The following is a 53,250-nucleotide window of genomic DNA, read 5'->3' as shown; positions in this document are numbered from 1 at the left end:
CCCGGGGAATCGCCAGCGACAGCTCCCCAAATTCGGTTTTCAGCGTGCGCTCGTACGTGCCGTTGCGGGAATTGCCGGAACCAATGCCGGCCGCATCGTACTTCTCGTAATCCAAAAAAGACGTTAATTCGGTTTGAAGCAGCTGATTGACGGCGTGTTCCAAATGAGATCGGAAGATCTCGTTGACATCCTGATGTTGGACTAGAGCGTGAGCAATATCTGTAGTAAAATTATTCATAGGGAAGTCCTCTTTTCTGTGAATGTGGTCGGCTAACTTCATTCTACTAGAAAAGGACTTCCTTTTTTCGTGTTCGCTCGTTTACACAAAATATTTTACGCTCTCAAAAAACGTAATCGAGCATATTTTTATTATCAACTCAGCCCGATTAATAATAATTAGAGATTCTTTTGGGGGAGATTAATGTAGAAAATGCATGCTTATAAAATCTTGCATACTGAAATTTTGAAAGCGTTATTAATTGTTTTCCCAAACTTTCATCTTAGTGAACCAATTTCAACACTTATAGAACTGGAAATACTGAAGGGTCATAACCAATCCAATTGTTAAGTAGTAAAAGATAAAAAATTATTAGGGAGCACACAAAATATGGTGAAAAAACAACCTAAAGCTTCAGTTATTGTCGATAAAGATTTTGTCATTTCGAAAGTGGATGAGCGCATTTACGGCTCTTTCATCGAGCAACTGGGACGGGCTGTATATGGCGGTATTTATGAACCGGGACATGAACAGGCAGATGAACAGGGCTTTCGTCAGGACGTGCTGCAGTTAGTCAGGGATCTGCAGGTCCCCATTATCCGCTACCCGGGGGGAAACATGGTTTCTGCGTACAACTGGGAAGACGGTGTCGGGCCAAAAAGTGAACGGCCAAGACGGCTCGAGCTTGCCTGGAGCACCATAGAAACAAATGAAGTAGGAACCAATGAATTCGCCGAGTGGGCGGCGAAGGCAGGCACTGATGTTATGATGGCTGTAAACCTTGGCACTAGAGGTATTGATGCTGCAAGATATCTGCTGGAGTACTGCAATCATCCCGGCGGCACGTACTATAGTGATCTGCGGAAAAGCCACGGCTATGAACAGCCGCACAATATTAAAACGTGGTGTCTTGGCAATGACATGGACGGGTCCTGGCAGCTCGGCGGTAAAACGGCTGAAGAATATGGCCGCCTCGCTTATGAAACAGCGAAAGCGATGAAAACTGTGGATCCATCGATTGAACTGGTGAGCTGTGGGAGTTCGAATTCGGCGATGCCGACCTTCCCGGAATGGGAAGCAACTACGCTTTCGCACACCTACGAATTTGCCGATCATATATCGCTCCATCAATATTATGGGAACCACGATAATGACACGGCTAATTTTTTGGCGAAGTCGTTGGATATGGATCAGTTTATTCGTACCGTGATCTCCACGTGCGATTACATCAAGGCCAAAAAACGAAGCAAAAAAACGATTAATCTCAGCTTTGATGAATGGAACGTATGGTTTCATTCGACCGAAGCGGATGAAAAACTGGAGCCCTGGCAGGTCGCACCGCCGCAGCTGGAAGATGTTTATAATTTCGAAGACGCCCTGCTGGTAGCTAACATGGTTCATACGCTGATTAACCACGCAGACCGCGTGAAAATTGCGTGCATGGCGCAGCTCGTCAACGTGATCGCCCCCATCATGACGGAAAACCAGGGCAGAGCGTGGAAGCAGACGATTTACTATCCGTTTTATTATTTGTCGGTGTACGGACGGGGAAAGGCGCTGCAGCCAATTATCCATTCGGATAAATACGATTCCAAAGAGTTTACAGATGTGCCTTATTTAGATAGCGCTGTTGTCTTAAATGAAGAACGTCATAAACTTGTGCTGTTTATGACCAACAGGCATTTAGAAGAATCTTTATCTATTTCATATGACCTGCGCTCATTTGAGCAGGCGGAGGTAGTGGAGCATATTGTGCTTGAACATGATGATCCGAAAGCGGTGAACACGAAAGAGAAAGAAGAAGTAGCTCCTCATAGAAATGGAAATGCTGTGCTGGAAGAAAAGCAGCTGCAGGCAGAGCTGCCACGCATGTCCTGGAATATGGTAAGACTGCGTATAAAAAAATAATTTGAAGTGATTAACAAGGGTTCTTAGATAAATGTCTAAGGACCTTTTTTAATTCGAAACAAATAGTATCCATAATATTCCTTTTGTTGCTGACTCCTGATACGATGAACAATGAAGAATAAAATTTTCTGATGATCGGAGGGACCAACTGTGAAGGGAAAACAATTGATAATACCGGTTTCCTTATTATTAGCGGCAATTATAGCTGGAGGTTTGGGGCTCGGCTATGAATTAGGCATGCCAGTAATATCTGCTGGATTGATAGTAATTTGTATTCTGACGGCTGCCTGGGGCACTTCCTGGATAGGCACCTCGAAAAAATAACCGGATGGTTAGTAATACGAAACGCAAAATGACCTGTCAGGAGGAAAGTATCATGACATCTACATTCCCGGACCATCCAATAACGCCCCAGGAATTTGGAAATTTATTTCTACGTGGCGAGTTTGTTCGCATTTATGAACAAACCACGAACGATTTTAAGGGGCTCGCTGCGAGCGATGAATTTCAGGAAATGGCCGCTGGCTTCAATAAAGGTGTAACAGCATATAATCTTTTGTTTTCATATCAGATAGACGAACATTTAGTGCAGTACGTTTGGAACGACGACAGGAATGAACGGGCGCTTGAGGTATATATGGACCATCAACACTTCATTCATGGCTTGGTTATGCAGCCCGTAGCTATTGATCCAGTTGACGAAAAAGAGGAGTCCAGGAAACAGTATCGCTGGCCGGTACAGCCGGGGATGGGATGGACAATTGTCTGGGGTGGAAATCATCCTCTGGCTAACGCTCATCACCACTTATCCAACCAACGCTATGCGTATGATCTGGTAATTCAAACGGAAGGGAAGACCTATGAAAAATCGCCGGCATGTAACGAGCATTATACGGCCTACGAACAACCAATTTATGCACCGGCAGAGGGTACTATAGCTGAAGTAATAGATGGAATTCCGGACAACGAGCCGGGAGTCATGAATGAAGAGGAGCTCGCGGGTAATGTGGTGGTTATTCATCATGCTTCCGAGGAGTACAGCGTTTTGGCTCATTTGCAGCCTGGTTCGATTCTGGTGCGGAAGGGCGAGCGTGTCTCAATGGGACAGGTGATAGGAAAATGCGGTAACTCGGGCAATTCATCAGAACCACATCTGCACATGCAGCTTTCGACCCAAGCAGATTTTCTTTATGGAAAATCTATCAGTATGAAATTTGCTAACGGCTGCCATCCTATCCGCGGCGATCAGATCAATGAATGATAATAAAAATTGTGGGTCAGCGATTTAATTGTATATATACAGAAATACCAGAAGTCAGCAGCCGTGCTTCATAGTTAAAAACAACTAGGCTAAAGCAGGAGGGAGGTAAGTATGAGAGATAAAGAGCAGGAAACTCTTGAAAATACTTTTGCTCAAATTAATACATATGATCTTATCTTTCTGCTCCCGATAGCCTGGCTGTTTTCATACCTCCCCGTGCATGGTTTATGGAGTATTGTAGTAAATCTATTCATTATTATCTTTGTTAGTATTGGATTAATTTACGTTACTCATACGCTTGTGGAAGAAGCAAAAAGCGTAGAAAAAGAAGATAATCAATCAAGTGGTTCACTCATATAAAGACATATTTTATTGTAAACTTTCGGTATCCTCAACAGTTATTTCTTAATCAAAGGCTTGGCAAATGCTATAATGAGTAAGACAATAACATCGTTGTCCCGCTTCAGGGTTTACTGGAATTTTCATAATGGATAAAACGAACCTGGCGCGGGTTCGTTCTTTTCTATAGTTGGGGGTGTTTAATTGAAACAAACGATAAATACCGGGTCAGTCATAGGAGGAATTTTTCTCACGGCTGTTATTTTTTTTAATATTTATTTAATGATTGTTCAAAACTCTCTTATTTCCAATCTATTATCAGCAGCTGCTATTGTTTTACTTCTCATCATTGTTATCCCGTTCTGGGTGCTTATGGTAAAGCACTTCTTTAAATCGTGAATACGAAAAGGACTGTCTCTGTGTGGATAAAGAGAGAGTCCTTTGCTTTGTTCATGGTTGTTCATTAAATCTTATATCTTTTACTTCTACTCTGTACCACGTGAATTTCCCTTCTTCTAACATCCATGAAACAGTTATCGTTGTAGGGATCTCTATTCCTTCAAAAGTGGAATTTTCTACAACTTCCCCGACGCATTCCAAAAGTCTTGCATTTTTACTACTGTCTTTGTATCGCAGAGCGCTAATTTTTTCTACACTTCCGTCAGCGCTAAACTGATAAATGGCGGACCCTGAAACACCGTTATAATCCATCGTAGCTTCGGCAGAAAACTCATCGATCTGCTTCCATTGAATGTATGGTCGGAGCGCAGCGGAGGGATACCAGGGCAGCTCAAGCAAATACCTTTGCAGGGTAGACTGATTTATTTTTTCATTATCAGTGATATTTACAATTGGAATAAGCGAAGCTATTTTAATTGTCATGTGTCCTGTGCCATGCGTGAAAAGATCTCTTCCGACTACTTTGATGAAGGGAAGCATTTTTATTTCCGCCTTCCAGAGAAACGCTGGTTCATTGACTGCGATATATTGTTCCGCGTTTGATGGATACCACTTTTTCTGGGCAGGATTTAATTTCATTAATCCCGTTTGTTTTAATCGTACCGATTGTATTTCATGTTTGCCTGCTATACCAACCTTTGTGAGCCACTTCGCTACAGGAAGGGGGAGCGTGTCGATTCTTTGTTGAGTTACCTTTACAGCTGGATCATTTTCGCTGACAGCGGAAAGAGAAGCGATTTCTCGATTTGTAAAATAGTTAAAACACCTTTTTCTGAGAATTAACGTAACAATTAAAAGCACAATAAAAGAAAGAAACTTCATCAGAGGCACCTCCAGAGTACACGCTTCATTTCCAGTACGTATGACTATACCAAAAAGCATACCGGCGATTTGTTTTTCGCAGTGGTGGTATCGCTATTCCCTTTAAATGCTTTCATCAAAAAGCCAAGAGTACGGCTATAATTTGTTTTCTGAAAATTTCTTTAACGCACGTTTGAAAGGATAAAGTATAATTGAATTATCAAATATTATTCGGAAAGGGGAAGCGATATGGAATATCGGGAGTTTTTAGAAGAAATTGTCGGTATTATCTGGGGCGGGGATGCTGAAAATATTTCCGAGGGGGAAGAAGAGTACAAGAGCACTTATAGTGGTAAATTACTGGATTTAATGAAGGAAGGAAAGACAGAACAGGAAGCGAAAAGCACGGTTATTGCTGAAATTCGTGATGATTATAAAGAATATAACATAGACGAATTTCTAAATGATACGGCAGAAAAAATCAGAAAGAAAAAACAATAAATTAACATTTAGACGTAGAATATGTTAAGATTTATTATAATGAACGTTCAATAAACAAAAGGGGGGGCTCCTATGAAAGCGGCATCGAAAAAAGAGGTCATATTGAACACTGCGGAAGGCCTCTTTTATCAGCACGGATTTCATGCTGTCGGGGTTAAAAGTATTTTGAATGAAGTCGGAGTGGCACCGATGACGATGTACTATCATTTTAAGTCCAAAGAAGTGTTGATTATAGAAATATTAAAGCGCCGGGAAATGCGGTATTTTGACTTTATAGAAGAGGCGATCGATAAAAAGAGTGATTTTAATTATTACGCAAAATCACTGATTAAGGCCCACGTGGACTGGATGAAAACGGACGGCTTTAATGGATGCCTGTTCTTAAGAGCGAAGCAGGAATATGAGGGAGTCAACGAAGAGATTACTGCTATGAGTAAAGATCATAAAACAACCCTGTTAAATAAAATTGAGCGTGACATCAAGTTCTTTAATGCTCCCAAAACGCTCGGAACGCAGCTGGTCCTGATCATGGAGGGAATTACGTCCATGGCTCAGATTTTGGAGATGAAGGAAGTAGAAGCATCGGCATTCGATTTGGTAAAAAGCATGCAGGCGGACAGCGAATAGATATAGAAAAGAGCATCGTTATCAATGCTGATGGCTCTTATTTTTTAACTAACTATTGAATGAACGATCAATAAATAAATAAAAGGAGCGAACGAACATGAATGCAAATAAACTAATCCTTGCCGGCCTGCCTATGATTGCGGTGACCTACGGGCTGTCCCGGTTCAGCTACGGGCTGATGCTTCCCTATATTAATGAGGCACTCCATATGAGCCAATCCACGAGTGGAATCATTTCTTCTTTGTCCTATGTGGCATACTGTATAGCCATAGTAGCAGCGATGATGTTTTCACGCACGGTTAGCTCCAGGTTTATCCTGGTGGCAGCGGGGGCCCTCTCGATTATTGGGCTCGGCGTCATCTCCGTTTCTTTAACTCCAGTAGGGCTGGGGGCGGGGATATTTTTAGCAGGGATGAGTACGGGCTTATCCTCGCCACCGTATGCCAGTATCGTAAATACGAGCGTCGAATCAAGAGCGCAGAACCAGACGAATGCCTGGATCAATTCCGGTACAAGCATAGGAACAGCATTCACCGGGGCTATTGCGATTATGATGGTGGAGAGCTGGAGGGAGACGTATATAATCTTTATGGTGATCGCTATTATCGTGCTGGCTGCCAACTATAAAGTGCTTCCCCGTACACAGACGTTTGAAGAACAGAGCTCCGCAGGGTTTGTAAAGGAGGAATGGAAGCAGTCCGTCCCACTGATCCTGGCCTCCCTGTTTTTAGGCATTTCTTCGGCGGCATACTGGACCTTTTCGAGAGATTTTATCGTCAATTTGGACGGGGTGCCCGCCTATCTGGGAGACTGGCTCTGGGTAATCATCGGTCTGGCAGGCTTATTGGGCGGGACCGCCGGGATCGTTATTAACCGGTTTGGCATTATGCACGCCTTCAGGCTTTCAGTCGTAACGCTGTCTACTGCATCCCTGCTCCTCGGAAGCTGGCCCGGAAGCCCCGTTGTTGGGTTTTTGTCCCCGTTTCTTTTCGGGAGCTCGTATGTCTTCATCACCGGCGTTCTGATAGTTTGGGGTGTCTCAGTGTTTCGAACGAATCCTTCTATTGGACTGGGCCTGCCGTTTTTAATGCTCGCTCTGGGCCAGGCTGCGGGATCCATTTTTTCCGGAGTTATTGCTGGGTCGTTTGGCTATCATATGCTGTTTCTCGCTGCTTCTGTGATCGGCTATGCCACGATAATATTTAAATGTAAATCTTCATAAAAATTTCTACAGGCGTGTTATTGATGAATTTCTTCTTTATATTTCGCCTCGCGTGGCCATATAAAGTACGTAATGGATATAATCAAATCGATCACTACGATGAGAGACCATAGTTTAATAGTGCTGCTCAAAGCTTCCGTTCTGTCTGCGTTATTCACGAGAAAAATAACTATCCACAGGAGTCCCGTTCCAAGAACATACGCCAGGACGTGCTTGAGCCAGTCCTTAAAGTATTTTCGGGAATAGGCATAGCCGTAAAGCCGGGACGGCCTGTCGCCCTGCCTCATAATATAATACCTGAACCGTTCGTCGGCCCAGCGGATCATCTGCTTTCCAAAAACAATGGAGACCGCAATGTAGATAGCAGCAATGGCATGAGCCGTGGTAGCTAGTGCCCCGCGCATCAGATCCACGGAGGCCGCAATCAGCAGAATCAAATCCAGTACGGGTGTTAAGGCGAGAAAGAATAACCCCAGCCTTGGCATTTGAAACACGTAGCGAATAATTAATCCGGCGACAATAACTATCCAGAAGGCTATTTCGATTCCAATAATCAGCAGCAGTATGAAATTCATCTATACTCCTCCTTCAGCCAGGAATGAACTTCGTTACGAATCAATTTAGCGGCATGTTCATTATTTATACGGTCAGGGGTTAACAATTTGTGCAGGGCCAGCCCGTCAACGAGGGCGTGAGCACGCATTGTAGTCAGCTCGACAGGCAGCTCCTCCTGAAGCATCTTTTTTTCGCTTAAATATTGTAAGGATTTTTGAATGAGCAGACGTATTTCGTCTCCCATGGAATTCGTTCCTGCTTCATGGAGTTCATACTGAAAAGCCATCCACACTTCCATATCCGCGTAGCGGTCATCGTCTAAAGGGAGAACTGCGAGTATTGCCTGAATGACCCGTTCCTTTTCGGTTAAATCTTCCTGGTCAAATATCTCCTGAATTCTTTGTGCCACTTTATGATTTACTTTTTCCATGACTGCATCGAGCAGCGCACTGTGAGTGGGAAAGTAGTAGCGGATCTGCCCGGGCGTCATTTCCGCGAGCTTTGCGATAGTTCTAACCGTCGCGCCTTTTGCACCGCTGTTCACAATGGACTGCCACGTGTACTCCACAATCTGCTCTTTTTTCTTTTCGTGGTCAATGATCTTTGGCATAGAACACCTCGAGGTTTAGAAATTAAAGCAAGTATAACATTTTTTAATACAACTGTGTTAAAAAAGAAAAGCAATTTCTGGAACATTCCGTAAAACAAATATTCCTGCGCGTAATAACAGTGGTATAGTGGGCTTATAGAGGTGTTGAATGCTCATGAAATAAAGTAGAAGAGGTGTTCGAATGAAAAGCGAGAAGGAAAAAATGATGAACGGCGAGCTGTTTCTACCGCATGACCCTGAGCTTAAGGCGGAGCGGCTGCAAATGAAGCTTTTGCTTGAAGAATACAACTCGATCAGCGTCCGGGAAAAGGAAAGAAGCAATCAGCTGTTACAGGACATCGTAGGAACGATGGGAGAAAAAGCCCGTATCGGGCCGCCGTTCTGGTGCGACTACGGCTACAATATTCACCTTGGGGACCACTTTTTCGCCAACGTCAACTGCGTCATGCTTGATGAAGCGCCAATTACGTTCGGTGACGGGGTAATGCTGGGACCGGGAGTGCATATATATACCGTGAACCATCCAATGGAGGAAGCGGCCCGCGCGACGCTCCAGGAATACGGAGCGCCTGTGACGATCGGTCACAATGTATGGGTCGGGGGAGGAGCCATAATCAATCCCGGCATCCGCATTGAAGACGGCGCAGTGATTGCTTCGGGAGCAGTCGTGACCAAAGACGTTTCTGCGCGCACACTGGTGGGAGGAAATCCGGCAAAATTTATTAAACAGCTGGATTAGTAAAGCTTTTCCACTGCAATAAGGAGAGACCTGTACAAGGAGATGATGGTGATGAAGCCAAATGTGTCTGTCATTACTATTGGTGTAGAGAACCTGCAAAAATCGGTGCACTTTTATCGTGATGGGCTGGGTTTCCCTACTGAAGGAATTGTCGGAGAGGAATTTGAGAACGGAGCGGTAGCCTTTTTTGATCTGCAGGCAGGTCTGAAGCTCGCTGTTTGGAAGCGTGAAAGTATTGCGCATGAAGCCGGCGTCGAGGCCGGCCAGCCAAATCCTGCGGAATTCACTCTTGGTCACAATGTGAACAGTAAAGCGGAGGTGGAGGCGATTATGGAGAAGGCGGAACGTGCAGGGGCCTTTATCACGGACCCGGCACACGAGACGTTCTGGGGAGGGTACTCCGGACATTTCCAGGACCCGGACGGCCACCTATGGGAAATTGTATGGAACCCGGCATGGATTGAGGAAGATTAAGTGTGTTTCAGTTTGACTGCAGCTGTCATATGCAATGTCCTAAAAAATTATTTTGGAGGGATCTGCTGTGAAGCAAGCAATATTTCTGCTTTTAGATGAGTACGCTGATTGGGAAGCCGCATATTTGTCAGCAACGCTGAACGAAAGCAGGGAGTGGGCTGTTAGTACAATTTCTCTGCATGAGCAGGTGACTTCCATCGGCGGCTTTAAAACAGCGGTGGATTATAAAGTTAACAATCATCCGGATTTCGATCTGCTGGTATTAATTGGGGGCAACACGTGGAGTATTGAAAGCGATGATATTTATAGTTTAGTGGACCAAGCGTTCAATAAAAATACTCCGGTTGGTGCCATATGCGGAGCAGTAGATTATTTAGCAAAGAATGGGTTTTTAAATCATTTCAAGCATACGGGCAATTCGGCTTACTTCTGGCAGAACTACGAAAACTATAAGCCGGATGTAGAATTTATGGAAGATCAGGCTGTTAAGGATAAAAACCTGGTGACCGCAAACGGAACGGCACCTATAGAATTTACCGAGCTGGTTTTGCACATGGTTAATTTTGACACGGCAGAAGAAATTGAAAAGACAATGTATATGTACCGGTACGGCTTTTACGAATACGCTGAAAAATACGGTAATCCATTTTTATAAATGAGACTTTAGGAAAAGTAAAAGGCCACCAGGGAACGATTAATAACCTAAGGTCGTGTGAAAAGCAGCCGTCGTGGATCCGTAACGTCACGAGGCTCTTTGGCAGAGAAAGGGTATTCCAGTATAACTACTCCCCTTAAATGACCGGTCGGCTGATTGGAATAGATTAATTGAGTACCGGCTAGATGCGCTCTATACGCACCATGGCTTTTTGGAAGCCGTGGTGTGTATTTTGTTGTCGGAGCCGATGACTCATTCACCGTTCCGCATAATGCAGAACTAAAAAGTATCCAGGGCTATAAACCTTTACCGGGTATTGATTTATCAATTAGGTCCGCAGATAGAGGGTTTACACGGTGAACACCGCGGGAAACACTTATTTTAGCTTCAAACGAAAGGTTTTCGTAGTGATCAGTTCCACGTTTTTAGCCGCTGTTGAAAAAGGAAGGAGCCCCCGTCGTGGATAATCAAAAACCAAGAGTAGGCTTTGTGTTTTACGGAGCCTTAGTAATACTGCTTATTATGGCGGTTGTCGGAGTCGCAATTCCGCAATCTTTTTTTAATGCAAGCTCTGCAGTGAGAGCATTTGTATCGACACATTTTGGTTGGTATTATCTTTTACTTGTGTCAGGATGCGTGCTTTTATGTATTTATTTTATTTTCAGCAGGTATGGAAATATCCGTCTCGGAAGGCCGGAGGATCGTCCGGAATACAGCTATCCCACCTGGTTTGCGATGCTGTTCAGCTCCGGGATGGGAGTCGGCCTTGTATTCTGGAGCGGGGCGGAGACAGTCTCGCACTACGCAACGAGTGCCCCGGAAGCAGAGGCAGGAACGGAGGAAGCACTTCTCGATTCGATGCGCTACATGTTTCTGCACTGGGGCATACACCCATGGGCCATATACGGTGTTACAGGTATTTGTTTTGCCTACTTTACGTTCCGCCGGGGCGCACCCGGCATGGTGAGCGCTATGCTCAGTCCAATTATGAATGAAAAAGGCATCGGTGGAAAAGTAGTGGACATTGTCGCCCTGATTACCACAGTGTCGGGGATTGCCACGGTTCTTGGTATCGGGGTTACTCAAGTTTCCGGCGGTATGTCCTATTTGTTTGGTACACCGAACAACTACACGATGCAGCTGATTGTGATTGTCGTTATTACTGCCATGTTTTTAGTGTCGGCGTATACTGGGCTGAATAAAGGAATTAAATCCTTGAGTAATGCGAATATCTACTTAACGATCATTCTGTTTGTTTTAATGCTTTTTGTCGGACCGACGTTATTTTCCATGAATTTGTTCACGAATACGCTCGGTACCTATATACAGACGCTTCCGCAAATGAGCTTCCGAATCGCCCCTGCGTCTGAAAGTACAAGAGAGTGGATTAATGCATGGACGATATTCTACTGGGCCTGGTGGATCTCGTGGACGCCTTTTATAGGAATATTTATTGCTCGTGTGTCGAGAGGACGAACCCTGAAGGAATTCACTATCGGAGTTATTCTAGTGCCGTCGATTGTCAGCTTTATCTGGTTCTCGCTGTTTGGCGGAGCCACATTGAACGTTCAGAGCACCGGTATGGCAGACATTGCTTCGCTTGCTCCTGAAGAAGCGATTTTCGGCGTGTTTGATCAATACCCGCTTAGCACCGTTATGTCTACTATTGCACTGCTGCTAATTGTTTCATTCTTTATTACTTCGGCTGACTCTGCCACCTTCGTGCTGGGTATGCAAACCTCCAATGGAGCAATGAATCCTTCAGCTGTGGTGAAGTTCACATGGGGAATCATGCTTTCTGCAACAGCGGCTGTGCTGCTGTATTCCGGAGGAATAGATGCGCTGCAGAATGTCATGATTATATCGGCGCTTCCTTTTTCTATCGTGATGATACTGATGGTGTACTCCCTGTTTAAAGCACTCCGGGAGGAACAAGATATTGAAACGAAGGATAAACGAAAAAATCCAGACAAACCGAATAAAGCCTCCTAAACTGGCTGTTAGAACTCCTGATAAACTTGGGAGTTTTTTTTTATGAGAAGCTATTTTTACAAGCGAAGCCCAAAATACTTTTTCATCGACGGGGTTCAGCTTCCTGCTGGAGCCACAAGCTCTACTTTAATACGGTCAGGGTCTTCAAAATAGACTGCGTAGTGCTCGTTTCCGCCGGCAAAGGGGTGCAGGTCTTCATAAAGAATGGGTACATCCGCTGACCGCAGCTTCCCGGTCATTTGATCCACATGAGATTTCGACCGGGCATGAAAGGCAATATGGTTCAACCCCGTCCGGCGCCGGTGATAAGAAACATCCAAAAAACGATCCTCCGTCTGTACAAATACGATGTAGGAGGAAGCCAATTTGAAGCTGATGCCCTCCGGCCATTGCTGATAGATATGATAGCCAAGGTCTTGCAGCAGCCATTTCCAAAAGGCCGTCGACCGTTCGAGGTCGGATACATAAAGCTCAATATGATGGATGTGTCCGTTCATGGGAGTTTCTCCTTTATTCAACTATATTTTTTACGCTTCCTATTCGTTCAGTTTTCCAATTATCCGGGGGATGTCCTCAAGACGATCTGTACTAGCGTGAGCACAGGGAGAGGCGTTTGTTGTTTTGTGAATCGTAAGCATACCCAGTTTTTTAGCGGGGAAAATATCCGCTTCGGGATGATCTCCGATAAATACTGTATTTGCAGCTTGAACTCGCAAATAATCCAGTGCATATTGGAATACTTTGGGGTCAGGTTTGCGAAGATTGAGTTGGCCCGAGGTGACGATGAGATCCAGATACTGTTGAATGGCTAAAGAAGTTATTTTGTTACGCTGGTAAAAATCACGGCCGTTGGTGACAATTCCTATTTTATAATTCTTTTTATGTAAAGCTGCAAGCATGTGGTGTAATCCTGGAAAGCCTTCGCTGAATTTGGGATAGCACTCATTTAAATTTTGTAATAACTGCTCAAGAAATTTCTTTGGAATACCACATTGACGGCCAATCTCCTGATAAACGACAGTTTTAGGCAACAGCTGATTATTCAAGGATATAAAGATATCTTTAAACGTCTGCAGGTATGCATAACGATGCAATGCAAAATGTTCGTGCTGATATTCAGCGAAAAGCGATAGTGTTTGTTGTTTGTCGAGCAGCGTTTGGTCTAAATCAAATAAAACAGCGTCAGTAGCCAAAGGAAAGCCTCCAATAAAATTCGATTTTTCTGAAAGAAAAACAAGTAATCCTGTCTTTCCCTATTTATTGTAAAAAAGTATCATAGAGAGAAGATAAAGTAAATTGGGTACTTGAAGACACCTTTTCCTGAAGGAGGGGCGTAAATGAAGCCATGGAAAAGTTTTGTGCTGCTTGCGGTAATGTTTCCTGCGGGATGTGAAGCAGCTGGGGAGGAAACAAGTGGAGAAGTGCCTCCTTCTGCTCCGGATGTGACAGCTATTGCTGGTGGTCAGGAGCATGATCTGTCCTTCGTTACAAGTACATGGAACGTTGAACTGCCGGAAGGAGAGCAGCAGACAATCCAAACCGATGGAACGGGGCTTCAAGCTGTCGCTGATCACCCTTCGCAAGTGGAAGCTGATAGTGGAAACTCAGTGGACATCCGTTTTGAGAATGGCCGGAACCCGGACCAAATTGTTGGTTATTGGAAGCGCGGGCAAGAACAGGAAAAAGCTGAAACACTTGAAGATAAAACGTCTTTAAAGTTACCGGAAGAAGCCGGCACGTATATGTATGAAATGCACACTCAGTGGTCCGGCTCAGATTATGAGGGAGAGGTCACGTACGCGATTAAAGTAAAAGTTCTTGAATGAGGAACAGTATTGTAGAATGGAACGAAATAGCAGGGAGCCTGTATTCAAGAAAGCTGGGCATACCATTGACGCAGCAGATTGATGTTGGCCTGGTGATACCGGCTGTGGTCGGCTATGTGCCAGAGTCCCCAGCGTATCGTAGCCTGTTTTTCATTTTCGTGGCTAAAAGAAACGATGGAAGTTAAATCCTGATCGGTCAGCTGAACACACACATCGGCCAGTTCACTGATCACCTGCTCATAGTGAGACACGAGCGTATGCAGAGAAAAGCCCTGTACAAGAGGAATGTTCCCCTGGTCGTCCCGGGCTGGACCATAGGCTTTCTCCAGGGAATAAGGAAGGACCTCGCCTTTGATTCGGTAAACCCAATGGATATCCACGTACGTAAGGTGATTGATAAGCTGAGCGGTACTGTTGAATTTGCCGGCCGGACCTTGATATTCCAGTTCGTCCCGGGTCATTCCTTTCGTAATAGAAATTAGCCGCTGGTTATTTTCTTTGACCGCCCCGTACAGTAGTCCCACCATGGGCGCCATATGTTTTTCACCGGATAAATCAAAAACCATGATTTCTACCTCCTTGGCTTGGAAGAGCAATTAATATCATTTTAACGTTCTATTTTTATATAAGTAAAATTAATAGTTGCAAAGGCTAATATTTTCATGCTGCTATAGATTTTCACAGACGGGGAGGAAAAATATGCAGAAATTCCGTGTTCACCATTATGATGCGTTTAGTGAGGTGCCGCATAAAGGGAATCCGGCAGGTGTTGTTTTTGACGGAGACCATATGACAGAAGCAGAAATGCAGAAAGTGGCATACAAGGTTGGGTTTAATGAAACAGCCTTTGTATTATCTTCTGAATCAGCAGATATACGACTGCGCTTTTTTACACCGGGCCACGAAATGAATTTGTGCGGTCATGCTACGCTGGCTTCCGTTTATTCATTAAAAAGTAAAGGGCTGCTTGGGGATAAAGAGCGTATCACGGTAGAAACGAGGGCTGGTATTTTAACGGTTATAGTACAAACGTCTGCTCATCAGCACACAATTACGATGACCCAGGCAACGCCTGAATTTGAAATGTTTCATGGATCCCGGGCTTCTCTGGCCATTTCGATGGGGATAGAGGAAAATGACATTCACAATAATCTGCCCATTGTCTATGGCAGCACCGGAACGTGGACACTGCTGGTGCCGATTGTTCATATAGACAGCTTTGAAAGGATGAGGCCTGATAATTCAGCGTTTCCAGATGTGCTTACGAAAATGCCTGAAGCTTCCATTCATCCGTTTTGTCTAAAGACGTATGATAAAGCAGCTGATATGCATGCGAGGCATTTTTCCTCTCCGTATTCGGGGACAGTGGAAGATCCTGTCACAGGCACGGCTTCCGGGGTTATGGGAGCTTATTGGGCGGCCTATATTGATGAAAGCTTTCGTTCGCCTCTGCAGCTTACTATAGAGCAGGGCCAGGAGGTGAATAAAGATGGACGGGTTCACGTGCAGGTGACAAGGCAAAAGGATAATGTTGATGTGAATATTACCGGCCGGGCAGTTTATGTAACTAGCTTTGATGTAGCTTTATAATAGAAGAATTTTTCGGAAGATCAAAAGGAGCAGAGAATGAGTGAACTAGATGGTAATAAAGTATTTTTAAGGCAAGCCAACGAGACCGACATAAAGCAGCTGTACGAATGGAAATACATCGACGAGCATCAGGCAGCAAAAAAATGGAATGCGCCGTATATCGAGGAAAATTTCATTTCCTTTTCCTCCTATCAAGAGCAGTGGCTGGCAGAAATTTTTCCCGGTATCCCTGCTGCATTGGCTATTATTGCTGACCGCCAGGCGATTGGTTATACAGGAGCTTACTGGGTGGATGCCAATACATACTAGATGGAAACAGGTATTGTCATTTACGATTCTGCCTATTGGAACGGGGGTTATGGAACAGAGGCATTTCGCTTATGGATTGATTATTTATTTCACTACACAGATCTTCACCGCTTAGGCATGACTACCTGGTCAGCGAACGAACGCATGGTGCAGGTCGCTAAAAAATTAGGGATGAAGGAAGAGGCCCGTATTCGGGAGGCGAGATACTGGCAGGGAAGCTACTATGACTCGATCAAAATGGGCATATTAAGAAAAGAATGGGAAAGCCTGCAAAGCATTGATGGCAAAAGGAACAAATAAGAAGTCCGAAACATATGCTTTTTCTTGTGAAGAATAACCCGAGGAAGAAAGGAATGATCTGATGAAAATCTTACGTGATGCCTCGACCCCCGACGATCCGGAAAAGCTTGTGGATGAACTTTTGCAGTGACCGTTATTTGCTCATTTATCTACAATGCATGAAGACGGGCCCCGGGAGTCTCCCGTATGGTTTTTATGGGAGAACAAGGAGATTTGGATTCTTGGGAATACGCGAACCGATTCGTTTCCTGCACGGATTGAAAGCGAACCCCGATGTGTGCTTGGTATCGTGGATTTCAACCCTACAACCGGTCTCGTTCAGCACGCAGGCATCCGGGGCTGGGGCAGCCTTCTTGCTCATGATCGTGAACGGGTTTCCCGGTTGTTCTTCAAATACATGGGGACTCCGGAGCATTGGGATTCACGATTTACAAAAGTTTTGGGCGATCCGGCTTGGGTTCTGGTTCGCATAAGTCCTGAGACGGTCGTTGTACGTGATCAATCGTATGAGCGTATTAATACGGGGGAGGAGGAATTATAGTGCAGCAGTCGCCTGTCTATTTGTTTCGGTGGATGTGGATTTCATTGCTGCCGGTAACGATCATTGCACTTTTGGGAGTTATCCAATTACCCGGACTTAAATGGATAGGAGGATTGATTGGTTCGATTGCAGTGGTCGGCCTCTTTCTCTTCTTAGACTTCACATGGAGTCAAAAGCATCGCCATGATGAACACTCCTGACATAATGAATGGAGCGAGAAAATAGAGAGAGGAGGGACTCCGATAGATATCTTAGGTGTGGTTGCGGTGGTTTTATTTTCAATTTTTCTCGGCCTGCTTCCGGTAGCATTCTTTGTTTATCCGTATTGGCTTCAGCAGCATTCCACTCGGGCAGTGGAAGCGAAAACGTACGGCATGACCCTCCTCATTTTTGCATTGATGATTCTATCCGGGTATGTGGCGTTTTATGTATGAATGCGTAAAGCTTAAATATAAGATATATTCGGTATTCATCAACAGAACAGGAAAAGGCCCTGTCATTTATTAGATGTAACAATAGCGGAGGTATTCAAATGAGTGAAAATAAAGAAGAGGAAGAAAAAAGAAGAGAAAGGCTAAGACAGGAGGAATTAAAGCGAAATCCCACTGGTAATATGAATGATTCCTTTCACCGCGCAGGGAGCGGAGGCCTTGTGGATCTCGTTACCGGTTTGGGCTGGAAGGGAACAGGCATACTTATTCTTGTAATTATAGCGGGGTTCGTAGCCGCTTCATTTTTCTTCGGCTAAAAATAGTTTAGCGCAAGACTTTTTTACAAAGTGTGAACATAAAAATTACCGTCAGGATTATGCCTCCCGACGGTTTACATTTTCTGGATTGTTCTATTTAGTACACGGAGGTTTTTTCTTCGTGACTTTCTTATATTTCTACGCCTCTTGCTTTTGCTGAAGCTGGCGCACTTTAAACAGATAGCCAAAATAAGGAAGTGCGGTAAAAATGAGCGGAATTAACGCAAGCATTGTCGCAACAGTATCAATAATACTAAACCACGAAGAAGAAGGAAACAGCGATGATAGAATCCAGAGCACAGTAACGAGGATCAGAAAAAATACCAGCGACACGAGCGCCCATCGACCAAACTGCTGCTTTTGCTGTTGATAGACGTCCTGCTTATCCTGCTGCTTCGTATATAAAGGTTTCGTTTCAGGGGGAGCACGGAAAATATGCGTCGTTTCTTCTTCGGAGCATACATGCTGCCAGCCGGCATCTTGATACAGCTGAAAATAATCCGAATCGGGACGGACACGGTAATCCAGTTCGTATTGCATGCTTGCAGGCTGTCCGTGTTTCAGCTTGTAGCCCATAAATCCAAACTGCTCCAGATGCCAGCCTTTGCCAGCCTGCTGCTCCAGCTTTTTCATATCTTTGTTTTCCGAAAAGGCGAGGCCGCTGCTCATCATGTATTTTCGTTTGGCCATGGTAAAGGCACTCCTTTCTGTTGTAGGGCTTCTTTTCCGTGATGTACCATCTGTTCCCGGCGACGGACTTCCTGCTGAAAGACGTCGATTCCTGTCTCTGTAATTATATAGACCTTTCGCTGTTCCGCTTCCTTCCATAGCTCGATATAACCGGCGTGCAGAAGCTTCTGAGTCATCGTGTATACCGACCCGGGCCCCAGGTTGACCCTTTCCTCTGTTAAATCAGCAATAGTCTGCATAATGGCATAGCCGTGCTTTGGCTTCATCAATGCTAAAAGAATGTAATAGTGCGTATCCGTTAAATCACCGGAAACCAGACTGTCCTTGCGTCCCAAAATAGGCCTCCTTTCATATCATTTAATGATAGGTTATAAAATATTATATCATTAAATAATATAAATGCAATGTGAATGATTTGAAATGTTTGGAAATGGTATATTGATGGGAAAAAAGTTGGTGATAGGATAAAGGAGGAATACTAATGAAACGTATTTCGAAATGGAAACTCTCCGCGATTACTGCTGCTGGTATAATCATAGCACCGACGGGAGTCCTGGCATCAAATAACAATGGTGAATCAGATGAGTTGGAGACGAGTATACATACTACCGTGGCAGCTGAAATGGCGGTATCAAACGAGGACCCAGCAAAGGGCGTAGCGATCATGCGGGCTGCCTTAAATGCACATGGATATTTGCTGAATATAAACAGCATCCTTGGATTAAATACATGGGAGTTTCTCGCTGAACATCAAAATGGTGATAATGAAAGCGAAAGTGGAAATTCACCAGAGAGCGAAAAGGAGGAAGCAGCAGTAGCTTCAGGGGAAGAAGCGATTGAAACAGTGAAGCAGCATGAAGACTTCGGTGAAGACATACGGTTCGATGATCTTGGCGGTGACTTGAAGGAAGACGAGCAGGGAGCCTATTATACAGTCCAATTAACATCACAAGAGCTTTCAGAAGCCGGAGGGACCGGAGCCGTTGATCGGTTTAAAGTTTACGAGAACGGAGAGTATACCTCCGTCTACGGAGAGGAACAGAATACAAACAGCAATCCGGATCAGTCCCCGGCGGAAGATACCGAGCGTTATACAAATGCCCGCTTTGGCTATCAGATCGATTATCCGGCTGACTGGGAGCCGCAGCAGGAATCGGACAACGGAGACGGCAGAGTTTTACAGAATTTTGATGACAGTCATAACGTTCTAGTATTTGGAAGTCATGAGGACAGTAACAAGGCGGAGTTTACAGAGAGCAGCTCGTACAAAGAAATGGAACTAAAAGAGGGCGGCACGGGATATTATCAGCTGTCCGAAGGGGAGGAGAGCTTTACTTTTTCGATGCGGGTATTTGAAAATGATAATAGATATGGATTCGAAGCTGAGGTGCCGGAGGAGCAAGGAACACCGTCACAGGAAGAGATTCAGGAAATTGCCAGAACATTTACTGTGCTGGACTCTGAAGAGGAGTAAAACGAGCGGAGGCCACGGTTATTCCACCTCCGCTTGATTGAGAGCTTTCACAATAAGTAGAAACTGTTTCTCCTGGAAAGGCGGGTAATATTGCTGATTGTTATTGCAATGGCTTCTCCCATACTGACATAATGAATTGGGAACCCGGAGACCAGGTCGAACGTACAATAGATAGAATTGATGAGCAGGGAAAAGAATTAAAGGATTCATTACGTCACAGGGAGAAGATAAAAATGAAGGTTATGACATTATGCCACCAGGCGTTTTGCGTTGTGGTTCTTATTTTGATGGGGTTGGAATTTACAGGGGTTATTACTATACCGTTCTGGCTTTTTAATGGACTGGTAGCTGTACTCCTTATATCCACAATTATAGTTTGGATAGACCAGAGAAAGAAAAAAGAAGAAAGCATTGGACGATGAAATTTTATAATAGTGCTGGATTAGTTATTTTTGAGGTGGTGGCTAAAAATGAAAAATAAGTACATACGGTTTCTGGCGTATTTCCTTATTGGCATGTTGGTAGGAGCATTGTTACTGCAATTGACAAATTAATAAGACGAACTGTTGTGCCCTGGAGACAATTTTATTGAATAAGGGGAGAAGCATGGATGGGTATTTTTTATGTACTGGGCAGTATAACCTCCGCAATATTTCTCTATTACTGGAGCAAAAAATCGAATGAAAATAAGAGTTAAGGGACGGTCGTTAATTAATAGGATTTCCGTTCCTTCATTTCTTTATCATTTCATAAATAGCGATCCCCATCCATCCCAATCCCGTACCTAACCAGATAAAAAACGTCAGAACAGCATGGGCAATACCTGTAAAGGGCTCATTCGGACCCAGAAAACTATAAATAAGAATCCCTATTCCTCCCAATACCAATAAAGCAGTCAAAGCATGCACAAATCTCTCTGTTTTCGGCAGCAGGTAGCTGAAAAATATTATGGCAGCTACAGCAATTAGGATAGCGAAAAAGAATCCATACTGCGCTATAAACGTCATAAGCTGTGCCTCCCACGTAAGTGATTTCATTATGCCGGTGCTGAATATACCTAATTTTACCATATAATAAAAGGCCTGAATTTTTTCAAATAAGCCAGTTTTCAGAAATGCTCCCAAGTTGGAACAATGTTAAATTCGTTCTTTTTTCCTTATAATGAAAGAAAAGATATCTAAAGGGGAGCTATATGAATAAAAAACGGTGGTTTTTTAGTATAACGGCAATTCTTGTGCTGGCCGGCGGCTGGTATTTGTATCAGGCGTTTACGGCCTCGGAATATGAAGAAGTGGTGGCGACGGAGCAAACGGAAGTACAGGGAGATCTGGAAGGAATGGAGCAGGCGACGTTTGCCGGGGGTTGCTTCTGGTGCATGGAGCCGCCATTTGAATCCCAGCCCGGTGTCGTCAGCGTGATTTCCGGCTACACGGGCGGCGAGGAAGAAAATCCTACGTATGATGAAGTCTCGAACAAAGAGACGGGCCATCAGGAAGCGGTTCAAATTACGTATGATCCGGAGCAGATCAGCTACGAAGACCTTCTGCAGATTTTCTGGCGCCAAATTGACCCGACGGATGACGAAGGGCAGTTTGTGGATAAAGGAGAGCCGTATTTGTCGGCAGTATTTTATCACGATGAGGCTCAGCGGCAGGCAGCAGAAGCGTCGTTAATGGAAATGGAAAACTCCGGCCGGTTTGATGGGGAGATTGTGACCTCCATCGAAGAATACGATACTTTTTACGAAGCAGAGGCCTATCATCAGGATTACTATAAGAAAAACCCGGGAAGGTATGAATATTACCGTAATAACTCCGGACGCGATGCCTATTTAGATGACGTGTGGGGAGAAGATCAAGAGTATGAAGTCAGCAAGGACTCCCCGTTCACCGTTGAGGATAAAGAGGCGGCGGTATCTGAGTTGAACAGCATGCAGTATGAAGTGACGCAGGAAGACGGGACGGAGCCTGCCTACGATAATGCCTATCACGACAATGAGCAGGAAGGAATATACGTGGATATTGTCTCTGGAGAGCCTTTATTCAGTACGCAGGACCAGTATGATTCGGGCACAGGATGGCCGAGCTTCACGAAGCCTTTGGAGCTGTCTAATATTACGTACGAAGAAGACACTGGCATTCTAGGCACGAGTGTGGAAGTTCGAAGCAAGCATGCGGACTCCCATTTGGGCCATGTGTTTCAGGACGGCCCCGAGCCGACGGGGCTTAGGTACTGCATGAATTCAGCAGCGATGGAATTTATTCCGGCTGATGAACTGGAAAATACCGAGTACGACGAGTATGCGGAAGATTTTCAATAGAAGACAAAAAGCTCTCTTCGTTTGGAAGAGGGCTTTTTTTGTGACTTTTCATCCTACAAATATAGAAAGGAGGACCGTGTCCTGTTAATCCTTTTTCAAGGATTCCTGCATGCGAACGAGCGTGACGATGCCGGCGGCAAACGGAAGCACAGCCACGAGGCCGATGGCCCAGGAAACGTTCAGCGTGTCCACAAACAGGCCGGCGAGTAAGGCCCCAAAGGCATACCCGCTGTCCCGCCAGAAACGGTACACCCCATTCGCTTTGGCCCTCCAGGGCGCGGGGGCCGAGTCGCTGATCGCCGCGATAAGGACTGGATACACCATCGCGGTCCCGAGGCCGAGCAGGATGGAACTGCCGAGCCACCAACCGTAGGAAGCGCCGGCGAGAAGCGCCCATAGGGAAAAGGCCTGCAGCCAGAGGCCGCCGACGATGAGGCGCTTGCGGCCGATAACATCGCTCCAGGGACCGGTAAACAGCTGGGCCATGCCCCAGATGAGGGGATATGCCGCCACGATTACACCGATTTGGCTGACGGATAATCCGCCGGACGCGAAGAAGAGGGGAAACAGGCCCCAGGCCATGCCGTCCTTGAGATTGGTCGTCAGCCCGGCAAAGCTGAAGCTCGAAAGGGCGGGCTGCTTCCAGGTTGTCTGGGCAAATGCCTGCCAAAAGGGCAGGGAGGATTCCCCGGAAGCCGTCTGACGGGCCACCTGCCTGCTCGTATCAGGTACGAACAATGAAAGCAGGAGCCCGAGGCCCACGATGCCGAAGCCAAGAAAGAACGGCTCGGGGCGCAGGGAAGTCGTCGAAGCCACGTAGCCGGAAACGGCGGCCATCACGGAAAGTCCCATATAGCCGGCAAACTCATTCAGGCCGACAGCCGTCCCGCGCTGAGACGGTTTCGCCAGATCCACCTTCATATTTACAGTCATCGACCAGGTCAGCCCCTGATTGATGCCTAAAAAGATATTGGCGACGATGACCATCCACCATGCGGAGGCAAAAATAATCAGGAGAGGGACGAAGAGGCCGAATGCCCATCCAATTAATAATATTTCCTTGCGTCCAAAGCGATCGGCAAGTGCACCGGCCAGGAGGTTGACCAGGGCTTTGGAAAATCCAAAGCTGACAATAAAGGAAAGGGCGGCACTGGCTGATGCGAGGCCAAACAGCTCTTCGCCGATCAGCGGGAGCACGGTGCGTTCCAATCCGACCATCGAGCCGACAAAGACGTTAATGAGTATTAATAGAAAAAAGGGAAGACGGTTTTCAACGATACCGATGGAAGCCGCTTTGGATGTCATCATTTATTCCTCCTTTGCTTGATAAAATGTGAAGCCTTTACATGAATTTATTGGAGGTTTTACGTTTGCACCGCTTCCACCATATACTGGCCGTCATTCAGGACATGAATAGTGGTGGTAAATCCGTAGCTCTCGATGGTGCGGGCGAACGCCTCCGAATGTAACCGGATTTCAAGCGGCGGCCCGGATTCTGTCTCTGTGGCTTCCCATTCGTAAAAGAAGATCGTGCCTCCGGGCTTCAGAATACGCCGGAGCTCGGCGAATCCCTGGTCAAAATCATCAATTTCATGCATCACGAAGGCGACGACGATTTTATCGACCTGGTTCTCTGTTAAGGCAATCTTCTCCAGGCCGGATAGGATCAGGGTGATATTGGAGGCGCGGGCTTGTTCGGCATAGGCCTTTAATTCGGTTAGCATCCGGTCCTCGATATCAACGGCGTATACGTGGCGGGCCCTTTCGGCCATCGGGATCGTGAAGTATCCGTTGCCGGCTCCGATATCTGCGATCAGATCCGTTTCCTGAATATTCATCAGGGGCAAAAGCTTCGTCATCGGAAGGGCCTGCTGTCGTTCTTCACTCCGGAGTTTTTGGGATTTGGCAGGATCAAAGCGGTGGCTCATACAATCTCCTCCTTAAGCATGATAAAGGGGGCCCTGCATCGTACAGAGCCCCCGGTATTTCGTTTGTTTTGTGCCCACACTTAGCTGGTGGTTTCGAGCTGTTCTTTTTTCCATTTCATGAAGCCGCCCTCCACGTTAATCACGTCAAAGCCGTGGTTCTGGAGAATGCTGGCGGCGATGGCGGAGCGTTTGCCCGAGGCGCAGTGGACGGCTACCGGCTGCTCCGTGGAAAGTTCATCGGTACGGTTTGGCAGCTGCTGGAGTGACACATGCACCGCGTCCGGTACGTGGGACTGGTCCCATTCGTCCTGGTAGCGGACATCGAGAATCTGCACGTCGTTGTGGCGGCGGCGTTCCTCCACCTGCTTCGGCGTTTCGTTCGTATACGTGCGCAGGTTCGAGGCGCTGGCAACGACCGATGTGGCAAAGAATCCTTTCAGGCGGTCCATGCCCATGCCGGTAAGAATCCGGCGCAGCTCGTGGTAGTCGGCTGGATCAGCGATCAGGTAAATATCCGCGTCATAGTCGGCGAGCCGGCCCATCCATTCGGCAAACGAGCCCGGGTACGGCAGGTTGATGGTGCCCGGAATGCTTCCCATTGCGAAAGCGGCGGCACTGCGGGTATCAACGACCATCGTATGGTCTTGCTCTGCCAGGGCGGCCACGTCGTCGCCGGTGCCCTGCATTTCTACTGCCGCCGGGATCTCGGCGAGCGGAGTCATAGCCTGTTTGTTCACTTCTTTCATTTTGGCAAAATACGTTGGCGGCTCGCTCTGGCCGTCGAGGAGAAAGTCTACGAAGGCCTGCTCGTCGGTCGGCTGAAAGGCGGGATTATACATCCGCTCGTAGCCGACGGTGCTTGTTGGTACGGCCCCGAGCGCTTTGCCGCAGGAGCTGCCGGCACCGTGGCCCGGCCAGATCTGCATATAATCGCCGTATTCCTTGAATTGCTGGAGGGAATGAAACATCTGCCGGGCGCCTTTATCCGCGGAATCCTTCACGCCGACGGATTTTTCGAGCAGGTCCGGACGCCCGACATCGCCGACGAAGACGAAGTCGCCGGTAAATACCCCCATTGGGCGATCGGCGGCGGCACCGTCGGTGAGTTCATAGGATACATGCTCTGGTGTATGGCCCGGCGTGTGCAGGGCTCTCAGCTTAATGTTGCCGATATAAATGTCTTCACCATGCTTCACGCCGTGGAGCGGCAGATCCTGATTCCACTCGTAGCCGCCATTTTCGGCGCCTTCTGTGGAATAATAGATCGTGGCGCCGGTCCGGCGGGCAAGCTCGGTCACCCCGGAGACAAAGTCCGCATGAATATGGGTCTCGAACGCTCCGGTAATACGGAATCCCTGTTCGCGGGCGATCTGCAGATAGTCTTCAATATTGCGGGATGGGTCGATGACGGCCGCCTCACCGGTGGCCTGACAGCCAATCATATAGGAAGCCTGAGCTAACGATGTGTCATAAAAATATTTCAAATACATAAATCATCGCTCCTTAAAATTAGAATAGATGTTACTCGGTTTTACCGGTCCATTCGTTCATGCCGCCGGCCATGCTGCGGACGTCGAAGCCCTGATCCTGCAGCGCTTCAGCTGCCCGGGCGCTGCGTTTGCCGGAGCGGCACACGGTGACATAGGTACGGGAGGGATCGAGTTCGTTCATCCGGTCAGGAACTGTGCCGAGAGGGATATGGACCGATCCCGGGATGCGTCCTTCGTCGAGTTCTTCGTCCTCACGAACGTCAATCACCTGATAAGCGCCGTTCTCTTTATCGAGCGATTGCTGAACATCCTTCGGCTGTACTTCTTTAATACGTTTTTCATCTGCCATTTTATTCACCTCATAGTTATTGGTTGTTTTCTATTCATAATCCCTGCATTTTTGCTCTCAGTTGCTAAATGCCATTTACGGGGTAGGGTATAAAGCGGCTCAAAAAATTTTAGACGGTCTGACCAATGCTTTGTTTCAAACTCTGTGCGAGGTCTTCGAGGCTGTAGGGACAGATTTCGAAGTGGTGACGGTATAATGAAACATGGGGAGGCCTCCTTATTTGCTCTCTAGTTGTTGCTATGCCCTGGGGTGTATAAAATTAAACACCTTATCCGCTAAAGATCTGCATCCATATTTGAATGGCCGTAGCTAGAATGATGACCGCCAATATGCTTTGCAGCAGCTTGGTATTGACCTTCTGGCCGGCTTTGGCCCCGAGTGGTGCTGCGATCAGGCTGGCCACAATCATGATCAGGGCCGGGCCGTACAGCACCTGGCCGGTCGCCACCTTGCCGACTGTAGCTCCGATAGAAGATATCAGGGTCACGGCGAGCGATGTCGCGATCGTCATCCGGGTCGGAATCTTTAACACGACGAGCATGATAGGCACCAGAATGAACGCGCCGGCGGCCCCGACAATGCCTGATCCAATCCCGACCACAAAGGACAATCCAGCGGCGAGAGGCTTGTGGAACGTAATCCGTGTAAGATCCTGGTCGTCCAGGCCTTTTTTCGGTACAAACATCATCACTACGGCAATGGTCGCAAGCAGGGCGTATACCATGTTGACGCCAGCCTCGCTGAAGAAATTCGAGGCATAGGCGCCGATAAAGCTGCCGATCAGAATGCTTGTGCCCATGTAAAGAATCAGTTGGCCATTCAGATAGCCGCCTTTGCGGTAGGCCCAGACCCCGCCGATGGTGGCGAAAAAGACCTGCACGGCACTGATGCCGGATACCTCATGAGCGGAAAAGGCTGCGACACCGAGAAGCGGGGGGATATATAACAGCATAGGGTACTTGATAATCGAGCCGCCGATCCCGACCATGCCGGATACAAAGGAACCGACAACCCCCAACAGGAAAATCACGGCGATAAATAGTAGTGACAATGGAAAAACCTCCCTGGCAGGGAAGCAGATCCATCACTTCCCCGGGTGACGATATTATTAGCCTTTTTGAATCCAGAATTTGTAGACGCCATTGTCTTCGGTGTGGTCGAGTAGTTCATGGCCGCCAGCCTTGGTCCAGGCCGTTAAGTCGCTCTGTGCGCCTTTGTCGGTCGCGTGCAGTTCAAGCACCTCGCCGCTCTCCATGTCTTTGATGGCTTTTTTGGTTTTCAGAATCGGCTGCGGGCAGGCGAGTCCTTTCGCATCAATCGTTGTTTTTGGTTCCATACATCATTTCTCCTTTAGATTAATTTTTTTATGATTCATGCTGGTCAGAATTCATTTATGTTCTGACCCTTAGGTAATCCGGCGAGCGCCGCTTAAATAAACAGGTTCACGTTCCCATCGGAAGCTTCGCCCAGATAGGCTGCAACGCCGGCGTATTCAATGTCATCGCGCAGTTCTTTTTCATCAAGGCCGAGAAGATCCATGGTCATGGTACAGCCAATCAGCCGTACGTTCTGTTCACGGGCCATATCGATCAGCTCCGGCAGCGGCATAGCATTGTGCTTTTTCATTACTTTTTTGATCAGCTTCGGTCCGAGGCCGAGAAAATTCATGTTGGAAAGACCCATGCGGTCAGCGCCGCGGGGCATCATTTTACCGAACATCGCTTCAAGTTTTCCTTTGGCGATGCTTTGCTTTTCCGGTTTGCGCAGAGCATTCAAACCCCAGAATGTATGGAAAATGGTGACTTCGTGGTCATACGCGGCTGCGCCGTTGGCGATAATGTAAGCCGCCATGGCTTTGTCGTAATCCCCGCTGAATAGTACAATAGTGGTTTTTTTTGTTTCCGCCATCCAATCAACTCCTTTTCTGATTTTCATTATACATATACCTGTAAGGGTATGCAAGAGGGTAAAAATATTAGCGGCTTTTCACGAGAAGGTTAACGGCTTCCTGAATAACCTTTTCGTCATTTTTCCCGTTTTCCGTCTGTTCCCGAACGCATTGTTCGAGATTGGAGCCGACAACCAGGCCCACGGCGCGGTCTAAGGCTGTACGGGCAGCGTTCATTTGGGAGACCAGCTCCTTACAGTCCTGCTCCTCGTCCATCATACGGAGAATACCACGTATTTGACCTTCCACACGTTTGACCCGGTGCTTCATTTGATCCGTGTATTCCATCAGGCGTTCCTTCCTTCGTAAAAATATTACCCTACAGGGTATATGAACACTTTAAAACAAACTCCCGGGGGTGTCAACTAATTTTTTAAAAAAAATTCAGCTCCCTGAATACGGGCACCCGTATGATAAAATGTAATCACAATATTCGTTGATTCACCAATAGAAGGGAATGAGTAGATGCACAAAACGTATGCAGACAGCTATCGGTGTCGTCGTTTAGGGAAGCTTAGCGCCCTCACGGTGCTTGGGGCGGTGGTTTTACTATGGAAATATCAAAGGGAAAAACGCCCCACGCGGGATGCCTGGACCGACTCGATTCTCCGTCACGTGATGGACCCGGAACAGTCTCGTGAAGAACAAAAAGAACAGATGAAGAAGGCGTTCAGGCTAGCAGAAGCTGCCGGAACGACAAAACAGGAGCTGCTTCGGGCCTACCAGCATATGGGTCAGAACGATTCTGAGAACGAAAAACACCAATAACACTTCTTCTGTTATTGGTGTGCCAGCTTTGTGGGGCAGAAAATATAATGCAGTGATGTGATGTAAATTTTTTCTACGGGCCAAGTTGTAATTTAAGAAAGAAATTCTTTTTCTAGTAATTGTAAATCAAAGGTTGAAGTAGTACGATAATCATGAAATGCTTACAATAAGTTACAATAGATAACTGGAAGAAGGATGAATACATATGAAACGAAAACTGCTGTTAGGAAAAGAGCTTCTACTGATCGGGCTGACGGTAATACTTGTGGTATCGGCGCTCATTTTTATACAGCGGGAGCCGGAGATGATCTCGCATTCATCCTCTACGGATGAGGCATCTCGTTCCTCTGCCAATGAAGAGAGTGATGGAACAGAGGAGACAGAAGCTGATGAACCAGAGGATAAAGCAGAAGAAACAAAGCCTGAGCAGGTATATAAGCCCTTAGAACCAGAGAGTGACAGTATCCCGTTAAAGGATCAACTGGAGCAGGAAGAATTGGAATCGATGCCTGAATCTGAAGCAGGAACAGGAGAAAGTACAAGGATGGTTCCGTTTGGGGAAACACAAATTAAAGGTGCGGAGGATCAAACGGATGGGCCGTTGAAGGAGCATCGGCTGGTTACGTATTACGGGCATCCCAATTCCACCAATATGGGGATCCTCGGGGAAATGGAGCCTGACGCTTTAATGGAAAAATTAAAGGAACAGGCCCAGGCCTATTCCAACGCTGATCCATCTCATCCAGCTGTTCCAACTATTGAACTCATAGCCACCGCTGCTCAGCGAGATCCCGGCTCGGACGGAAACTACGTTCGCATGACCTCACCGGAGCAGATAGACAAGTATGCCAAGCTTGCCAAAGAAAATGACGCTTTATTGATGCTAGATGTCCAGTTGGGCAAGGATTCGGTGTTAAACCAGGTGAAATCCCTGGAGAAATGGCTGAAGCTTCCTTATGTTCAACTGGCCATCGACACGGAATTCCAAGTGGGGGAAGGAGAAACGCCGGGGGTCGAGCTTGGACAGGTCAACGGAGCGGAGGTTCAAAAAGCCGTGGACTATCTTACGGAGATGGTGGAAGAGAACAATCTTCCGGACAAAATGGTGCTCGTTCACCAGTTCACCGATGCAGCGCTGACGAATAAGGAAGCCATTCAGCCAACTGATCACGTGGAAGTAGCTTTAAACTTCGACGGGTGGGGAGGCTCTGCTGTGAAAATGGCCAAATACAGAGACCTGGTGCGAAATGAACCTGTGCAATACGGTGGATTTAAAGTATTTTATGATAAAGATGAGCCGGTCATGAGCCCCGAAGAAGTCATCCAGCTGGACCCTGCTCCAGCCGTGGTCAACTACCAGTAGCAGATCTTTGAGTTTGAAGCGCAGCGTTTTCACAAGTACGGCTGATTAAAACAGTAGTGCCGTTAAATTTGTCGGTTACAAACAGCCAATACGTATTTATTTTATTGGAGAGAAGTCAATCTTTATAAAGAATGGCTTCTCTATTTATTTCTTCAAAATTGTAATTTTCGTGCTGACCTATGCGCTTCACTTCTGAGAAGGGCCGTGATGTAAAGAAATTTCAAATTAATTCTTCTTTTTCTATCTACAATGAATTCGGTATGGCCCATCAGCGAAAGAAGCCCACCAGTCTTTCTAATGATATGCAATCATATAAAAAAAATAAATATAGATACGACTGATAATGAAGAACTGTACGATATGCTTTAGAAATAAAAGTTCTAACATTTGTAAACATGGCAGGGGGCTATGTTATGATTTCATACGAAATTAGTGTCGAAAACCAACATGATTCTTTTTAACCCTTTGTCAGTTCATTGCAGGAAAAAGCGAACGGATCATTTTCTTTAGAAAGGAGGGAATACAATGTTAGATTGGGAGATTATATGTATAACAACGGTGGCTGGGCGTTTGCCTTATATTGAAGAGGAACTTTGGCAGGCTCAGCACCAGTTGCATACGTTGGAATATCAGGTATGGCAAGCGTGGCGAGAGGCGTGGAGCAGCCAGGAATACCCTCGAAGGGAGCATTCGCAACGTCAAGCCATGTTTGAGGTCAGCGGTGCCCAAGGATTATCGGTCCCTGTGGTCCAAGAAATGGTCAGATATGCTGAAAATCGCGTATGGTTAGCCCAGGCTAAGAAAGAAACGAACTTATAGAACCCAGGTTTTGATAAGATACCGCTTGGAAGGAAATTTTGTGCTGAACACGAAACGGGGGTCACCTGGAAAGTATTATTGTCAGCTTTGAAGGATTAATAAAGAATATCTAATGAAAATCTCGCAATCCACTCGTGTAAAGTATTTGTGAAGACGGGGTTCTTCATATATTCACGTTCGGCTACAGATGATACATTGACTTAAGAGTCACATTCTTCCAAAGCACTCCCCTTTAACGTTCGATCTATATTCGAATGGCCAGCCAATCGGCTGGTTTTTTTAGATTTCATCTCCTTCCATTAACTGCGATGGATATTTTCAAGTGCCCACCTTATAAAACCATCCTCCCCCCCCCAAGGGGATAGTATTCAAATCATCCAAGGTAAATATTCTTTTGAAAAAATTAATTATTGTGTAAAAAAAGAGAATCAACTTGTTTTTCCTGCTGGCTCTTGAAAGAGCTGCCATCCGGTAGTGGATAGATCCTTTAATAAAGATTTTATGTCTGGGTGCAATGTACATTACCATACGCTAAAAATATTAAAAGCACCGTTCTCCTTAAGAAAAGGGAACGGTGCTGCATTTACTTTTATTTGAAAGGACCTTCCAGAACTACTTTGCCAATTGTACTTCCCTTTTGAATCTGATTGTAAGCTTCTTTCAACGTTTCCACTGAAATAGGGTGAAGGGTTTTCGTTACTGTGGAGTGGATTTTCCCAGCCTCCACCCAATCGGCCAGCTCGTTCAACAGACTATGCTGCTGCACCATATCCGCCGTCTGGAAAAGAGAGCGGGTGAACATCAATTCAAAAACGAAAGTGACACTTTTGCTGAACAGCGCCATGTCCAACGGTTTTTCAGTCGGCAGAATAGAACAAATTTTTCCCTGCGGCAAAATAACGTTTGCCATTTCTGCCATATGATCATCGACATTATTTAAACAGAAGATGTATTCAACACCATTCAGGCCAAGATTCTCCAGTTGGGGGCCAAACGGCTCGTGATGATTGATGGTTTGATCTGCACCATGGTCTTTAACCCACTCTACAGTTTCAGAACGGGAGGCAGTGCCAATGACTGTTAGTCCGGCCAGTTTGGCAATTTGTACAGCAATAGAGCCTACCCCGCCTGCGGCTCCGATAATGAGAATGCTTTTCCCGGCATTTTCTGCAGCGTCTTTTGAAATATCCAGACGGTCAAAAAATGCTTCATACGCAGTAATGCTGGTAAGAGGCAGGGCAGCAGCCTGAGGGAAATCAAGATTTTTTGGCTTTCTTCCCACGAGTCGCTCATCCACCAGATGAAATTCGCTTTGGCCGCCCGGGCGATCGGTTGCCCCGGCATAAAATACCTCGTCCCCTTCTTTAAATAGCGAACTGTCTTCGCCAGTCGCGACAACAACTCCTGCAACATCACGGCCAACCACTGTAAACGAATCATCATCCTCCTGTTTTCCGTCACGTGTCCGAATATCAGTCGGATTACCGGATATCGCTTTTACTTCTATAAGTAGATCGTGTCCTGCTGGTGTCGGCTTTTCCTGCTCTACTTGTTCAAAGTTAGGTGCTCCTTCTTTAGCGCCCAGCTTATAAAATCCAAAGGTTTTCATTGTTTCCGACTTCATTTCAAATCGCCTCTCCTTTAATGCATGTATTAGTGAGAAATCACTATTTTTATACTACACATTGGAGTCAGATCTTACAAAATATTGGATTTTGAAAGCTGTAATCTCTATCTACCGCCACTCAGAAAAAAATATTGTACTTGCGTATAGTGCTTATTAACTTCCGATAAGGGCCGTTATGTTACCTTTTCTCTTGCATTAAAATTATTCCTGAAAATTAGGTTAACACCTAAAGTGCTCCCCTCAAACGCGGAAAACACGAACTTCCTTTGCAAAGGAAGCTCGTGTTTCTTCTTTCAGCCATGGATTTGAACTACCTTCCGCATTTGTTGTTAAGCGACTACCGGATAGCCTAATTTCTCAATAACTGTTTTCAATTCTTCCGGGGCCACTTTGTCTTCATCGTAGACAACTTTCACTTTACTGGAGTTGAACAGCACGTTCACTTCCGCCACCCCGTCCATTTTCCCGACTTTTCCTTCGATTTTTTTGATGCAGGAAGGACAAGTAAGCGGTTCTAATTGGAATTTTACTGTAGTCATTTCAATCTCTCCTTTATTTTTTCTACCTTAAGTATAAGACGCTTATCCATGTGGTTCCTTGACGGCTATCAAGCTTTTGAAAGAAATGCGCCTGGCTCTCAATAGTTATAAAAACGGAAGTAAGAAAACGATTAGAAAGAGAGATTGTTAAAAACATCGACTCTTGATGAAGGTCAAGGTATTCTGTTTTGAAACCACTTAAGATAAGGGTGTAGAGAAAATAACAGTTGAAAGAAAGAGGAGTTGAACAAAAATGATGGGGTTCATTCATACGCACAAAAAAATCATCACCTTTTTCGCCGGTTTCTTACTGATCCTGGCCTTGGTCTTGAACTTTACGGGCTATTACGAGCTGCGGCAGCTCACATTAATCGCCGCAACGGTCATTGCCGGAATTCCAATTGCGATCAAAGCGGTTCAAGCGTTATTAATGAGAGCGTTCAGTATCGAGATGCTGGTGACGATCGCAGTGATCGGCGCGCTTTATATCGGAGAATATGTGGAATCAGCGGTCGTCACCTTCCTGTTCCTGTTCGGGGATTATCTGGAAGCCCGCTCCTTGGAAAAAACACGATCTTCTTTAAAAAGCTTAGTGGACATGGCGCCACAGGAAGCCACCATTATCCGTGATGGCGACAGCGTGACCGTGCCGGTGGAAGAAGTGCTCGAAGGGGACCGTGTCATCATCCGAACCGGTGGGAGAGTGCCGGTGGACGGCGAGATCATCACCGGCCAAGCTTCCTTGAACGAAGCGGCCATCACAGGCGAATCCGTTCCTGCTTCCAAAAAGTTGGGAGACAAGGTATTCAGCAGTACCGTCATGGATACAGGCTATGTCGAAATTATAGCGGAAAAAGTTGGAGACGATACCACGTTCGCGAAAATCATTGAACTGGTAGAAGAAGCCCAGGAATCAAAATCGAAAACAGAAAAATTTCTGAACAAATTTGCGAATATCTACACCCCCGCAGTCGCCGTGCTGTCGGTGCTAGTGTACGCCCTTACGAGAGACCTCCATCTCGCCATTACGTTTCTCGTCATCGCTTGCCCCGGGGCATTAATCATCGGCGCTCCGGTTTCCAGTGTAGCGGGCATCGGTAATGGCGCCAAAAACGGGGTATTGGTAAAAGGCGGCGATGTGATGGACCGCTTCGCGAAAGTCGATACCCTCGTCTTTGACAAAACCGGGACGTTAACAAAGGGGAAACCGGAAGTGACGGACATTAACGTCTTTCATTCCCACAAAGAACAGGACTTGCTTCGGCTGGTGGCACAGGCAGAAGCGGCGTCGGAACACCATCTTGGCCAAACCATTGTCAAAGAAGCGAAAGTCCGGAACATGGTTCTCGACCAGGAGCCGGAAGGAGTGGACGTGATTAAGGGCCACGGGTTGGTGGCTACAGTAGAAGGACGAGTTTTGGCTGTTGGAAACCGTAAACTCATGGACATGAAGAACATTGTCATCCCGGCGGAAGCCGAAACCTATGCGATGAGCCGTGAAAAAACCGGGAACACAGCGATTTTTGCAGCTGTGAACGGGGAAGTGGCTGGCATCTTCTCGATTGCCGACCAAATCCGTGAAGATGCGCCAGCTGCACTTGCTCAAATGCGAAAAAATGGCGTCAAGAAAATTATTATGCTTACAGGTGACAACCAGCACACGGCTGAACTTGTGGCGACCAAATTAGGGCTGGATGAATTCCATGCCGAACTGTTGCCAGAAGACAAAGTGGCGTTCGTGAAACAATTGAAACAGCAAGGCCACGTGGTGGCGATGGCAGGAGACGGCGTCAACGATGCGCCGGCAATTGCCACAGCAGATATCGGACTTGCGATGGGTGAAGGCGGTACGGATATTTCAATGGAAACAGCGGATGTCGTCCTGATGGCCGACAAGCTGATCCAATTCTCCCACGCGTATTCATTGTCCAAAGCGACCATCCGCAACATGAAGCAAAATACGTTCTTTGCGGTCGGTATTGTTGCTGTCCTGCTCGCCGGTGTACTGATGGGCTCTGTCCATCTGGCGTCCGGTATGTTCATCCATGAAGCCAGCGTCTTGATCGTTATCTTGAATGCCATGAGACTGATGGGCTTCAACCGGAAACAGATGCAGCAGGAAAAAGAATTGGAACCCGTTCATGCTTAATCATGTGGGGAATATAACGCTTAGCGGCGACCACACTCCGGTTAATGAATAGCGGAAAATAAAGAAAGAGCGTCTGCGAATGCAGACGTTTTCTTTATTTGGTTTTTTCTTGCTCCCGGTCGAATCATATTTGCTTTTTTCTCTTCTAGTAAGAAAATAATAAAAGTACTTCTATGAATGTCGAGGGAGCTGTTAGATGTGATTTTTATCACAGCGAACACCATTTAAATAGTATATCGTGAGAGTAATTCAAAGATGAAAAATGATGGGATAACACGAAAACAAGGGGGAAGAAGTATGTCCGGACCGGCGTTAAGAAAAGTAGAAAGTCATTCTTCTATTCATGAGGCAGCTTTAACAGAAGCCAGTGAATTAACTGAACTGCTGGAGAACCTCTTATCACAAAACGACAATGATAAAGCCTACCAGGTGGCCTGTATTCTGCTCGAGCATTGGGAGTCGCGAACATTACAGCATGCAGAAAGTGAAGAAGAGGGGCTTTATCAGGAAATTAAAAAAGAATTCCCTGAACACTACGATGCTATTACAGCCCTAGTGCGGGATCATGACATGCTAAGAGAAATTGCTGCCTACATTAAAGATCAATTGGCTGAGCAGGTTATCAATCAAGATATTGCGCATCAGTTTCGTGCATTAATCATAATTGATGAACTTCACAATATTAAAGAATTAACGGTCCTGCCAGAGCACTAAGGGAGGGTGAAAAATGACGAAAAAAGAAATTCCTTTAAGATTTTATAATACAGATTTATATCAGATACTGCTAAATCAGCTAGCCCACTTTCATATACATCCTCATGATATAGAGGCTTCAGTCCAAAGGAAAGAAAGTAAGTATACGGTCATTCTTCGATTTGGAGAAGAGTTTTCACATGAACAAACAAAAGATTTTACTGATGAGGGTTTTATTCATGAGAAAGAGAATATTATAGAATTTTTTTATATTTTTGCAAAACAATGTAAAGAGGTAATGATCGGTGATTATTATCAAATGATGAAGCCGAAATAAGGAGAGGTTTTTATGTTCCAATACGAAAAAGACGCCATGCTCATCCAGGATCAGGAAGACTTAATCAATTTATTGCAAATGCGTTTTGGGGAGATTGCTCCAGAAGTGGTAACAGCGATTTGCACCCTTGAAGACATGGAACAAGTGGAAAGGTTAATTTTAGTAGCAGCCAATGCCCCTGAGTACAGGGTGTTTTTGGAAGAATTAGAAATGAAAGATGGTTTCAAGATTACTGGCGAGCGATTCAATCCGTTATCGAAATAAGCATGAAAGGAGGAAGAGGGTATGGGCGGCAGCCGAAAAAAAATACTTCAGCACCTTAGGCATTTAAAAAGCGGAAATAAAATCAATCAAAATTGGAGTGAAGAAAGCCCAAGGGATAGAGACTGGGAAAAGCTGTACCGGGATCGCTGGCAGCACGACAAGGTGGTGCGGTCCACCCACGGGGTGAATTGTACCGGCTCCTGCAGTTGGAAAATATATGTGAAAGACGGAATTATTACTTCCGAAACACAGCAGACAGATTATCCTACTACTGGAGAAGACTTTCCAGAGTATGAGCCGCGCGGCTGTCCGAGAGGGGCCAGTTTTTCATGGTACACGTACAGTCCAATCCGGGTGAAGTATCCTTATATACGAAGTGAACTGTATCAATTGTGGAAAGCTGAAAAAGAAGCGGGAGCCGATGCTGTTACAGCATGGGAAAACATCGTCAATGATCCCGTCAAAAGAGAACGCTATGTAAGCGCGAGAGGAAAAGGCGGATTTGTCCGTGTTCACTGGAAAGAGGTCTGCGAGATTATCGCCAGTGCCTCCATTCATACTATTAAATCATATGGTCCGGATAGAATTGCTGGTTTTAGTCCGATACCTGCAATGTCAATGGTCAGCTATGCTGCTGGATCCAGGTTTTTGTCTCTGATCGGGGGGACTATCATCAGCTTTTACGATTGGTATGCAGATCTTCCTCCTGCTTCTCCACAGGTATGGGGAGAACAGACAGATGTTCCGGAAAGTGCAGACTGGTATAATGCCAAATACTTTATTATCTGGGGCACAAATCTTCCGCAAACAAGAACTCCGGATGCTCATTTTATGGTCGAGGCCAGGTACAATGGCACCAAGGTTATTGGGGTAAGCCCCGATTATGCTGAGTATGAAAAATTTGCGGATTTGTGGCTTCCAGCTAGGGCAGGTACAGACGGGGCACTTGCAATGGCTATGACACATGTGATTTTGAAAGAATTTTATGTACAACGAACCGTTCCTTATTTTACAAATTATGCGAAGCAGTATACAGATCTTCCGTTCTTAGTAATTTTAAACAGGAAAAATGAAAACTATCGATCCGGCCGGTTTTTACATGCATCAGACATTACGGAAAAGACTGTGCAGGGCGAATGGAAAACCGTCGTTTATGATCAAAATACACATACGCTTGAAATACCGAATGGCTCCCAGGGATTTCGTTGGGATGATTCGTCCAATTGGAATCTTGACCTTAATAAAGAAGACGGCAGCTTCATTGAGCCTGCTTTAAGCTTTTACGGGGACGCAGACAGTGAAGTTTTAGTGGAATTTCCGGATTTTTCTTCCCCTTCTAGTAAAATTACGTCTAAAGGCGTTCCAGTAAAACACATCGCCAGTATTGATGGAGAAGAATTATTGGTTACTACTGTGTTCGATCTTTTATTGGCTCATGTCGGAGTTGATCGTGGTTTAACGGGAGATTATGCTGCAAGCTATGATGATGAAGCAGCGTATACTCCTGCATGGCAGGAAAGCCTGACAGGAGTTAATAAAAATCATGTTATCCAAGTGGCAAGAGAATTCGCCGATACAGCAGAAAGAACGAAAGGTCGGGCCATGATTGCTATGGGCGGGGGGACGAACCACTGGTACCACAGCGATCAAATTTATCGCTCTATTTTGAATTTAGTACTTTTAACAGGATGCCAGGGAGTGAACGGGGGAGGCTGGGCCCATTATGTAGGACAGGAAAAAGTGCGTCCGCTTGAAGGATGGCAGCAGGTTGCGTTTGCAAACGATTGGTCGAAGCCGAGACTGCAAAACGGCACATCATTCTTTTATTTTATTACAGACCAATTTCGTTACGAAGAAAAGTCAGATGCTTCTGCAAGGAGCTGGGGAGAAAATTATACACAGAAGCACCCTGCTGATATGAATGCATTAGCTGTGCGTCTTGGGTGGCTTCCTTCTTTTCCTCAATTCTCCCAAAATTCAATTGATATCGTGAAAAATGCAAAAGAAGAAGGAGCTTCAACGGAAGAGGAAATCATTCAAAATACTGTGGACAAAATTGTAAATGAAGAGCTGGACTGGGCAGTGGAGAATCCCAATGATTCACGCAATTTTCCAAAAGTATTTTTTAACTGGCGTTCTAATCTCTTAGGAGACAGCGCAAAAGGCCATGAGTTTTTTATTAAACACCTGGTAGGAGGAGACAGTCAACTTTTGACGGATACCACTCATTCTTGGCAGCCCGAAGACATTAACTATGATGAAAAGCCACCGGAAGGAAAAGCGGATTTACTTGTGGCAATAGATTTTCGGATGACTGGTTCAGGACTTTATTCTGATATCGTACTTCCAGCAGCTACATGGTATGAGAAATATGATATCAGCAGCACGGACATGCATCCATTTATACACCCATTTAATGCAGCTATCACTCCACCGTGGGAAACGAAAAGCGATTGGAATACCTTCAGAGAAATTAGTAAGGCTTTCTCCGTCTTAGCAAAAGAGCATCTCCCTGTTACAGAAGATCTGCTTATGACGCCGCTTGCCCATGACACCAAGCAGGAAATATCACAGGTGAATGGAGAGGTGAAGGACTGGCGTAAGGGGGAAGTAAAAGCGATACCCGGTAAAACAATGCCTCAATTCCAAATCGTTCAAAGGGATTACCCTAATGTTTATGAGCAAATGACTACAATAGGTGAAAATATAAAAAAAGGTTATGGAAGTAAAGATATTAAACTCCCTGGAGAAAAGATTTATGAAGAACTGAAGGGACGCCTTGGTGTTTCTAAGCGGGATGGAGTTGGAAAAGGGCACCCCGAGATTTTTAAAGACAAGCAGGTAATAGAAGCTATATTGTCCATGTCGGGTGCCTCAAATGGCAAGCGTGCTGTAGAAGGATGGACCTCCATGGAGAAAAAAACTGGTAAGCAGCTAACAGAAATTGCTCAGGGCCATGAGGAAAATGAAATGACTCTTGCAGACATTACGGCGCAGCCTCGCCAGGCTATTTCAACGCCTGTATGGAGTGGAATGGAAAAAGACAAACGAAGATATTCTCCATTTACTGTTAATACTGAATATAAAATTCCATGGAGAACTTTAACAGGCCGGCAAAGCTTTTATGTAGACCACGAAGTAATAAGAGACTTTGGCGAAGCGCTGCCTTTATATATCCCCCCTCTCTCGCACGGTCCTTATTTAAAAGGAGAGAAGGAAGTAGATAATCCAGGAGCTTCTATTACGCTTCGATATTTGACGCCTCACCAAAAATGGGGCATACACTCAATGTTTACGGATACTACAAATATGTCCACTTTATTTCGGGGATGGCAGACAGTATGGATGAACGAAAAAGACGCTGCTTCTATTGGCGTAAAAGATAATGACTGGATTGAAGTGTACAACCGAAATGGAGCAGTAGCTGCACGGGCGGTACTAACGTATAGAATTCCCGAAGGAATGGCTTATATGTATCATGCGCAGGATCGAACGATGGGAGTCCCGGGCACAAAAGCTGGAGGGAAAAGAGGCGGCACGCATAATAGTGTGACAAAAATTTCAATGAAACCCACTCATATGATCGGCGGATACTCTCAATTAAGCTATGGATTTAATTATTATGGTCCAACAGGAAGCCAGCGGGACACAGTGACGATAATAAGACCGTTAGGGGAGGTTGATTGGCTTGAGAATTAAAGCTCAGGTTGCAATGGTAATGCATTTAGATAAATGTATTGGATGTCATACATGCTCGGTAACATGCAAAAACACGTGGACTAATCGGCCGGGTGCTGAATACATGTGGTTTAACAACGTAGAAACGAGGCCAGGACCAGGATACCCAAAAGAATGGGAAAAGACTAGCCATTTTAAAGGAGGATGGGAATTAAAGAAAGGAAAGCTTCGTTTAAAAGCAGGAGGGCCCATCACGAAACTCGCTACCATTTTCGCTAACCCTAACATGGCAACCATGGATGATTATTATGAGCCCTGGACATACGATTATGAAGCACTGATTGACAGCCCGAGAAAAGAGAACCAGCCGGTTGCAAGGCCTAAATCCATGATTACTAATAAATATATTGATAAACCGGAATGGGGACCGAACTGGGATGACGATTTGGCCGGCGGCAGCGAAGTGGTGCCATTGGATGCAAACTTTGACACACTGCAGGAACACATTTCGATGGAATATGAAAAAACATTTATGATGTATTTGCCAAGAATATGCGAACATTGTCTGAATCCTTCGTGTGTAGCTTCCTGCCCTTCTGGAGCTTTGTACAAACGAGACGAAGATGGAATTGTATTAGTGGACCAGGATGAGTGCCGCGGATGGCGTTTTTGTGTGAGCGGGTGTCCGTACCATAAAGTGTATTATAACTGGCATACCCACAAAGCAGAAAAGTGTAATTTTTGTTACCCAAGAACGGAAGCAGGCCTGCCGACGATCTGTTCTGAAACATGTGTAGGTCGTATACGGTATATAGGCGTTATTTTATACGACGCCGATAAAGTGAAAGAAGCCGCATCTGTAGAAGACCCACAGGATTTGTACGAGGCACAGATGGAGGCATTTTTAGATCCATTTGATGAAGAAGTTATTGCAGAGGCGGAGAAGGCAGGAATAAATGCAGACTGGATCCAAAGCGCCCAGGAGTCACCAGTATATAAGATGGCTGTGAAATGGAGAATTGCTCTTCCGCTGCACCCAGAATATCGGACACTTCCGATGGTCTGGTATGTGCCGCCTCTCAGTCCAATTATGAACCACATTACAAACGAAGAAGACTTGCAGACAGATGGGTATATACCGGCCGTCGATCAAATGCGCATCCCGATGGAGTACCTTGCATCAATTCTTTCAGCAGGTGATACAGCAGTAATTAGAAAAATCCTTCTCAAGCAGACTGCTATGAGGGTCCACATGAGATCAGTAAATGTTGGAGGTGTAGATGACATATCGAAAAGCCGGTTGCTTGAGGAAGCGGACCTGGACGTAGAAACGATAGAGGACATGGTGCGTCTTTTGGGAGTGGCAAAATATAATGAGCGTTTTGTTATTCCTACTGGAAGAAGAGAAATGGATGATAATTTATACGCCAAACAAGGAGCCTGCAGCCTTGAGGATATTGCTCCTCCCGAAGGGTTATTTTAAGCAGCTGAGACAGGAGGCAATAGTATGGAGGCAACACTTCTAAAAAACAATGTGTTATTTATAACTGCGAACTTATTGAGCTATCCTGACCCAGGGAAGCAGTCAAATAGTTTGATATTTGAATTGATAGAAGACCTTGGGGAGAACACAGATATTCAAAACAGATTGACCCGGGTAATAGAACTGTTTGAAAAGACGCCATTAATCGAATTACAGCAAGAGTATGTGGCGGCATTTGATTTAAAAGGGGCTGCGAACCTCTATATGACAAACCATGAATTTGGGGACAGTCCGAAACGGGGCCAGGCGTTAATTGAATTACAGACGACTATTGAGAATTTAGGTTTTATCCGTACTACAAAAGAGTTAGCTGATTATATTCCTATGCTATTAGAGCTTTTATCTGTTTCTGAGAGCACAGTTGAAACAGAACGATTGGAAATACGGCTTTCAAAGGTGATTTACAATATAAAAGACCATGTAGATATAAATACTCCTTTTTTAGAAATTTTTTCCGTTATGACAGATTATGTTTTTGAAAAGCCGACAGATCAGCAATTAGCCGATTTAAAAGCAGGCCAGGAAAAGGCGGATCTCGACGAAATGCCTTTCCCTATCATGTATCAATAGTATTTTTGTGCATTAATGAAAGGAGGTAGTAAATGGATATTTTTTGGTGGCTCATATTTCCGTATTTGTGCTTAACAATCATGATCGTTGGCACACTTTATCGTTTTATGTTTACTCAAAAAAGCTGGGCTGCACCGTCGACAGAGTTTTTTGAAAAGAAATGGCTGAATCTTGCTTCGCCTATTTTTCATTATGGCCTTTTGTTTGCCTTTGCGGGACACGTCATGGGGATACTAATACCAACGGAGTTTTACCACTTTGTAGGCATATCCGATCACTTGTATCATGACTTCGCTATCATTGGAGGAAGTATCGCAGGAATTATGGTTATGGTCGGTGCGATTATGCTTCTTATAAGAAAAATAGTAGTTGACCCGATAAGAATTCATGCCACGTTTGCAGACTTTTTTTCCGTTACAGCCATACTAATTATTTCTGCTATCGGTGTATACATGACAATTATTTATAATACATTCGTAGTCGTTTACGAATACCGGGACACGATAAGTATTTGGTTTCGAAGTATATTTTATTTTCAGCCTCAATACGAATTAATGGCAAACGTTCCATTTATCTTTAAACTTCACGTAGTGGCAGCATTTGGACTTTTTGCCTCGATTCCTTTTACCAGGCTAGTTCATTTTTACAGTGTACCGGTAACGTATCCTGCCAGGGCTCCGCAGCAGTATCGCTCTCGTAACTCTTATAAAGAAAAGGACAATTAAATTCATGCAGTTCACCAGCTGCCGCAAAAAATAAAAGAGGTGGTCTGTTCCCTTTTGGGAGCAGATCTTTTTGCATTTAAAATAGAAAATAATTTTTTATTATTGGTATAAGAAAAAGCTGAAGCAGGGAAAGGCATTCCGGCTTCAGCTTAAACTTTTTTCGTGAAAATGTTTAAAATAGATTTTAAGAATTCGAGGCGTGGGTGGTTTGGTTGGATAAATCATTAAACTGTCCAATATAATATAAAGGTTCTCCATGCTCTGATTCAACCCTTGTGATTGTTAGCCATTCCTTATAAACAGAGCCATTCTTACGCTTGTTCCAGATTTCTCCCTGCCAAAAGCCTGTTTTCTTTAACTCATTCCACATTTTTTGATAAAAAGATGATTCATGATAACCGGATTGCAGAATTTTAGGGGATTTCCCCAACGCTTCTTCTTCTTTATAACCGGTAACCTCTGTGAAGGCCGGGTTGATTTTAATTATCGCTCCTTCTGTGTCAGTGATCATCAAGCCCTGGGCAGTATTTTGAATAATCTTTCGCTCGAACATAAGCTTTTCATTGAAAAATAACCAGGAAACAATGATTAGACTCGCCAGAGAAAGCTGGGAAAGCGCCATAAATCCGATAGCGTAATGCCCAGTAATACTAAAAACTGTAGAGAGAACAATCGGAGGAAAAAAGCCGCCGAGTCCCCCCATTGCTGCGACCAATCCGTTGACAATGCCTGCCTGTCTGGAAAAATGAAGGGGTACAAGCTTAAAGACCGTTCCATTCCCAATACCTGAACAAATGGCGACGGACAGAACGCCCACAGTGTATATTGTTAAACTGGGAGAAAAAGAAAGTATAACACCGGCCACAGTGAGCCCGCTGAAAACATATAATAAAATTACGTAGGGATTCCATCTGTCGGAAAGAAAGCCGCCCACAGGCCTTATTAAAGTGGTAAGTGCTATAAAGCCGGCGGTGCGAATGCCTGCATCCACCGAAGTTAAATCATAATAATTGGTTAAAAAATTTGGAAGATACACAGTGAACGCTACAAAAGAACCGAAGGTAATAAAATAAAAGAGACATAAACACCAGACGACAGCGTTATTGTATACTTCTTTAACCTGATGAAGTAATGATACATTGACTTTCTTTTCATTTTTATCCCCAAAAATTAACATAAGAAGAGCAAAAATGATTAAAAGGAGTAAATGAACACGAACTGTACTTTGCCAGCTAATAGCCTCTGCTAATAATGGTGCGGCAAATGTAGTAACTGCCGTACCTATGTTTCCGACACCATAAACACCATTTATTAATCCGTGCTTTTCTTTAGGGTAGTACTTTGGCAATGAAGTTACACCAATAGAAAAAACCGCCCCGCCAATACCTAAAAAGAAACCGCCAATAAGCAGATCGATAAAGGAGCTTGCGATGCTTACATAAAAGACAGGAAATAAAAGTAAGATGAAGCTAATGGTGAAAATAAGTTTAGCGCCAAACTTGTTTGCGTAATACCCCATGGGAATTCTAAGTAAAGAGCCTAAAATAACAGGTACTGCAGTAGCAAAAGAAGCCTGGGAATCCGTTAATGAAATGTCCGTTCTAATGTAGGGCATAAGAGAAGATATTAATACCCAAATCATAAATCCAACGATCAGACTCGAAGTTTGTAAAGGAAGTTGTATATTCTTTTTCATCAAAACATTCCCCTTCACTCAATGATAAGCTCCATGAAACAAGTAAAGCTTATCAAAAGAGCGAAAGGAGACGATGTGATATTTATCACGTTCTGATAAAAAATATTTACAGTGCATGCAATCGATTACTAGAAATAGTAGACATCTAATCAATTCTACAAATGCTTACAGGACAATTCTCACAATTGATTTGTTCGCGCAGGTATTCGATTCTATACACAATAATGTGTCCATTACTCATCACATCAAGAACATCCATATTTTTCAGGTCACGCAGCATACGGTTCACGTTTTCCCGGCTGGTGATGCAGAATTTAGCCAGCTCGTAGTGGGTTAAATGGATGTCGAGTTCAATGCCATTCTCTCGTTGGATCCCATAGCTATTTGATAAGCGGATAATCGTGGAGTAGAGTGCCCCCTTCTTTCCATAAGAAATAAGGTCACGGATTTTTATTTGATTAATACGCATCATAGTGCTCATCCATTTCATGAATTCGATGGCTAAGCCAGGATCCATAGAAAGCTTTTTCTCTAAATTATTTTTTTCTATCACAAGTACACGGCTGTCCTCAGCAGCCCAAGCGCTAAGCATATATCTGGAATCTTCTGAAAAAAGAGTAAGTTCGCCGATAATATCTCCGGACTTAGCAACACGCATATTAAACTCTTTACCGTCAGGGTTGACCTTGCTTATATAGAAAAAACCGGCTTCAATTAAATACAATTCTGAGGCATGGGCACCTTCATGAAATAAATAACTATTCTTTTGAATTTCTTTCAAGTTACTGACAGCAGTTAAATAGGAGATTAGTTTATTGGGAAGACCGGAACGATTCTTCTTTTGATTTGTATTCATATTAACTTATAACCCCCCCATATAAAAGCTTTTAATAGTTAATTAGGATGGTGATGATGCAAATGGCAAAAACAATCGAAAGAGTGGTAATTGTATTTGGTAGTTTACTATGCAAATCAAATGTATATTAAAGCGATTTTATCATATCAGCGATCTTATAAATACAGAGAAAGTGCAAAACAATAATAAACCTCATAAAAGAATAAGTTCAAAATTTTATTATTTTTTGAGGACCAGAGAATCCAAAAGGAATGGATTGTGAACGTTTAATGAAAGATGTCTAAAAGTATAGATTTAAATATGTATTTATAATACACTTTTTATAGAAGTTAAAAACGTTTTCATTGGAGGAATTCGATGCTTGCACAACACACAATTGAAACTGTAAAAGCGACAGCCCCGGCTATTCAGGCCAACGCCGCTGCTATCGGCAACCGATTTTATGAAATGCTATTTGAAAAAGCACCTGAGCTGCGAAACATGTTTAACCAGACGAACCAGGAAACAGGCGTACAGCCGGAAGCTCTTGCTTATTCTGTCTACCAGGCCGGAGCGAATATTGACCGTCTGGAAGAGCTTCGTCCTACTATTGAACGCATAGCGGAAAAACACCGGGCGCTGGATGTCAGGCCGGAACATTATGGATTAGTAGGGGAAACATTGCTCGAAGCAGTGGAGGAAGTGCTTGGAGACGCAGCCACCCCGGAAATTCTGGACGCGTGGGGAGAAGCGTATCACGCGCTTGCTGATATTTTTATTCAAAAAGAAGCAGTCAAGTATGAAGAAGTGGAAGCCGCCCGGGGCGGATGGACGGGCTACCGTCCGTTTTATGTAGCGGAAAAAGTGCCGGAGAGCGATGTCATTACTTCGTTTTACTTAAAGCCGCAGGACGGGGAGGCGATTATACCGCAGCAGCCAGGACAGTATTTAACGCTGCAGGCAGATATTGAGGGCGAGCCTTACACACATATGCGTCACTACAGCCTGTCGGATGCTCCAAATGAAAACTATTACCGGATCAGCGTGAAGCGGGAGGATCCTGAGAATGGAAATCCGGCCGGCATTGTGTCGAATTATCTGCACCGGGATGTAAACGAGGGAGATGTGCTGTTGTTCGCAGCGCCGGCAGGAGAATTTGTGATAGAAACAGAGGAAATGCCAATTGTGTTAATCAGCGGGGGCGTTGGTATTACTCCGATGATGAGTATGCTGAATACACTTGTGCAGGAAGAGTCGAAACGTAAGGTGACATTTATTCACGCCGCTGACAGCAGTAAGGTTCATGCTATGAAAGCACATGTGAAGCAGCTGGAAGACACGTATTCAAATATCGAGGCCTACACCTGTTATTCAATACCTTCGGAGCAAGACCGCTCGAACGAAATGTTTGATAAAGAAGGGCATATTGATGCCCCGTGGCTGGAAACCGTCCTTCCTGACGAACAGGCAGATTTTTATTTCTGCGGTCCGACGCCTTTTATGCAAGTAGTTAACGGAATTTTAAAGGACAGAGGAGTGCCGGCAGAGCGTCGCCATTATGAAGTTTTCGGTCCGGAAAGCACGATTGAATAAAAGATTCACAGAAAAAATAATATGTATACACCTAGGGAAATGTCAATTCCAGAAAAATTCCTTATATTATAAAGGGACGAAGTAAACTTAAATGAAAAGAGGGGTACAATGACACCATTTTCAGACGAAAAAACGATACGTTTACAGAAAGCACTGCAAGAGGCCATGGCCCCATTGGAACGTCGCTTACAAGCAGTGGAAGCAGGACTTAAGCAAACACAAAAAAACCAGGAGGAATTAATGCTTCTCTTGACGACTGGTCATGAGAGCACTAAAGAAAAATAAAAAGCGGAAACGAAAGGCTTTTAGACTGTCGAGAAGGAGACTTTTTCGACAGTTTTTTTATAAGTAATTGTCTGGAAGAATCAAAGGAGAAAGCGAAAAGAGAGGTGAGGCTATGCTTGGCAAAGCGGAAATTCGCCGAGAAGATCAAGTAACTGTCCTCCGGCGCCCTCCCATGAGCAGGCAGAACTGGTTGCTCAACACGATAATATTCAAAGATATCGTCCGGGCGGCCGAGGCTCAGAGCCTTGCCGACGACCGTGTCCCAGAGTAGCTTCCCCAAGACCATGGGCGGAATTACCCGGTATCTGTGGAAGGAATTCAAGAATCAAGTCCAGGCCTGTAAATGGAGAAAAACAGGAAAGGTTTTGTACGGCTTACGGATACAGATTATAGATGAAGTTTTAGGAGCGTTTAGGAGTCCCTTTCCCTCCGGGTTTCAATATGTCCGGTACCGCAGAAGCTCATTTGACCAGAAATAATTATTTTTCACTTCTATTTATTAAAATATGAAAATCGCTTCTTGCTCGTTAAAAAAGTAGTCTAAAAAGTGAGGTTATCGATAAAGAAATCAAAAATGAGCCACAAAAAGATGCCAAGTACTGCCACTGTTAGAATTGTCAAAAATCCGTAGCCCAAGATATATCGAAAAGTGAAATCGAACTCGTGCCTGTAGAAGAAAAGTTCGGATGGTCGTATGTAGGGCGGTTTTAAAAAATGCAAGACAAAATGTTGAATACATCACCACTTTTTTAAGAAAACTAAACAAAAATTGACCGGCATCAACGAATAAGTTCTTAGATGTCCTTATACTAAAAATAGAATCAAACAAAGGGGAGTTTTATCGAAAGAAAGGGTGAATGAAAGATGACAAAGGCTTACACGGAGAGGTTTTATACTTCTTTAGAGATCGATCGGATGATTAACGAAGGAGGTCATGTCGATGAAGCATACGAGATTGAACCTTCATTGTCTCAGGAAACAATGGAGAAAGAGCTGTATCAAAGGTGAATATAAGCGATGCGTAGACGATAGCCCTTTATAAAACAATAAAAGAAAGAACGGTGATGGTCATGGCTGTTCATAATTTAACTTTTATTTCTTGGGAATTTAGCTTTGCTTCTATTATCCAAAACTATCTTTCGGTATTTATTCTTGCCATTCTAACACTTGTTTTTTCGCTCCTTTTACGATCGGCCATAGTCTTTTGGATACAAATAGGCTTGTTAGTTTTCTTTTATGCCATCGAAGCCTTATGGGGGAGTATAGGTTATATGACTGCTACTGCGTGTCAGGTACTGCTTAGCGTCCTGGTCGCTGTAGGGTATCTTAAGGCGGTCAACTATAATTACCATTTAATCTTGGAGAAAACTCATCGTATTCCTCGGAAGATTACCGTTCACGGGTATTCGGGAACGCGGCGCTCCTTTTTGATGATGCCTACTCTGTTCAAAAGCAAAAAGAATACTTGATTGTTAATCTTTATCTTTTTCATTTAAGAATACTTTGTTCCGGCGATTTTTATGTCCAATGAAAGAAAAGAGGGGTATAAAAGAATTAAAAAGCCACTCTTATCTTTCGACGAAGGAGAATCATTTACTGAAAATAGAAAATTTTTTTGGAAATCCATGAAGATACAAAAATGAAAACTATTATTTCAAGAAAAGGTAAAATAATCGTTTCTTATGAGGATATAGGAGGGAGCAAGCATGACACAGAACGATCCATGTTGTTCGGCAGTTACTACTCAGCGGGGACTCCATCGTTTGTGCATATCGATCGTGCCCATTTTTAATCACCTTGACCATGAAGACATGGAAAAAATTGCGAAAGTTACCGCCCCAATTACATTAAAGAAGGGAGAGCATTTATTCAGGGCAGGGGACTCTTCTCATTCCCTTTATATTATTCATCTTGGAAAGATTAAAGTGTATCGCTTAGCAGAAAACGGGAAAGAACAAGTCATTAGGATATTAACCCCTGGTGATTTCACCGGTGAACTTTCTCTTTTTACCGATTTAGTTCATGACACTTATGCCGTAGCGACAGAAGCGACAGACATTTGCCGGATCCAGCGTACGCAGGTGCAAGACATGTTGGTGGCGTATCCAGCGATTGCCTTAAAAGTTCTCCAAGAATTTTCCACCCGTTTGGATCAATCTGAAATGCAAACAACCCAATTGGGGACGGAGAGCATAGAGACTCGGCTCGGATTTTATCTGGCTCAGCAGATGGAAGAAAACCATTCTTCGGTTATTCAGCTACCAATGGCTCGGAAAGACCTTGCCTCTTTTCTCGGCACTACGCCGGAAACACTCAGTCGAAAATTAGCAGTATTCGAATCTAATGGATGGATCGCTCAGGAGGGCCAACGGCGCATAGCCATTTTAAACATGGATGCATTGCTGCTTGTTTGAGCACGAATATAGGCTAATATGCTAGAAATTGAAATAATAATATTTCATAAACACGTTCTTTGTTTCCAGAGAGCGTGTTTTTCTATGTGTTAACCAAGCACGGCTCCATGCTCTCTTTCAATACATGCTTTCTTTAATAAAAAATGTTCTGGAAATAGAACTATTAATAGTAAAAGCTATACCTTTGCATAAAAATAGTTTTAAGGAAGCCTTATTCCAAGAGTGCAGAGTTGCACGCTCTAATAGGAGGCACCATAATATGAGCCAGGAAAAACACCACCAAACAGAAACAACGAGCCCTCCTTTCTGGCCAAGGAGGGCTCGTTGCTACTGGAGATCTGCTGATAATCGCGATTATGTTAAGGGTGAGAAAGTACCGTGTTGCCATCGATTCAATCCCTGCGTACTAAGAACGGGGAGAGGCCTAGAGAGGTCATTCTATATAGAAGATTTATCGCTGATGGGTTGAGCTAGCGCCAGCATAATGACCACTCTATCATTAACCGGCGGTCGAAGTTGGAAATCAACGCCAGCTGCAACCAATTATCTCCTAATACATGTTAAAATAAAGAAAATCATGCTTCGGAGATGGTTCCGGATCGTTCTGAAAAAACATACAAGCACGGCTGGCTAATGCACCAACACAGAGCTTTCTTCGGGGAAAGCTGTGGTTTCTGACCTTTCAAGGAACAAAGTAGAATCCGTGGCGTTCGCTGGGAACAAGGCGTGCTGAACATGTAAACAACTCCTACAGATTCGGATCCTTGTCTCTTATCGTCAATTACGGGGGAAATCGTTAAACATGACATCGAACAGGGGGGATGGATGTTGTTTACATTTGATGCTTCAATGACGCTGCAGTCATTTTTGGACGCAAACAAACAGCTGTTTGAACAGACGCTTCTGGCGGAAGCGGAAGAGATCCGCTCGGATATCCGCCACATCCTGCAAAAGGGCCAGATTGATCTTCTTTACAGTGCTCAGCAGGTTCTGGCCTACACGTGTGAAGGAGAACAGGAACGCCTGCGTGCCTTTGCTGACCAAGAAGGAAAGGCGTGGGCTGTGGATACCATCGATCTTTCGTTCCAGCTCGAATGGGTACACGCCTTACGTCGCACGGCCTGGATTTTTATCGAAGCCTACGAAACACGGAAAGGGGTGACGGAAGCGATTTCTTTTTTTCGTCAAGAACGAGAGATCAATGACTGTTTGGATCTTTTCTTAAATACGTTTGTGTCGAGTTATACCGCCTATAAAGAGGCGTTGCTCCAGGAACAGGAAGCCTTAATCGAGACCTTATCGGCCCCGATCATTCCAGTTCATGCCTCGGTGAGTATTCTCCCAGTGACCGGAAATATGGAAGCCCAGCGCATGACCACATTGAAAGACCATGTGCTGCAAGCGGTGGGCGAACAGAAGCTTCGGGTCTTAATCATGGACCTTTCCGGGGTGGAATACCTATCCCCGGCGTTGGTGGAAATGTTTAACGGGATCATCAACGGCATTTCTTTGATGGGGTGCAAGCCGATTATGACAGGCATTCGCCCCAAATTGGCGGTGGAATTGACGGCCTCCTCCACGGCTTGGAATTCCAATGTTCAAACGATAGGGACGCTCCAGCAGGCGTTACAGGAGTATCTTCACGAGTATTAATCCTCAAACACGCTGGATACAATCATGTAGAAAACGACGAATGAAAAACCAGCGACGACTTTCAAGAAGTCGTCGCTGGTGGTTCCACCATTATTCTCCAGATTGATCTTTTTTCATTTTTATTTCCAATTTTTCAAGTTGCCGTTGGGCAAAGCCACGGCCACCAACCCCGAAAGAAATAGCAAAAGCAACAGCTAATCCGCCAAGAATCAGCAGGAAGGCCATGTTCACGATCCTGGAAGCGAACTGCAGCTGATCAAAGATCATGAAACCGGCGACGACCCAAATCACATACTTGGCAATGAGCCCGGAGCCGGTACTATTGGTGGTGCGCTGGATGAGCGACGAAGCAAAGTGGCCGCCAACGACAGCAAGGGCTAAAATGATCAGGGCACTGAAAACGAGTGGCAGATAACCAAGAATGGTGTTTCCGATCTGGTTGAGCACCTCGAATTGCAGAGTGTTAAAAGCTTCGATTACGAAGAACAACAGGATAAGCACCCGAACCGTTTGACTAATGACATTAGCAGCATCCACCTGACTGGCTGTTGAAGATGCCGTGCCAACATATTTTTGGTATAGCGAATTTACACCTGCATTTTTTAACAAGCTGTACAACAAATCCACAACGACTTTGGCAATCAGATAACCGATAGCAAGCAGAATGAGGGCCACGGTAATGGTAGGGATGGCCGCGAGAATCATGTTCAGCATGTTCGATATCGGAGCGGATACCGCTTCAATTTGCAGAGCATCAATACCAGTCGTAATAATAGGCAACAGGATGAGCACGAACAAAATATTTGCCAGCAGCTTGGATAGAGAGACACCGTCCTCCGCATCTTCCGACTGCTTCATCATGCGCCGGAAACGTTGATCAATGCGAAGGCTGTCCAATAAGCCAGCGACGAGGTCGCGAACGAACCGGGCAACGAAATAGCCGACCACAATGATAATGGTAGCTGCCAGGATGTTGGGAAGAAACCCAAGGAGTTTATTCATCATGTTGGAAATGGGATCGGAAACCGAAGCCATGCCAAGCGCATCTAGAATACCCGGTAAAAACAAAATAAAGACCAGATAATAGACAGCTTTACCGATCGAAGCGGCTGGACCTTCCTTTTTTGAGGATCGTTCGTCACTTGTCGAGGAAAGCTTTCGCTCCAATCCCGATTTTTGGACGAGTTTACGTACAATGGCACTGACGAGTTTGGCGACCACCCAGGCCACAATAAGTAATAAAAGGGCGGCGATAATGCCTGGGACGGCATTAGCGATCTGGTTCAAGAAACTGGACAATGAATCCTGCCATGCGTTCATACAACATTCCTCCTTAAAGTAAATGAAACGATACACATACTGGTAGAGGTTACCAGTATATAATTATATATTAACGCCGTAACCTTTCATTAAACATTATTTTTTACTATATGTAGTAGTTAACGAAAAAGTCTCACATATTAACAAGCGTAGAAGTGTCGTAAGTACCAATGTGAGAGCGTAAAATATTTTGTGTAAACGAGCGAACACGAAAAAAGGAAGTCCTTTTCTAGTAGAATGAAGTTAGCCGACCACATTCACAGAAAAGAGGACTTCCCTATGAATAATTTTACTACAGATATTGCTCACGCTCTAGTCCAACATCAGGATGTCAACGAGATCTTCCGATCTCATTTGGAACACGCCGTCAATCAGCTGCTTCAAACCGAATTAACGTCTTTTTTGGATTACGAGAAGTACGATGCGGCCGGCATTGGTTCCGGCAATTCCCGCAACGGCACGTACGAGCGCACGCTGAAAACCGAATTTGGGGAGCTGTCGCTGGC

Annotated in this window: 61 protein-coding genes; 38 read left to right on the top strand and 23 right to left on the bottom strand. The window is 44.9% G+C overall.

Translation table 11 applies throughout. The features are described from left to right. The coding region (locus G548_RS0112880) for a transposase (RefSeq protein WP_022794565.1) at nt 1-238 on the bottom strand (238 nt) is incomplete at its 3' end. Nucleotides 239-607: 369 nt separating this feature from the next. On the opposite strand from G548_RS0112880, the gene arfA reads away from it, so the two are divergent. The 4 genes from arfA to G548_RS18170 all read left to right on the top strand — a co-directional run bounded on the left by arfA (nt 608) and on the right by G548_RS18170 (nt 3,746). Then, complete coding sequence (gene arfA / locus G548_RS0112875) at nt 608-2,125, top strand: arabinosylfuranosidase ArfA (RefSeq protein ID WP_022794564.1); 1,518 nt, start codon at nt 608-610, stop codon at nt 2,123-2,125. Nucleotides 2,126-2,275: 150 nt separating this feature from the next. After that, nucleotides 2,276-2,449 (top strand): hypothetical protein, encoded by a 174-nt coding sequence (locus G548_RS19260; protein WP_022794563.1) that lies wholly within the window; start codon nt 2,276-2,278, stop codon nt 2,447-2,449. Between the two features lie 52 nt (nt 2,450-2,501). After that, complete coding sequence (locus tag G548_RS18175; RefSeq protein WP_022794562.1) at nt 2,502-3,386, top strand: M23 family metallopeptidase; 885 nt, start codon at nt 2,502-2,504, stop codon at nt 3,384-3,386. Nucleotides 3,387-3,497: 111 nt separating this feature from the next. After that, nucleotides 3,498-3,746, top strand: coding sequence for a DUF6007 family protein (locus G548_RS18170; protein WP_022794561.1), 249 nt, complete (start codon nt 3,498-3,500; stop codon nt 3,744-3,746). A gap of 429 nt (nt 3,747-4,175) precedes the next feature. On the opposite strand, the gene G548_RS18165 is transcribed toward G548_RS18170, so the two are convergent. Continuing rightward, on the bottom strand, nt 4,176-5,006 hold the full coding sequence (locus G548_RS18165; RefSeq protein ID WP_022794559.1) for a DUF6920 family protein: 831 nt from the start codon (nt 5,004-5,006) through the stop codon (nt 4,176-4,178). Nucleotides 5,007-5,234: 228 nt separating this feature from the next. Here G548_RS18165 and G548_RS0112845 point away from each other — a divergent pair, with 228 nt between their 5' ends. From G548_RS0112845 to G548_RS0112835, 3 genes are all read left to right on the top strand, one after another. Further along, complete coding sequence (locus G548_RS0112845) at nt 5,235-5,486, top strand: hypothetical protein (RefSeq protein ID WP_022794558.1); 252 nt, start codon at nt 5,235-5,237, stop codon at nt 5,484-5,486. Between the two features lie 72 nt (nt 5,487-5,558). Continuing rightward, on the top strand, nt 5,559-6,113 hold the full coding sequence (locus G548_RS0112840; protein WP_022794557.1) for a TetR/AcrR family transcriptional regulator: 555 nt from the start codon (nt 5,559-5,561) through the stop codon (nt 6,111-6,113). Between the two features lie 97 nt (nt 6,114-6,210). Further along, nucleotides 6,211-7,335, top strand: coding sequence for an MFS transporter (locus G548_RS0112835; protein ID WP_022794556.1), 1,125 nt, complete (start codon nt 6,211-6,213; stop codon nt 7,333-7,335). Nucleotides 7,336-7,352: 17 nt separating this feature from the next. Here G548_RS0112835 and G548_RS0112830 read toward each other — a convergent pair whose 3' ends face one another. Beyond that, nucleotides 7,353-7,910 carry a hypothetical protein gene (locus tag G548_RS0112830; protein ID WP_022794555.1) on the bottom strand — a complete coding sequence of 186 codons (558 nt, stop codon included), beginning with the start codon at nt 7,908-7,910 and terminating at the stop codon, nt 7,353-7,355. Beyond that, nucleotides 7,907-8,500 (bottom strand): TetR/AcrR family transcriptional regulator, encoded by a 594-nt coding sequence (locus G548_RS0112825; RefSeq protein ID WP_022794554.1) that lies wholly within the window; start codon nt 8,498-8,500, stop codon nt 7,907-7,909. Before G548_RS0112825 ends, G548_RS0112830 begins: the two co-directional genes overlap by 4 nt. A gap of 181 nt (nt 8,501-8,681) precedes the next feature. Here G548_RS0112825 and G548_RS0112820 point away from each other — a divergent pair, with 181 nt between their 5' ends. The 4 genes from G548_RS0112820 (at nt 8,682) to G548_RS0112805 (ending at nt 12,360) form a co-directional block, all read left to right on the top strand. Further along, the gene (locus G548_RS0112820) at nt 8,682-9,239 is read left to right on the top strand and encodes a sugar O-acetyltransferase (RefSeq protein WP_022794553.1); all 558 of its coding nucleotides are present in this window, start codon (nt 8,682-8,684) and stop codon (nt 9,237-9,239) included. A gap of 51 nt (nt 9,240-9,290) precedes the next feature. Next, nucleotides 9,291-9,713 carry a VOC family protein gene (locus tag G548_RS0112815; RefSeq protein ID WP_022794552.1) on the top strand — a complete coding sequence of 141 codons (423 nt, stop codon included), beginning with the start codon at nt 9,291-9,293 and terminating at the stop codon, nt 9,711-9,713. 67 nt (nt 9,714-9,780) lie between these two features. Continuing rightward, a complete protein-coding gene (locus tag G548_RS0112810; RefSeq protein WP_022794551.1) occupies nt 9,781-10,368 on the top strand; it encodes a type 1 glutamine amidotransferase family protein in 588 nt (195 codons plus the stop codon). 459 nt (nt 10,369-10,827) lie between these two features. Further along, a complete protein-coding gene (locus tag G548_RS0112805) occupies nt 10,828-12,360 on the top strand; it encodes a BCCT family transporter (protein ID WP_022794550.1) in 1,533 nt (510 codons plus the stop codon). 95 nt (nt 12,361-12,455) lie between these two features. Here G548_RS0112805 and G548_RS0112800 read toward each other — a convergent pair whose 3' ends face one another. Both G548_RS0112800 and G548_RS0112795 read right to left on the bottom strand, forming a co-directional pair. Next, the gene (locus G548_RS0112800; protein ID WP_022794549.1) at nt 12,456-12,857 is read right to left on the bottom strand and encodes a VOC family protein; all 402 of its coding nucleotides are present in this window, start codon (nt 12,855-12,857) and stop codon (nt 12,456-12,458) included. A 39-nt stretch (nt 12,858-12,896) separates the two neighbouring features. Continuing rightward, nucleotides 12,897-13,553: an HAD family hydrolase gene (locus tag G548_RS0112795; protein WP_022794548.1), complete on the bottom strand. Its 657-nt coding sequence runs from the start codon at nt 13,551-13,553 to the stop codon at nt 12,897-12,899. Between the two features lie 144 nt (nt 13,554-13,697). On the opposite strand from G548_RS0112795, the gene G548_RS0112790 reads away from it, so the two are divergent. After that, nucleotides 13,698-14,186 (top strand): hypothetical protein, encoded by a 489-nt coding sequence (locus G548_RS0112790; protein ID WP_022794547.1) that lies wholly within the window; start codon nt 13,698-13,700, stop codon nt 14,184-14,186. A gap of 44 nt (nt 14,187-14,230) precedes the next feature. On the opposite strand, the gene G548_RS0112785 is transcribed toward G548_RS0112790, so the two are convergent. Next, nucleotides 14,231-14,752 carry a DinB family protein gene (locus G548_RS0112785; RefSeq protein WP_022794546.1) on the bottom strand — a complete coding sequence of 174 codons (522 nt, stop codon included), beginning with the start codon at nt 14,750-14,752 and terminating at the stop codon, nt 14,231-14,233. Between the two features lie 133 nt (nt 14,753-14,885). Here G548_RS0112785 and G548_RS0112780 point away from each other — a divergent pair, with 133 nt between their 5' ends. The 7 genes from G548_RS0112780 to G548_RS0112755 all read left to right on the top strand — a co-directional run bounded on the left by G548_RS0112780 (nt 14,886) and on the right by G548_RS0112755 (nt 17,674). Further along, entirely contained in the window at nt 14,886-15,776 is an 891-nt protein-coding gene (locus G548_RS0112780) for a PhzF family phenazine biosynthesis isomerase (RefSeq protein WP_022794545.1), read from the top strand. 36 nt (nt 15,777-15,812) lie between these two features. Beyond that, the gene (locus G548_RS19685) at nt 15,813-16,085 is read left to right on the top strand and encodes a GNAT family N-acetyltransferase (RefSeq protein ID WP_342664632.1); all 273 of its coding nucleotides are present in this window, start codon (nt 15,813-15,815) and stop codon (nt 16,083-16,085) included. Next, nucleotides 16,086-16,385 (top strand): GNAT family N-acetyltransferase, encoded by a 300-nt coding sequence (locus G548_RS19680; RefSeq protein ID WP_342664631.1) that lies wholly within the window; start codon nt 16,086-16,088, stop codon nt 16,383-16,385. It abuts the gene before it with no gap. 277 nt (nt 16,386-16,662) lie between these two features. Beyond that, nucleotides 16,663-16,926: a hypothetical protein gene (locus G548_RS19580; protein WP_245558602.1), complete on the top strand. Its 264-nt coding sequence runs from the start codon at nt 16,663-16,665 to the stop codon at nt 16,924-16,926. Next, on the top strand, nt 16,926-17,126 hold the full coding sequence (locus tag G548_RS0112765) for a hypothetical protein (RefSeq protein WP_022794544.1): 201 nt from the start codon (nt 16,926-16,928) through the stop codon (nt 17,124-17,126). Before G548_RS19580 ends, G548_RS0112765 begins: the two co-directional genes overlap by 1 nt. A 66-nt stretch (nt 17,127-17,192) precedes the next feature. Further along, nucleotides 17,193-17,360 carry a hypothetical protein gene (locus G548_RS19255; RefSeq protein WP_156847943.1) on the top strand — a complete coding sequence of 56 codons (168 nt, stop codon included), beginning with the start codon at nt 17,193-17,195 and terminating at the stop codon, nt 17,358-17,360. A 98-nt stretch (nt 17,361-17,458) separates the two neighbouring features. Further along, a complete protein-coding gene (locus G548_RS0112755) occupies nt 17,459-17,674 on the top strand; it encodes a DUF6366 family protein (RefSeq protein WP_022794542.1) in 216 nt (71 codons plus the stop codon). A gap of 138 nt (nt 17,675-17,812) precedes the next feature. On the opposite strand, the gene G548_RS18150 is transcribed toward G548_RS0112755, so the two are convergent. Then, entirely contained in the window at nt 17,813-18,364 is a 552-nt protein-coding gene (locus G548_RS18150; protein WP_022794541.1) for a DUF2812 domain-containing protein, read from the bottom strand. Next, nucleotides 18,343-18,699, bottom strand: coding sequence for a PadR family transcriptional regulator (locus G548_RS0112745; RefSeq protein ID WP_022794540.1), 357 nt, complete (start codon nt 18,697-18,699; stop codon nt 18,343-18,345). Before G548_RS0112745 ends, G548_RS18150 begins: the two co-directional genes overlap by 22 nt. Nucleotides 18,700-18,845: 146 nt before the next feature. On the opposite strand from G548_RS0112745, the gene G548_RS18855 reads away from it, so the two are divergent. Further along, the gene (locus tag G548_RS18855) at nt 18,846-19,838 is read left to right on the top strand and encodes a hypothetical protein (protein ID WP_022794539.1); all 993 of its coding nucleotides are present in this window, start codon (nt 18,846-18,848) and stop codon (nt 19,836-19,838) included. A 731-nt stretch (nt 19,839-20,569) separates the two neighbouring features. Here G548_RS18855 and G548_RS0112730 read toward each other — a convergent pair. Further along, entirely contained in the window at nt 20,570-20,845 is a 276-nt protein-coding gene (locus G548_RS0112730; protein ID WP_156847942.1) for a hypothetical protein, read from the bottom strand. A gap of 185 nt (nt 20,846-21,030) precedes the next feature. Between G548_RS0112730 and msrA the strand changes: the two genes are divergently transcribed. After that, on the top strand, nt 21,031-22,158 hold the full coding sequence (gene msrA / locus G548_RS0112725; RefSeq protein WP_022794536.1) for a peptide-methionine (S)-S-oxide reductase MsrA: 1,128 nt from the start codon (nt 21,031-21,033) through the stop codon (nt 22,156-22,158). Between the two features lie 84 nt (nt 22,159-22,242). Here the strand turns inward: msrA and G548_RS0112720 are convergent, their stop codons facing one another. The 8 genes from G548_RS0112720 to G548_RS0112685 form a co-directional block, all read right to left on the bottom strand. Next, nucleotides 22,243-23,466, bottom strand: coding sequence for an MFS transporter (locus tag G548_RS0112720; RefSeq protein ID WP_245558601.1), 1,224 nt, complete (start codon nt 23,464-23,466; stop codon nt 22,243-22,245). A 56-nt stretch (nt 23,467-23,522) separates the two neighbouring features. Then, nucleotides 23,523-24,086 carry a class I SAM-dependent methyltransferase gene (locus G548_RS0112715; RefSeq protein ID WP_022794534.1) on the bottom strand — a complete coding sequence of 188 codons (564 nt, stop codon included), beginning with the start codon at nt 24,084-24,086 and terminating at the stop codon, nt 23,523-23,525. An 80-nt stretch (nt 24,087-24,166) separates the two neighbouring features. After that, nucleotides 24,167-25,576 carry an MBL fold metallo-hydrolase gene (locus G548_RS0112710; RefSeq protein ID WP_022794533.1) on the bottom strand — a complete coding sequence of 470 codons (1,410 nt, stop codon included), beginning with the start codon at nt 25,574-25,576 and terminating at the stop codon, nt 24,167-24,169. 31 nt (nt 25,577-25,607) lie between these two features. Further along, on the bottom strand, nt 25,608-25,925 hold the full coding sequence (locus tag G548_RS0112705) for a rhodanese-like domain-containing protein (protein WP_022794532.1): 318 nt from the start codon (nt 25,923-25,925) through the stop codon (nt 25,608-25,610). A 268-nt stretch (nt 25,926-26,193) separates the two neighbouring features. Further along, nucleotides 26,194-26,976 carry a sulfite exporter TauE/SafE family protein gene (locus G548_RS0112700; RefSeq protein ID WP_022794531.1) on the bottom strand — a complete coding sequence of 261 codons (783 nt, stop codon included), beginning with the start codon at nt 26,974-26,976 and terminating at the stop codon, nt 26,194-26,196. Nucleotides 26,977-27,033: 57 nt separating this feature from the next. Beyond that, nucleotides 27,034-27,261, bottom strand: coding sequence for a sulfurtransferase TusA family protein (locus G548_RS0112695; protein ID WP_022794530.1), 228 nt, complete (start codon nt 27,259-27,261; stop codon nt 27,034-27,036). Nucleotides 27,262-27,353: 92 nt separating this feature from the next. Further along, nucleotides 27,354-27,833 (bottom strand): DsrE/DsrF/DrsH-like family protein, encoded by a 480-nt coding sequence (locus G548_RS0112690; RefSeq protein ID WP_022794529.1) that lies wholly within the window; start codon nt 27,831-27,833, stop codon nt 27,354-27,356. A gap of 67 nt (nt 27,834-27,900) precedes the next feature. Then, the gene (locus G548_RS0112685; RefSeq protein WP_022794528.1) at nt 27,901-28,161 is read right to left on the bottom strand and encodes a metal-sensitive transcriptional regulator; all 261 of its coding nucleotides are present in this window, start codon (nt 28,159-28,161) and stop codon (nt 27,901-27,903) included. 177 nt (nt 28,162-28,338) lie between these two features. On the opposite strand from G548_RS0112685, the gene G548_RS0112680 reads away from it, so the two are divergent. The 3 genes from G548_RS0112680 to G548_RS0112670 all read left to right on the top strand — a co-directional run bounded on the left by G548_RS0112680 (nt 28,339) and on the right by G548_RS0112670 (nt 30,823). Next, nucleotides 28,339-28,641: a hypothetical protein gene (locus G548_RS0112680; RefSeq protein ID WP_022794527.1), complete on the top strand. Its 303-nt coding sequence runs from the start codon at nt 28,339-28,341 to the stop codon at nt 28,639-28,641. Between the two features lie 205 nt (nt 28,642-28,846). Next, nucleotides 28,847-30,004 carry a hypothetical protein gene (locus G548_RS0112675; protein ID WP_022794526.1) on the top strand — a complete coding sequence of 386 codons (1,158 nt, stop codon included), beginning with the start codon at nt 28,847-28,849 and terminating at the stop codon, nt 30,002-30,004. A 525-nt stretch (nt 30,005-30,529) separates the two neighbouring features. Further along, nucleotides 30,530-30,823 carry a hypothetical protein gene (locus tag G548_RS0112670; RefSeq protein ID WP_022794525.1) on the top strand — a complete coding sequence of 98 codons (294 nt, stop codon included), beginning with the start codon at nt 30,530-30,532 and terminating at the stop codon, nt 30,821-30,823. Nucleotides 30,824-31,412: 589 nt separating this feature from the next. Here the strand turns inward: G548_RS0112670 and G548_RS0112660 are convergent. After that, nucleotides 31,413-32,447 carry a zinc-binding alcohol dehydrogenase family protein gene (locus G548_RS0112660; protein ID WP_022794523.1) on the bottom strand — a complete coding sequence of 345 codons (1,035 nt, stop codon included), beginning with the start codon at nt 32,445-32,447 and terminating at the stop codon, nt 31,413-31,415. Between the two features lie 332 nt (nt 32,448-32,779). After that, nucleotides 32,780-32,989, bottom strand: a complete 210-nt coding sequence (locus G548_RS0112655) for a heavy-metal-associated domain-containing protein (RefSeq protein WP_022794522.1) — start codon at nt 32,987-32,989, stop codon at nt 32,780-32,782. A 253-nt stretch (nt 32,990-33,242) separates the two neighbouring features. Here G548_RS0112655 and G548_RS0112650 point away from each other — a divergent pair, with 253 nt between their 5' ends. From G548_RS0112650 to narI, 8 genes are all read left to right on the top strand, one after another. After that, entirely contained in the window at nt 33,243-35,138 is a 1,896-nt protein-coding gene (locus G548_RS0112650; RefSeq protein ID WP_022794521.1) for a heavy metal translocating P-type ATPase, read from the top strand. 297 nt (nt 35,139-35,435) lie between these two features. Further along, the gene (locus G548_RS0112645) at nt 35,436-35,852 is read left to right on the top strand and encodes a hypothetical protein (protein ID WP_022794520.1); all 417 of its coding nucleotides are present in this window, start codon (nt 35,436-35,438) and stop codon (nt 35,850-35,852) included. Nucleotides 35,853-35,865: 13 nt separating this feature from the next. Then, entirely contained in the window at nt 35,866-36,168 is a 303-nt protein-coding gene (locus G548_RS0112640) for a hypothetical protein (RefSeq protein WP_022794519.1), read from the top strand. Between the two features lie 12 nt (nt 36,169-36,180). Then, complete coding sequence (locus G548_RS0112635) at nt 36,181-36,432, top strand: hypothetical protein (protein WP_022794518.1); 252 nt, start codon at nt 36,181-36,183, stop codon at nt 36,430-36,432. Nucleotides 36,433-36,453: 21 nt separating this feature from the next. Continuing rightward, nucleotides 36,454-40,131 (top strand): nitrate reductase subunit alpha, encoded by a 3,678-nt coding sequence (locus tag G548_RS0112630; protein WP_022794517.1) that lies wholly within the window; start codon nt 36,454-36,456, stop codon nt 40,129-40,131. Next, nucleotides 40,121-41,593: a nitrate reductase subunit beta gene (narH, locus tag G548_RS0112625; RefSeq protein WP_022794516.1), complete on the top strand. Its 1,473-nt coding sequence runs from the start codon at nt 40,121-40,123 to the stop codon at nt 41,591-41,593. Before G548_RS0112630 ends, narH begins: the two co-directional genes overlap by 11 nt. A gap of 24 nt (nt 41,594-41,617) precedes the next feature. Continuing rightward, the gene (gene narJ / locus G548_RS0112620; RefSeq protein WP_022794515.1) at nt 41,618-42,223 is read left to right on the top strand and encodes a nitrate reductase molybdenum cofactor assembly chaperone; all 606 of its coding nucleotides are present in this window, start codon (nt 41,618-41,620) and stop codon (nt 42,221-42,223) included. 32 nt (nt 42,224-42,255) lie between these two features. Continuing rightward, nucleotides 42,256-42,948 carry a respiratory nitrate reductase subunit gamma gene (narI, locus tag G548_RS0112615; protein WP_022794514.1) on the top strand — a complete coding sequence of 231 codons (693 nt, stop codon included), beginning with the start codon at nt 42,256-42,258 and terminating at the stop codon, nt 42,946-42,948. 184 nt (nt 42,949-43,132) lie between these two features. On the opposite strand, the gene G548_RS0112610 is transcribed toward narI, so the two are convergent. Together G548_RS0112610 and G548_RS0112605 are read right to left on the bottom strand one after the other, a co-directional pair. Continuing rightward, a complete protein-coding gene (locus tag G548_RS0112610; protein WP_022794513.1) occupies nt 43,133-44,644 on the bottom strand; it encodes a nitrate/nitrite transporter in 1,512 nt (503 codons plus the stop codon). A 145-nt stretch (nt 44,645-44,789) separates the two neighbouring features. Continuing rightward, nucleotides 44,790-45,500: a Crp/Fnr family transcriptional regulator gene (locus G548_RS0112605; protein WP_022794512.1), complete on the bottom strand. Its 711-nt coding sequence runs from the start codon at nt 45,498-45,500 to the stop codon at nt 44,790-44,792. Between the two features lie 357 nt (nt 45,501-45,857). On the opposite strand from G548_RS0112605, the gene hmpA reads away from it, so the two are divergent. The 5 genes from hmpA (at nt 45,858) to G548_RS0112570 (ending at nt 51,424) form a co-directional block, all read left to right on the top strand. Then, entirely contained in the window at nt 45,858-47,072 is a 1,215-nt protein-coding gene (gene hmpA, locus G548_RS0112600; protein ID WP_022794511.1) for an NO-inducible flavohemoprotein, read from the top strand. Between the two features lie 108 nt (nt 47,073-47,180). Continuing rightward, a complete protein-coding gene (locus G548_RS19250; protein WP_022794510.1) occupies nt 47,181-47,357 on the top strand; it encodes a hypothetical protein in 177 nt (58 codons plus the stop codon). An 864-nt stretch (nt 47,358-48,221) separates the two neighbouring features. Next, nucleotides 48,222-48,365, top strand: a complete 144-nt coding sequence (locus G548_RS19245) for a hypothetical protein (protein ID WP_022794508.1) — start codon at nt 48,222-48,224, stop codon at nt 48,363-48,365. Between the two features lie 698 nt (nt 48,366-49,063). Further along, nucleotides 49,064-49,771: a Crp/Fnr family transcriptional regulator gene (locus G548_RS0112575; RefSeq protein ID WP_022794506.1), complete on the top strand. Its 708-nt coding sequence runs from the start codon at nt 49,064-49,066 to the stop codon at nt 49,769-49,771. Nucleotides 49,772-50,599: 828 nt separating this feature from the next. Further along, nucleotides 50,600-51,424 carry an STAS domain-containing protein gene (locus tag G548_RS0112570; RefSeq protein ID WP_169435248.1) on the top strand — a complete coding sequence of 275 codons (825 nt, stop codon included), beginning with the start codon at nt 50,600-50,602 and terminating at the stop codon, nt 51,422-51,424. 90 nt (nt 51,425-51,514) lie between these two features. Here the strand turns inward: G548_RS0112570 and G548_RS0112565 are convergent, their stop codons facing one another. After that, on the bottom strand, nt 51,515-52,744 hold the full coding sequence (locus tag G548_RS0112565) for a mechanosensitive ion channel (protein ID WP_022794504.1): 1,230 nt from the start codon (nt 52,742-52,744) through the stop codon (nt 51,515-51,517). A gap of 279 nt (nt 52,745-53,023) precedes the next feature. On the opposite strand from G548_RS0112565, the gene G548_RS0112560 reads away from it, so the two are divergent. Beyond that, nucleotides 53,024-53,250: transposase (locus G548_RS0112560; protein ID WP_022794143.1), on the top strand; the 227-nt coding region annotated here is incomplete at its 3' end.

The organism is Marinococcus halotolerans DSM 16375, from assembly GCF_000420725.1.
Taxonomy (GTDB): Bacteria; Bacillota; Bacilli; order Bacillales; family Marinococcaceae; genus Marinococcus; species Marinococcus halotolerans.
This window is presented reverse-complemented; position numbering and strand designations above follow the sequence as displayed.

What these genes read in the sequence shown, in the direction of transcription:
- hmpA (WP_022794511.1), top strand. Translation starts at nt 45,858, where the DNA reads ATGCTTGCACAACACACAATTGAAACTGTAAAAGCGACAGCCCCGGCT.
- G548_RS0112660 (WP_022794523.1), bottom strand. Translation starts at nt 32,447, where the DNA reads ATGAAGTCGGAAACAATGAAAACCTTTGGATTTTATAAGCTGGGCGCT.
- G548_RS19245 (WP_022794508.1), top strand. Translation starts at nt 48,222, where the DNA reads ATGACAAAGGCTTACACGGAGAGGTTTTATACTTCTTTAGAGATCGAT.
- G548_RS18175 (WP_022794562.1), top strand. Translation starts at nt 2,502, where the DNA reads ATGACATCTACATTCCCGGACCATCCAATAACGCCCCAGGAATTTGGA.
- G548_RS0112630 (WP_022794517.1), top strand. Translation starts at nt 36,454, where the DNA reads ATGGGCGGCAGCCGAAAAAAAATACTTCAGCACCTTAGGCATTTAAAA.
- G548_RS0112755 (WP_022794542.1), top strand. Translation starts at nt 17,459, where the DNA reads ATGAGTGAAAATAAAGAAGAGGAAGAAAAAAGAAGAGAAAGGCTAAGA.
- G548_RS0112575 (WP_022794506.1), top strand. Translation starts at nt 49,064, where the DNA reads ATGACACAGAACGATCCATGTTGTTCGGCAGTTACTACTCAGCGGGGA.
- G548_RS0112640 (WP_022794519.1), top strand. Translation starts at nt 35,866, where the DNA reads ATGACGAAAAAAGAAATTCCTTTAAGATTTTATAATACAGATTTATAT.
- G548_RS0112730 (WP_156847942.1), bottom strand. Translation starts at nt 20,845, where the DNA reads ATGACGTTTATAGCGCAGTATGGATTCTTTTTCGCTATCCTAATTGCT.
- G548_RS19250 (WP_022794510.1), top strand. Translation starts at nt 47,181, where the DNA reads ATGACACCATTTTCAGACGAAAAAACGATACGTTTACAGAAAGCACTG.
- G548_RS0112845 (WP_022794558.1), top strand. Translation starts at nt 5,235, where the DNA reads ATGGAATATCGGGAGTTTTTAGAAGAAATTGTCGGTATTATCTGGGGC.
- narJ (WP_022794515.1), top strand. Translation starts at nt 41,618, where the DNA reads ATGGAGGCAACACTTCTAAAAAACAATGTGTTATTTATAACTGCGAAC.
- G548_RS0112690 (WP_022794529.1), bottom strand. Translation starts at nt 27,833, where the DNA reads ATGGCGGAAACAAAAAAAACCACTATTGTACTATTCAGCGGGGATTAC.
- G548_RS18170 (WP_022794561.1), top strand. Translation starts at nt 3,498, where the DNA reads ATGAGAGATAAAGAGCAGGAAACTCTTGAAAATACTTTTGCTCAAATT.
- G548_RS0112780 (WP_022794545.1), top strand. Translation starts at nt 14,886, where the DNA reads ATGCAGAAATTCCGTGTTCACCATTATGATGCGTTTAGTGAGGTGCCG.
- G548_RS0112650 (WP_022794521.1), top strand. Translation starts at nt 33,243, where the DNA reads ATGATGGGGTTCATTCATACGCACAAAAAAATCATCACCTTTTTCGCC.
- G548_RS0112670 (WP_022794525.1), top strand. Translation starts at nt 30,530, where the DNA reads ATGTTAGATTGGGAGATTATATGTATAACAACGGTGGCTGGGCGTTTG.
- G548_RS18150 (WP_022794541.1), bottom strand. Translation starts at nt 18,364, where the DNA reads ATGGCCAAACGAAAATACATGATGAGCAGCGGCCTCGCCTTTTCGGAA.
- G548_RS0112840 (WP_022794557.1), top strand. Translation starts at nt 5,559, where the DNA reads ATGAAAGCGGCATCGAAAAAAGAGGTCATATTGAACACTGCGGAAGGC.
- G548_RS0112675 (WP_022794526.1), top strand. Translation starts at nt 28,847, where the DNA reads ATGAAACGAAAACTGCTGTTAGGAAAAGAGCTTCTACTGATCGGGCTG.
- G548_RS0112825 (WP_022794554.1), bottom strand. Translation starts at nt 8,500, where the DNA reads ATGCCAAAGATCATTGACCACGAAAAGAAAAAAGAGCAGATTGTGGAG.
- G548_RS0112830 (WP_022794555.1), bottom strand. Translation starts at nt 7,910, where the DNA reads ATGAATTTCATACTGCTGCTGATTATTGGAATCGAAATAGCCTTCTGG.
- G548_RS0112835 (WP_022794556.1), top strand. Translation starts at nt 6,211, where the DNA reads ATGAATGCAAATAAACTAATCCTTGCCGGCCTGCCTATGATTGCGGTG.
- G548_RS0112790 (WP_022794547.1), top strand. Translation starts at nt 13,698, where the DNA reads ATGAAGCCATGGAAAAGTTTTGTGCTGCTTGCGGTAATGTTTCCTGCG.
- msrA (WP_022794536.1), top strand. Translation starts at nt 21,031, where the DNA reads ATGAATAAAAAACGGTGGTTTTTTAGTATAACGGCAATTCTTGTGCTG.
- G548_RS18165 (WP_022794559.1), bottom strand. Translation starts at nt 5,006, where the DNA reads ATGAAGTTTCTTTCTTTTATTGTGCTTTTAATTGTTACGTTAATTCTC.
- G548_RS0112645 (WP_022794520.1), top strand. Translation starts at nt 35,436, where the DNA reads ATGTCCGGACCGGCGTTAAGAAAAGTAGAAAGTCATTCTTCTATTCAT.
- G548_RS0112720 (WP_245558601.1), bottom strand. Translation starts at nt 23,466, where the DNA reads ATGATGACATCCAAAGCGGCTTCCATCGGTATCGTTGAAAACCGTCTT.
- G548_RS0112820 (WP_022794553.1), top strand. Translation starts at nt 8,682, where the DNA reads ATGAAAAGCGAGAAGGAAAAAATGATGAACGGCGAGCTGTTTCTACCG.
- narI (WP_022794514.1), top strand. Translation starts at nt 42,256, where the DNA reads ATGGATATTTTTTGGTGGCTCATATTTCCGTATTTGTGCTTAACAATC.
- G548_RS0112655 (WP_022794522.1), bottom strand. Translation starts at nt 32,989, where the DNA reads ATGACTACAGTAAAATTCCAATTAGAACCGCTTACTTGTCCTTCCTGC.
- G548_RS0112685 (WP_022794528.1), bottom strand. Translation starts at nt 28,161, where the DNA reads ATGGAATACACGGATCAAATGAAGCACCGGGTCAAACGTGTGGAAGGT.
- G548_RS0112610 (WP_022794513.1), bottom strand. Translation starts at nt 44,644, where the DNA reads ATGAAAAAGAATATACAACTTCCTTTACAAACTTCGAGTCTGATCGTT.
- G548_RS0112815 (WP_022794552.1), top strand. Translation starts at nt 9,291, where the DNA reads ATGAAGCCAAATGTGTCTGTCATTACTATTGGTGTAGAGAACCTGCAA.
- arfA (WP_022794564.1), top strand. Translation starts at nt 608, where the DNA reads ATGGTGAAAAAACAACCTAAAGCTTCAGTTATTGTCGATAAAGATTTT.
- G548_RS19685 (WP_342664632.1), top strand. Translation starts at nt 15,813, where the DNA reads ATGAGTGAACTAGATGGTAATAAAGTATTTTTAAGGCAAGCCAACGAG.
- G548_RS0112695 (WP_022794530.1), bottom strand. Translation starts at nt 27,261, where the DNA reads ATGGAACCAAAAACAACGATTGATGCGAAAGGACTCGCCTGCCCGCAG.
- G548_RS0112680 (WP_022794527.1), top strand. Translation starts at nt 28,339, where the DNA reads ATGCACAAAACGTATGCAGACAGCTATCGGTGTCGTCGTTTAGGGAAG.
- G548_RS0112635 (WP_022794518.1), top strand. Translation starts at nt 36,181, where the DNA reads ATGTTCCAATACGAAAAAGACGCCATGCTCATCCAGGATCAGGAAGAC.
- G548_RS0112785 (WP_022794546.1), bottom strand. Translation starts at nt 14,752, where the DNA reads ATGGTTTTTGATTTATCCGGTGAAAAACATATGGCGCCCATGGTGGGA.
- G548_RS0112800 (WP_022794549.1), bottom strand. Translation starts at nt 12,857, where the DNA reads ATGAACGGACACATCCATCATATTGAGCTTTATGTATCCGACCTCGAA.
- G548_RS0112605 (WP_022794512.1), bottom strand. Translation starts at nt 45,500, where the DNA reads ATGAATACAAATCAAAAGAAGAATCGTTCCGGTCTTCCCAATAAACTA.
- G548_RS0112715 (WP_022794534.1), bottom strand. Translation starts at nt 24,086, where the DNA reads ATGAGCCACCGCTTTGATCCTGCCAAATCCCAAAAACTCCGGAGTGAA.
- G548_RS0112710 (WP_022794533.1), bottom strand. Translation starts at nt 25,576, where the DNA reads ATGTATTTGAAATATTTTTATGACACATCGTTAGCTCAGGCTTCCTAT.
- G548_RS19680 (WP_342664631.1), top strand. Translation starts at nt 16,086, where the DNA reads ATGGAAACAGGTATTGTCATTTACGATTCTGCCTATTGGAACGGGGGT.
- G548_RS0112705 (WP_022794532.1), bottom strand. Translation starts at nt 25,925, where the DNA reads ATGGCAGATGAAAAACGTATTAAAGAAGTACAGCCGAAGGATGTTCAG.
- G548_RS18855 (WP_022794539.1), top strand. Translation starts at nt 18,846, where the DNA reads ATGAAACGTATTTCGAAATGGAAACTCTCCGCGATTACTGCTGCTGGT.
- G548_RS0112565 (WP_022794504.1), bottom strand. Translation starts at nt 52,744, where the DNA reads ATGAACGCATGGCAGGATTCATTGTCCAGTTTCTTGAACCAGATCGCT.